Here is a 56346-nt window from a genome sequence, read left to right as displayed (position 1 = left end):
CACGGTTCGTGCAGTGTGCACGGATATCGTCACCCGCATGCCGCACATCCATGTCGTCGCGACCGGCGGGACCATCGACAAGGTCTACGCCCTCACCGGTGAGCTCGAGATCGGCGCACCCGCGGCCGACACGCTCCTCTCCCCCATCCTCACCGACAACACGTACGACGTGACGCCGGCGCTCGCCCTCGACAGCTTGGACATGACCGACGCAGACCGTGCTGCGCTCTGTGCGGTGATCGACGGACTGCCGGGTCGCCTCGTCGTGGTCACGCACGGCACCGACACGATGCCCGAGACGGCCGCCTTCCTCGACGAGCACCTCGCGGCGGCCGACCAGACCGTCGTGCTGACCGGCGCGATGCGTCCGGCGGCGATGGCGCCGAGCGACGCGGCGTACAACCTGGGGGCGGCGATGACCGCGGTGCAGCTGCTGCCCGCGGGCGTCCACATCGCCATGAGTGGCCGGGTCTTCAGCGCGGGCAAGGTCGCCAAGGACCACGCTCGCGGGATCTTCGTGGAACTTTCCTGACAACCGCGTCACGCCCGGGTGGACCGGACGTCTCATGAGCACCAGGACGTTTCGAGGAGCTGCTCATGTGGGACACGTACGAGGAGAACACGGTCCACCTCGCCCACGATCTGCCGTGTGCGGGATGTGGCCACGCCGCCCACCGCTACCTGCCGTGCGACCGGTGCGACTGCACGCCGCCGGACGCTCCGGGCAGCTTCTGACCCACGCGGTCAGGCCGGGAGCGACAGCGTCATGAAGACGCTGTTGGGGTCCGGCACATAGTCCGCGAACGGAGCGCAGACGACGAAGCCGTGGCGCTGGTAGAGGCGGCGCGCCGGCTCGAAGTACGGCTCGACCCCGGTCTCGAGCGAGACGCGCACTGCGCCCCGGCGTACCGCCTCGTCGAGGAGGTGCCGGAGGATCGCCGCACCGGTGCCGCGCCCGCGCTGGTCGCGCGCGGCACGCATCGACTTGATCTCGAGGTGCCCGTCGCCCAGGTCGCGCAGTGCCCCGCAGCCCAGCAGGGTGTCGCCGTCCCAGGCGCTGTAGAAGGCGATGTCCGGAGCCCGCAGCGCGTCGAGGTCGAGCGCGTGCACCGACTCGGGTGGCGAGGTGGCGTACATGTCCTCGAGGTGCTCCGACAGGAGTGCCTGCACCGCCGCGTGCGAGAGGTCGTCGGGGCGGATCGCCATCGCGGTCACGGCTGCAGGAGCACCTTGATCGCCCGCCGCTCATCCATGGCGCGGTAGCCCTCGGCGACCTGGTCGAGAGGCAGCGTCATGTCGAAGACCCGTCCCGGGTCGATCGACCCGTCGAGCACGAGGCCGAGGAGCTCGGGGAGATACTTGCGGACCGGCGCCATACCGCCGGCCAGCCCGACGTTGCGGCCGAACATCGTGCCGACGGGCAGCACCACGCCGTGCGGCACGCCGACGAAGCCGACGGTCGAGCCCGGGCGCGCGGCGTGGAAGGCGGTCTTCATCGAGTCGTCGGTGCCGACGCACTCGAGGACGGCGTCAGCCCCGACTCCCCCGGTGATCTCCAGGACCGCCTCGGTGGCCTCCTTGCCGCGCACCGAGACGATGTCGGTCGCGCCGAACGCCTTCGCGATCTCCTGCCGCGGCTCGTGGCGCGACATCGCGATGATCCGCTCGGCGCCGAGCTGACGGGCGGCGAGGACGCCGCAGAGACCGACGGCGCCGTCACCGACGACGACCGCCGTCCCGCCACGTCGTACGCCGGCGGCGACGGCTGCGTGCCAGCCCGTCGGCATCACGTCGGAGAGGGCGAGCAGCGACGGGATGAGCGAGGGGTCAGGCGTGCCGGGCACGGCGACGAGCGAGCCGTCGGCTTGGTTGACCCTGACGTACTCCCCCTGGCCGCTGACGGTGAAGCCGAGGTTGGTGCAGGCCGACTGCATGCCGGCGGCGCAGTGGACGCAGGTGTTGTCGCAGTGGTCGAAGGGCACGACGACGAAGTCGCCGACCTTGACGGAGCGGACCTCCGCCCCGACCTCCTCCACGACGCCGATGCACTCGTGGCCGATCGTGCTGCCCTCGGTGATCGGGTTCTCACCGCGGTAGGGCCACAGGTCCGAGCCGCAGATGCAGCCGGCGACGACCTTCACGATCGCATCGGTCGGCTGCTCGATGCGGGGGTCGGCGACCTCGCCGAATCGGATGTCGCGGGGCCCGTGGATCGTCGTTGCGCGCATGGCGCCGATCCTGCCACGCGACGGGAAGGACGCGCCCGACCCACTACCCTCCCACCCGTGACCTCCACGCTGCGCTCGCGCGCCGGCTCCGCCGTCGAGGGCCTGACGCCGGGCTACTTCGCCCTCGTGATGGCCAGCGGGATCCTCTCGGCCGGCTTCCACCTGCGCGGCTTCCTGCTCCTGTCCCACGTCCTCCTCGCGGTCTGCGCCACGGCGTACGTCGTGCTGCTGGTGCTCAACGGCGTGCGTTTCGCCCGCTTCCGCCATGCCGTGGCGAGCGACTTCCGCGACCCGCAGCGGGCGTTCGGGTTCTTCACGTTCGTCGCGGGCACCAACGTCCTCGGCGTCCGCCTCGCGATCGAGGGGCACCCGGGCTGGACCGCCGGCCTGCTGGTCGTCTCGGGTCTCACCTGGCTCGTGCTCGGCTACGTCATCCCGTGGACCGCGGTGCTGGGCCACGAGGAGCGACCGGTCGTCCGGCACGCCAACGGGACCTGGTTCATCTGGGTGGTCGCCAGCCAGTCCGTCGCCGCCGCGGCTGCCAGCCTCGAGCCCGTCTACACGACCGGCCGGCGCGAGCTCGCGCTGCTGGCCGTGACCTCGTGGTCGGTCGGCTGCTTCCTCTACGCCTCTGCCGGCGTGATCGTGGCGCTGCGGCTGATGCTGTACCCGTTCGGCCCGGAGGAGCTCACGCCGCCGTACTGGGTCTCGATGGGCGCGCTCGCGATCACCGTGCTGGCCGGGGCCCGGATCGTCGACATGGCCGACGCACCGATGGTCGACGTGACCCGAGGGCTGATCGCAGGACTCGCGGTCGTGGTCTGGGCGTTCGCCACCTGGCTGATCCCGGTCCTGGTGGCGGCCGGCTGGTGGCGCCACGTCGTACGCCGCGTCCCGCTCACCTACCAGCCGACGCTGTGGAGCATCGTCTTCCCGCTCGGCATGTACGCCGTGGCCGGCATCCACCTCGGCGAGGCCGACCACCTGCCCCTCGTCGAAGGCATCGGCGCGACCGAGCTCTGGGTCGCGGCGGGCGCCTGGCTCGTCGTCGCCGTCGCGATGGTGCGCCACCTCGCGCTGACGGTCCTCCTCCCCCGCCGGGCGTGACGCGCACCCTCCGGCGGGCGTGACGCGCCCCCCGGCCGGGCGTCGTTGACGTATCTCATATCTGAGATACCTTGGAGGCATGACCGAGGACTACCTGGGACGCATTGGCAACCTGATCCGCGACGCGCGCAAGCACCGCGGCCTGACCCAGCAGCAGCTCGCTGACCTGCTCGGCACCAGCCAGTCCGCCGTCAACCGCATCGAGAAGGGCCACCAGAACCTCTCGCTCGAGATGCTGGCCCGCATCGGCGCCGCGCTCGACTCCGAGATCGTCTCCCTGGGCGCCGGCCCCACCCACCTGCGCATCACCGGCCCGACGAAGCTCTCCGGCACCATCGCGGTGAAGACCTCCAAGAACGCCGGCGTCGCGCTGCTCTGCGCCTCCCTGCTCAACAAGGGCCGCACCACGCTGCGCAAGGTCGCCCGCATCGAGGAGGTCAACCGGCTGATCGAGGTGCTCGAGAGCCTGGGCGTCCAGACCCGCTGGCTCAACGAGGACAACGACCTCGAGATCATCCCGCCGGCCACGCTCGACCTGTCGAACATCGACGAGGCCGCCGCCCGGCGTACGCGCTCGGTGATCATGTTCCTCGGCCCGCTGCTGCACCGCGAGGACGAGTTCGCGCTCCCCTACGCCGGTGGCTGCAACCTCGGCGAGCGCACCGTCGAGCCGCACCTCTCCGCGCTGCGCCCCTTCGGCCTGACCGTGAAGACGACCGACGGCTCCTACAACGCGAGCGTCAACCGGGCCGTCGAGCCGGGCCGCCCGATCGTGCTGACCGAGCGTGGCGACACCGTCACCGAGAACGCGCTGATGGCCGCTGCCCTCCACCCCGGCACGACCGTCATCCGCAACGCCTCGTCCAACTACATGGTCCAGGACCTCTGCTTCTACCTGCAGAAGCTCGGCGTCGTGGTCGAGGGCGTCGGCACGACGACCCTCACCGTCACCGGTCTCACGGAGATCGACGTGGACGTCGACTACGCGCCCTCGGAGGACCCGATCGAGGCGATGTCGCTGCTGGCCGCCGCGATCGTCACGGAGTCCGAGATCACCATCCAGCGGGTGCCGATCGAGTTCATGGAGATCGAGCTCGCCACCCTCGAGGAGATGGGTCTGCGCTACGACATCTCCGAGGAGTACCTCGCCGAGAACGGCCACACGCGCCTGGTCGACCTGACCCCCAAGCCGTCGAAGCTGCGGGCCCCGCTGGACAAGATCCACCCGCTGCCGTTCCCGGGCCTCAACATCGACAACCTGCCGTTCTTCGCGGTCATCGCGGCCGTCGCCGAGGGCACGACGCTCCTCCACGACTGGGTCTACGAGAACCGCGCGATCTACCTGACCGAGCTCACCAAGCTCGGCGCCGACGTCAAGCTGCTCGACCCGCACCGCGTGCTGGTCAAGGGGCCGACGCACTTCTCCGGCACCGAGATCGTCTGCCCGCCGGCGCTGCGCCCGGCCGTCGTCATCCTGCTCGCCATGCTCGCCTCGAAGGGCACCAGCGTGCTCCGCTCGACGTACGTCATCCACCGTGGCTACGAGGACCTCGCCGAGCGGCTCAACGAGCTCGGCGCCAACATCGTGCCGTTCCGCGACATCTGAGGAGTGAGCCGGAGCCACGCCGAGCGCAGCCAGGTGTTGCGGAGGCGAGCCCCGCAAGACGTGTCGCAAGTCCGGCGCCGCGACATCTGATCGGGGACATCTGACCCAGACGTACGACGAGCCCGCCGCGACATGGTCGTGGCGGGCTCGCGCGGTTCAGGGGGTGGTCAGTCGAAGAGCGTGGCGATCCAGGCGGGAGCGCGCGGCGGCTTCGGCGGCGGGGCGGTCATGCCCGCGGTGATCCGCGGGATCGCCATCGTGTGGCGGCCGTCGGACTCGTGCCACGCGCGTTCGGCCTCGATCATCGCGGTGAGGTCGATCCGCTGCAGGAAGATGCCGTGGCCCTCGGGACACTGCCTCACCTCGAGGCGGCCGACGCCGCGCTCCACCATCTCGGCCCCGCAGCGCGGACAGGCCATCGACTCCTCATCCATGGCCCGAAGGTACTCCTCCGGAGCCCCCTTGTGAGCAGGTCGCACCATGTGGCGTGACCGGATCTTTGCCACGATGGCTGCATGATCCCGTTCGCGCACCGCGGGGGTGCCCGCCACCCCGAGCTCGAGGGCCTGGAGAACACGATGGCGGCCTTCCGGCACGCCGTCGCCCTGGGCTACCGGCACCTCGAGACCGACGTCCACGTCACCCGCGACGGCGTCCTCCTCGCCTTCCACGACCCCCGTCTCGACCGCGTCACGGACCTCACCGGTGCCATCGCCGACCTGACGTACGCCGAGGTGCAGGCCGCACGCGTCGGCGGCCGCGAGCCGGTGCCCACGCTCGAGGAGCTGGTCGACGCGTTCCCGCAGGCGAGCTTCAACATCGACATCAAGGCGCGTGCGGCCGCGGCCCCGCTGGCGCGGTTCGTGACCGAGCGGGGCCTGCAGGACCGGGTGATGGTCGGCTCCTTCTCCCCCGCCGCGCTCCGCGAGTTCCGGCGCCTGACCGGGGGCAGCGTGCCGACGTCGGCGCACCCGCTCGAGATCGCGGCGTACCTCCTGGTGCCGGGCGGGCCGCTCCTCACGCGCCTCCTCGGTGGCCGGCCCGCCGCGCTGCAGGTGCCCGTGCGGCACCGCCGGTTCATCAAGGTCGTGACGCCGCGGCTGGTCCGGAAGGCGCACGCCGCCGGCGCCGAGGTCCACGTGTGGGTGGTCGACGACGAGGCCGAGATCCGCCGCCTCCACGCCATGGGCATCGACGGCATCTTCACCGACCGCACCGACGTCCTGCGCGACGTGCTCACCGACCTGGGGCTGTGGCCCCACGACCAGGACGACCATCACGACGAGCCCGCCGTCGACGACCAGGACGCCTCATGACGACGATCGCCGACCTCGAGCCGCTCAACCGGGCCCGCGAGCAGCGGGCCTGGTACGTCATCGACTGGGCCACGTCGGCGTTCCAGACCACGGTCGCGGGCGTGCTGTTCGCGCCGTACCTGATCTCGATCGCGGAGAACGCCGCCGGCGAGCGCGGGCGGCTGCACGTGCTGGGGCTGGCGATCGCGCCCGGGTCGCTGCCGTCGTACGTCATCACGTTGTCGACCCTGATGAGCGCGCTCTTCTACCCGCTGATCGGGGCCGTCGCCGATCGCACCGCCCGCAAGCCCGACCTGATGGCGGGCTTCGCCTGGGCCGGCGCGCTCGCGTCCGGACTGCTCTTCTTCATGACCGGCGACAACTGGGCCTTCGGCAGCGTCATGTTCATCGTCGCGAACCTGTGCGCCGGCTGCGCTGTCGTCGTCGGCGACTCGATCCTCCCGCTGATCTCCACCGAGGCCGAGCGCGACCGCGTCTCGTCGGTCGGGTGGGCCTGGGGGTACGCCGGCGGAGGCCTCCTGCTCGCGGTCAACTTCCTGGTGGTCAGCTTCCCCGGCGCCATCGGGATCGACAAGGAGCTGGCGGTCCGGCTCTCGCTGCTGTCCGCCGCGGTCTGGTGGGCGGCGTTCATCGTGGTCCCGTGGCGCGGCATCAGGCGGCACGAGCCGGCCGCGGTCGAGCAGGTGGCCGGCGGGCTGCTGGCGCGCTCCTTCGGCCAGCTCTGGGCGACCCTCCGCGACCTGCGCAACTACCCCGTCGCGCTGACCTTCCTGGTCGCCTACCTCTTCTTCAACGACGGCATCCAGACGGTCATCGGCTCCGCGTCGATCTACGGCACCGAGGAGCTCGGCTTCGACGAGGGCTTCGTGCTGGGGACCTACCTGCTCGTGCAGCTGGTCGCGATGCTCGGCGCCCTCGCCTTCGGGCGCGCTGCTGCCCGCTACGGCGCGAAGCACGTCATCCTCACCGGACTGGGAGGCTGGATGGCGATCGTCACCGTCGCGCTCATCGTGCCGAAGGAGCAGGTCCTGCCCTTCCTCGTGCTCGGCGTCGCCATCGGCATCGTGCTCGGTGGCACGCAGGCGCTGGCCCGGTCGTACTTCTCGCTCTTCATCCCGCGGGGCAAGGAGGCGGAGTACTTCAGCCTGTACCACGCGATGGACCGCGGCACGTCGTGGTTCGGCACGCTGACCTTCGGCCTCGTCTACCAGTTGAGTGGGTCCTACCGGCCGGCGATCTTCGCGTTGATCGTCTTCTTCGTGCTCGGTGGCGGCCTCCTGCTGCGGGTCGACACGGCCCGCGGCATGCGTGAGGCCGGCAACTCCTGAGCAGGGAATCCTTGCGCGTGCGCGTACGTTGGAGGAGAACGACACCATCAGGTGTCTCCTGCTCGCGTCATGGGACCACGACCCGTCCGTCCCATCACCGAGACCCTCATCACCCGACGTCAATCCGGAGGTAGCAATGGCAGAGCGCACACTGCGTGGAGCTCGTCTTGGAGGCCAGAGCTTCGAGGACGAGCGCGGGATCGAGTTCGCGGCCCGGCAGCAGGTCGGCTACAACTGCCCGCAGGGCCACTTCTTCGAGATCACGATGTCCGTCGAGGCCGACATCCCGGCGCAGTGGGAGTGTCCGCGCTGCGGCACCGTCGCCCTGAGCGCTGCCGGCATCCTCCCCGAGGAGAAGGCCGAGAAGCCGGTCCGCACCCACTGGGACATGCTGCTCGAGCGCCGATCCGTCGAGGAGCTCGAGGACATCCTCACCGAGCGGCTCGAGCTGCTCCGTGGCGGCGAGATCGGCCCCGCGCACCTGCACCGCCCGAGCAAGGCCAAGAAGAAGGCCAACGCGTGACCGCTGACTGACCCCTGCGTCAGTCCTCCACGACCTCGCCCTGGACCACGTCACCGTGGCCCTCGGGGCGGGGTCGCGGTCCATTTCCGGGAGGTACGCCGGGGAACCCGCCGCCCGGGAAGCCACCGGGGAAGCCACCGCCACCGAAGCCACCGCCGGGCAGCACCACGAGGCGGGCCGCGACGAACCGCGTCAGCAGGCCGCGCGCGAGCGGGCGCGTCATCGGCAGGATGCAGAGGAAGCCGAGGACGTCGGAGAGGAAGCCGGGCGTTAGCATCAGCACGCCGCCGACCAGGATCAGCATGCCGTCGGCGATCTCGCGGGCGGGCATCCGGCCGGACGAGAACGCGGCGCCGAGTGCGGCCAGGGCGCGGGATCCTTCGCGCTTGAGGAGCCAGGCCCCGAAGAGGCTGTCGGCGATCAGCAGCAGGATCGTCCAGCCGACGCCGATCGTCTGCCCGACCCGCACGATCACGATCAGCTCCAGCAGCGGCACGCCGATGAAGAGAAGGGCGAGCAGCCAGCCGGGGACACGGCGTACGGAAGAGGTCACCCCTTCAGCGTCGCACGGGCCGCAAGGCGCCGAGCACGCGGGAGGTGCGCTGCCGCAGGCCCCACCAGGTGATCCGCTGCAGTGACTCGATCGCCACGTCGCTGCTCATCTTCGAGTCGCCGCGCACGCGCTCGACGAACTCGATCGGCACCTCGCGCACGGTCAGGCCGGCCTGCACCGTGCGCCAGGCCATGTCGGTCTGGAAGACGTAGCCGGTCACGTTGACGGAGCCGATGTCGATCTTCTCCAGCGTCGTACGCCGGAAGAGGCGGTAGCCCGCCGTCGAGTCGCGCACCTTCATGCCGAGCAGCAGCCGCACGTAGAGGTTGCCGAGCGCCGAGAGGAGCCGGCGGAAGAGCGGCCAGTTGACCACGGAGCCGCCGGGGACGTAGCGCGACCCGATGACGAGGTCGGCGTCGAGCAAAGCCGAGCGCAGGCGGTAGAGCTGCTCCGGCTGGTGCGAGCCGTCGGCGTCCATCTCGCCGATGACGTCGTAGCCCTGGGCGAGCGCGACCCGGAAGCCGTGGAGGTACGCCGCCCCGAGGCCGGCCTTCTCGCTGCGGTGCACGACCTGCACCTGGGGGTCCGCCGCGGCCAGGCCGTCGGCGATCTCTCCGGTGCCGTCGGGCGAGCCGTCGTCGACGATCATCACGTCGACCTCGGGCTCGGCGCGGCGCAGCCGCTCGACGATCCAGGCGAGGTTCTCCGCCTCGTTGTAGGTGGGCACCACCATCACGGTGCGGCCCAGTGCGCCCTCCACGTCAGTGCACTCCCTCTGTTCGCTCACGCCGTTCTGCCTCCCGACGCTGTCGACGATACGTGTGGATGCTGAACGCGAGGCCAAGCACCGTGGACGTGACGGCGACGGGACCGAGGACGGGACCGATCCAGAGCGAGGGAGGACGGCTGTCGTAGAGCGTGAGGCGGTCCACGAGGACCTGTCTGGTGCGGGTCTGGGCGGTGTCGACGACCCGCCCGTCGGCGTCGATGATGGCGGTGCGGCCGTTGGTGGAGGAGACGGCGATCGTGCGCCCGAGCTCGCGGGCCCGCACCCGCGTGATCGCGAACTGCTGGTCGACCTGCCGGGTGTTGATGAACGTCGCGTTGGAGGTCTGCACGACCGCGAGCCGGGCACCGTCACGGACCTGCGGCCCGAGCGTGTCGCCGAACGCGACGTCGAAGCAGATCGCGTCGGCGATGCGTGTGCCGTCGATGGTCAGCGGGGTCCTGGTCGTGCCGGCGACCATGTTGCGCCGGACCAGCCCGAGGTCCTCGGTGAAGCGGGTGCCGAACAGCCCGCGCCACGGAACGAACTCGCCGAACGGCACCGGGTGCGCCTTCACGTAGCGGTCCCCCACGCCCGTGACGGGGTCCAGGACGATGCCCTGGTTGAGGACCTTCGTCGCGTCGTGGGGGTCCTCGGTGATCGTGCCGAAGAGGATCGGCCGCTGGATCGCGTCGACGGCGCGGATCACGTATCCGTGGACTCGCGCGTCGAGGAACGGGTCGACGGCGGTCGAGTTCTCGGGCCAGAGGACGAGGTCGGGCTCTGGCTGCGTGCCGCGCGCGACCTCGGCGGCCAGCTGCACCGTGAGGTCGGAGTGCGACCGGGTCACCTCGTAGTGGTGGGCGGCGACGAACGTGCCGTCGCCCGGTACATCGCCCTGGACCACGGCGACGGTCACCGCGCCCGTCTCGTGGCGCGGCGGCTGGACCCATGCGGGAATCGCCAGCACCACCACGGCTCCCGCGACGACGAGGACCGCTCCCCTCCCCCGTCCCTCGGACGCGAGCCACGCGAGGCCGGCACCGAGGCCGACGACGACGAGCGTGGCGCCGGGGACACCGATCCACGGCAGCCACGCCGCGACGGGGGTGTCGATGACGCCGAGCCCGAGGCGCCCCCACGGGAACCCGCCGAAGGGGAACGATGACCGCACCGTCTCGAGCGCGAGCCACGCCACGGCGTACCAGGCCGGCCAGTGGCGGCGGTGACCGAGGCGCGCGAGCACCGCGCCGAGGACGGCGAGGTAGCCCGCCTGCAGGACCGTCAGCGCGATCCACGGGGAGTCGCCGAGCGTGCGCAGCCACCAGAGGTGGGCGCCGAAGAAGCCCAGGCCGTACGCCGCGCCGGCGACCGCGGCGCGGACGGTGCCCGCGCCGCGGACCGCGAGGAAGTAGGCCGCGAGCCCGACTGGCATCAGCCAGGCCCATGTCACCGGCTCGAAGGCCAGTGCGGTGACCACCCCGGCCGTCGTGGCGACGAGGAGGCGGGTGGGCACGGCGGTGATGCTACCGGCGTGCCCCGCACCCCTCCCTCCGCAGGCGAAGGAGTGATCCGACCCTTCGGGCCCACCCAACGCGCGACTGGCTGTCGCGGACGGGAAGTTGTCTAGGGAGTCGGGTTCCTACGCGTCTGCTCCCGAAGCGGGTCCCCATTCGGTGGCCGTCGGACTCGTGCGGGACTGGTGGGACCCGAGGAGCCCGGCGCCTGCCGGATGGTTCGATCGCGACGGCTGCGCGAGCGGACTGCCCGAATGTGCTGCTTCCCAACGCAGATGTCAACCCGCCGCTGACCTGCGACAACGGGTGTTTCTGCAGGTCAGCGCGGGCTCTCGTTGCCGTGCATTTCCTGTTGATTCATCTGCCGTCCGGCGTGTCGCGAGGGGACACGCCGACCGCCCGCCGTGGGGCTCAGGCCGACGCGGCGCGGGTGGCGCCCTCCCCCGACGCTGCGGCCCACTGCCGGGCCGACCAGGTGGCCAGTGCGGAGATGGCCTCGGCCGCCTCGGGAAGGATGGAGGCGGCCTGGAAGACGTGGATCTGCCCGGGCCAGACGTGGAGGTCCGTCGGGACCCCCGCGGCCTCGAGCAGCTCCGCGAGCCGGCGGACCTGCTTGTAGAGCGCCTCGCTCGAGCTGATCTGCAGCAGCACCGGCGGCAGGCTGGCGTGCTCGCAGTCGATCGGGGTGTGGACGCCGTCGGGGTGGAGCCCCGCCGCGATCCGCGCGAAGGTCTGGAGTGCGCGCGGCCCGAAGAGCAGGTCACCGCGGCGACGCCGGCCCAGCGGCGTACGGAGGAAGTCGAGGTCGACGAGCGGCGACATGGCCACGAGGCCGGCCGGCGCGGGCAGGCCCTCGGCGCGGGCGCGGTCGGCGACGGTGAAGGTGAGGAAGCCGCCGGCGGAGTCGCCCATGAAGACGATCTCGTGGGCGGGAATGCCGTGCGCCAGGAGGTGGCGGTACGCCGCGACGCCGTCGCGGATCGACTGCTCGATCGAGTGTTTCGGCAGCTGGCGGTACTCCACCGAGGTGATCGTGGCGCCGGTGGCGGCCGCGATGCGGGAGAGCAGGCCGCCGTGCAGGTGCCAGCCGCCGATCAGGAACGCGCCGCCGTGGAAGTAGAGGATGTGGCGACCGGCGACTGGCCGGGCCGGGCTGACGATGCGCGCGCGGCACCCGCCGACCACCGTCGTCGCGAAGCGCGTGCCCGGAACCTTGCGCTGGAGCTGGCCCAGGTGGTCCACGACGGCGTAGGGCCACGGCAGCGTGGGCGCGAGCGACCATGCTCCGATCACCCGGCGGGCGCTGTGTCGGAGCACCAGGCCGAGTGCCTGTGACTGGAGCGAGACGCCTCCGAAGTCGGTGCGCATGGAGTGACGGTACCCACATCGGACAGCGAAGGACGCCATTTCGTGGCACTTTGCCGAAGATGGTCAGAACGCGTCATGCCGGGCCGTCCGGCAGAATCACCCGGGTGACCCAGCGCCTGATGCTCCTCGACACCGCCTCGCTCTACTTCCGCGCGTTCTTCGGCGTCCCTGACTCGATGCGCGCGCCCGACGGCACACCGGTCAACGCGGTGCGCGGGCTGCTCGACTACATCAGCCGACTGGTCGACGAGTACTCCCCCACGCACCTCGTCTGCTGCTGGGACAACGACTGGCGGCCGCAGTGGCGCGTCGACCTCATCCCGACGTACAAGGCGCACCGGGTGGTCGAGGAGCGCACCGCTGAACCCGATGTCGAGGAGGTCCCGGACCCGCTGCTGGTGCAGGTGCCGGTGATCCGCGACGTGCTCGCGGCGTACGGCATCGCGGTGATCGGCGCTGACGGGTACGAGGCCGACGACGTGATCGGCACGCTGGCCACCGGCGCCGGCATGCCGGTCGACATCGTCACCGGCGACCGCGACCTCTTCCAGCTCGTCGACGACGCGGCCGGCGTGCGTGTGCTGTACGTCGGTCGCGGGGTGTCGCGCCACGACAAGGTCGACGAGGCCTGGGTGCGGGCGAAGTACGCCGTCGAGGCGCGCCAGTACGCCGACTTCGCGACGCTGCGCGGCGACGCCAGTGACGGCCTGCCGGGCGTGAAGGGCGTGGGCGAGAAGACCGCCGCGACGCTGCTGCAGCGCTTCTCCGACGTCCCGACCCTGCTGACCGCGGTGGACGACCCGGCGAGCGAACTCGCACCCGGACCGCGCGGCAAGATCCGCGACGCGGCGGCCTATCTCGCCGTGGCGCCGACGGTCGTCGCCGTCGCCCGCGACATCGACCTCGGTGACCACGACATGGCGCTGCCCGCAGCGCCGGTGTTCCCCGACCAGCTCTCCGACCTCGAGGTGCAGTGGGGCCTGGGGTCGTCGGTCGAGCGCCTCAGCGCGACGCTGGCCCGCGTTACAGGGATTTAATTCCATTCGGTAATAACCGAAACGCCGGCTTCCTACGGTCAGGGCCACGAGAGCACATCCGTGCTTCACCGAGTGGTCCTACCGAGAGGTCATACCAAGGTGTTCAAATCCCGCAATCGCATGATGTCCGTGACGGTTGCCGCGCTGACGACGGGTCTCCTCCTGTCCAGCTGCGGCGGCGCCACCACCAAGGACGCCGCTCCCACCGCCGCGCCCAAGTCCTGTGTCGACACCTCGGGCGACACCGTCAAGCTCGGCTTCCTCAACTCGCTCACCGGCGGCATGGCGATCTCGGAGAAGACGGTCTCCAAGACGCTGCACATGGCCGCCGACGAGATCAACGCCTCCGGCGGCATCCTGGGCAAGAAGATCGTCCCGGTCCAGGAGGACGGCGCCACCGACTGGCCGACCTTCGCCGAGAAGGAGGAGAAGCTCCTCACGAAGGACTGCGTCGCGGCCACCTTCGGCGGCTGGACCTCCTCCTCGCGCAAGGCCGTGAAGCCGGTCGTGGAGAAGTACAACGGCCTGTTCTTCTATCCGGTCCAGTACGAGGGCCTGGAGTCCTCGAAGAACATCTACTACACGGGCGCGACGACCAACCAGCAGATCATCCCCGCTCTCGACTTCCTCAAGTCCCAGGGTGTGAAGACCCTCTTCCTCGCGGGCTCCGACTACGTCTTCCCCCGCACCGCCAACGCGATCATCAAGCTGTACGCCGCGAAGCTCGGCATCAAGATCGTCGGTGAGGAGTACGTCCCGCTCGACAAGGCCGACTGGACCACGCAGGTCGCGAAGATCGTCAAGGCCAAGCCCGACTTCATCTTCAACACGATCAACGGCTCGTCGAACGTCGGCTTCATCAAGGCCTACTACGACGCCGGCCTGACCCCGAAGAAGACCCCGATCATCTCGGTCTCGATCGCCGAGGAGGAGGCGCCCGCCATGGGCCACGACGTCTCCGGCAACTACGCCTCGTGGAACTACTTCGAGTCGCTGAAGACGCCGACGAACCCCAAGTTCATCGCGGACTGGAAGAAGTACCCGGGCAGCTCGGGCGTCACGTCCGACCCGATGGAGGCGGCGTACATCTCGCTCTACCTCTACAAGGCTCTCGTGGAGAAGGCCGGTTCCTTCGACGTCGACAAGATCAACGCGGCCGCCAAGGCCAGCAAGATCACCTTCGACGCACCGGAGGGCATGGTCACGCTCGACGGCGAGAACCACCACATCTACAAGCCGGGCCACATCGGCAAGATCAACAAGCAGAACCAGTTCGACATCGTCTGGGAGTCGCCGGAGTTCATCAAGCCGGACCCGTACCTCAAGGGCTACGACTGGTTCCCGGCCGCGACGCGCGACGCGCTCGTCAAGGCCGCCGGCTGATCCTGCTGCACCCGGGACGGGGCCCCGCGTCTTCGGGCGCGGGGCCCCGCTCCCCGGTTCCTCGTCACGCTTCGCATCGACGCTCTGAACGAACGTCACGGAAGGTCCCCGCGTGGATTCCTTGATCGCCCCCCTCCTCAACGGCACCGCAGACGGTGCGCTCCTGCTCATCGCAGCGCTGGGCCTCGCCCTGACCTTCGGGCAGATGGGCGTCATCAACATGGCGCACGGCGAGTTCCTGCTCGCCGGCGCCCTGACCGGCTATGTCACGCAGCAGATGGTGGCCAGCACGAACCTCTCGATCCTGCTGGCGCTCCCGATCGCCTTCGTCGTCGCCGGCGCACTCGGCGTCGTGCTCGAGGCGACGGTCATCCGCTGGATGTACGACCGGCCCCTGGACACGCTGCTCGCGACGGTGGGCGTCGCGATGATCCTGCGCCAGCTCGTGCTCGACACCTTCCCCAGCCAGGGAGTCGGCGTGGTCACCCCCGACTGGCTCGACCACCAGCTCGACGTATTCGGCTACGAGTGGCCGCTGCGCCAGCTCTTCACGATCCTCCTCGCCGGAGCCTGCCTGGGCGCGCTCGCGGCAGTCCTGAAGTTCACGTCGTTCGGGCGCCAGATCCGCGCCACCGTGCAGAACCGGGCCCTGGCCGAAACGCTTGGCGTCTCCACGCGCATGGTCGACCGGGTCACCTTCTTCGTCGGCTCGGGTCTCGCCGGCGTCGCAGGCGTGGCCATCTCGCTGATCGCCGCCACCGACTCGACGCTCGGGACGAAGTACATCGTCTCGGCGTTCCTCGTGGTCGTGGCCGGCGGACTCGGGCAGCTCAAGGGCACCATCATCGCCGCGTGGGTGGTCGGCGTCTCGACCGCCTTCTTCACCGACTGGACCACCGGCAGCATCGCCCAAGTCATCGTCTTCGTCCTGGTCGTGATCTTCCTCCAGGTCCGCCCGCAGGGCCTGTTCACCGTCCGCACCCGGGGGCTCGCATGATCACCAGGCTGAAGTCGTCCCTGCCACTGCTCGGCATCGCCGCCCTGGCGCTCGCCCTGCTGGTGGTGGCACCCGCGGTCCTCAGCGACCTGCGCCTGAACAACCTCGCCAAGTACTGCTGCTGGGCCATGGTGGCCGTCGGCATCGGCCTCACCTGGGGACGCGGCGGCATGCTCGTGATGGGGCAGGGCGTCTTCTTCGCGCTGGGCGCCTACGCGATGGGCATGCACATGCAGCTCGAGTCGGTCGGTGACGGCGGAATCCCGACGTTCATGATCCTGTACGACCCGCTCGCTCCGCTCCCGGCGTTCTGGGAGCCGTTCCGCAGCGGTGTGTTCACCATCGCGATGATCGTGGTGGCTCCGGTGGTGGTGGCCAGCATCCTCGGCTTCGCCATCTTCAAGAGGCGCGTCAAGGGCGCCTACTTCGCGATCCTGACCCAGGCCCTGGCCGTGGCGCTGGCGACCCTGATCAGCGGCACGATCAAGTACACCGGCGGCGACACCGGACTCTCCGGCTTCACGTCGTTCTTCGGCTACACCCTGGACGACCCGCTCAACCGCAGGTTGATCTTCACGATCACCGCAACCCTGCTGATCGGCTGCCTGGTCGTGGTCTGGCAGCTCTACCGCAGCCGCTTCGGCGAGCTGCTCGTCGCGACCCGCGATGCCGAGGAGCGGGTCCGGTTCCTCGGCTACGACCCGGCCAACGTCAAGCTCGTCGCGTTCGTGGTGGCCGCGGTGATGGCGAGCATCGGCGGCGCGATGTTCGTGCCGATCGCGGGGATCATGGCGCCCAAGTCGATGGATGCCGCGGCGTCGATCTTCTTCATCGCCGGTGTCGCTCTGGGTGGCCGGGCCGCCCTCTTCGGCCCGGTGCTCGGAGCACTCGCCGTCGGCTACGGGCAGTCGACCCTGTCCGAGCAGTGGCCGGGCACCTGGATCTACGTGCTCGGTCTCCTCTTCGTCGTCGTCACGATCGCGCTTCCCGGCGGGATCGCCTCCCTTGCCACGCGTGGCGCCGGGGTGATGGCCGGGCTGCTGGTCGGGCGACGTCCCTCTCACCGGAAGGCGGCCTCGGCATGACCGGACGACACCTCCATCCCGACGCGCTCCTCGTGCGCGACCTCAGCGTCAGCTTCGACGGCTTCAAGGCGATCTCCGGCGTCGACGTCTCGTTCGCGCCGGGCGAGCTCCACTTCCTGATCGGGCCCAACGGTGCCGGCAAGACCACCCTGGTCGACGCCCTCACGGGACTGGTCAGGGGCACCGGGTCCGCGACGTACGGAGGGAAGGAGCTGCTCGGACTCCGCTCGCACAAGATCGTGCGTGCCGGGGTGGGGCGGACCTTCCAGACCGCCACCGTGTTCGAGCAGCTCACCGTGCTGCAGAACCTCGACATCGCGGCGGGTCTCCACCGGCCGGCCTGGCGACTGGCGCTCGCCCGCCGCGGCGTGCCGACCGCGGTCGAGGAGGCGCTGGAGACCATCGGCCTGTCCGAGCTGCGGCACCGACCCGCGGGGGTGCTGGCACACGGGCAGAAGCAGTGGCTGGAGATCGGCATGCTGCTGGTGCAGGACGCGCGGGTCATGTTCCTCGACGAGACCGTCGCCGGCATGAGCGCGGACGAGCGTGCCGAGACCGGTGAGCTGCTCCGGCGGATCGGACGCGATCGGACCATCGTCGTCATCGAGCACGACATGGACTTCGTCCGCAACCACGCCGACGTGGTGACGGTGATGCATGCCGGCAGGGTGCTCGCCGAGGGAAGCGTGGCGGAGATCCAGGCCAACGAGGCCGTCCAGGAGGTCTACCTGGGCCGCACGGTGAAGGGAAGCGTCGATGCTTGAGCTCAAGTCGGTGACCGCCGGATACGGCCGGACCATGGTGCTCGACGACGTCAGCATCAGCATCCCCGCGGGCAGGGCCGCGTCGATCATGGGTCACAACGGCGCCGGCAAGACCACTCTCCTGCGCGTGGCCTGCGGGCTGCTGCCGGTGAGGCGCGGCCAGGTGCTGCTGGACGGTGAGGACGTCACGAAGCTGCGTCCGAGCGCCCGCGTACGCCGCGGCCTGGGCTACGTGCCGCAGGGGCAGCTGTGCTTTCCGCAGATGACCACGCTGGAGAACCTCCACCTGATCAGCACCGAGCGCAGCGCAGTGGACAGCGTGCTCGACACGTTTCCGGCCCTGCGTGCCCAGCTCGGCAGGCGTGCCGGTCTGCTGTCCGGCGGGCAGCGCCAGCAGCTGTCGATCGCGCGCACGCTGCTGACGAAGCCACGCCTGCTGATCCTCGACGAGCCCACCGAGGGGATCCAGCCCAACGTGGTGGAGGAGATCGAGCAGGTGATCACCCGTCTTGCCGACCGCGGGGACCTGTCGGTGCTGCTCGTGGAGCAGCACGTCGGGTTCGCCCTCCGCGCGACCGACACGTACTACGTCCTGGAGTCCGGCCGGATCACCTCCTCCGGCGACGGTGGCGAGGGCGCGGTGGGCGACGTGCGCGCAGCGATGGCGGTGTGACGTGCACCTGACACCTGCTGACACCGAGAAGCTGATGCTTGCCGTGGCGGGCATGGTCGCACGCGACCGGCTGGCGCGCGGCGTGCGGCTGAACTACCCGGAGACCGTCGCGCTGCTGTCCACGTGGGTCATCGAGCGCGCACGCGACGGCCTCAAAGTCGCGGACCTGATGGTCCTGGGGCGCGAGGTCCTGGCCCGAGACCAGGTCCTGCCGGAGGTCGCCGAGATGCTCACCGACGTCCAGGTCGAGGCCACCTTCCCCGACGGGCGCAAGCTCGTCACGCTTCACCAGCCGATCGCCTGAGGAGACCACGATGTCCCACGCAACCAGTGGTCCCGGCGCCTTCCGCGTTGTCGAGGGCACCATCGAGCTCAACGCCGACCGCAGCCCGGACCAGCGCCGTCGGATCGTCGTGCTCAACACCGGCGACCGGCCGGTCCAGATCGGCTCGCACATCCATCTCGCCGAGGTCAACGCGGCGCTCGACCTCGACCGTGAGGCAGCCCGCGGGTTCCGCCTCGACATCCCCTCGGGAACGTCGCGCCGATTCGAGCCCGGGGCTTCGCGCGAGGTCGACATCGTTGCCTTCGGCGGCCGTGGCGTGGTGCCCGGCATCCAGGTCAAGGAGCACTGATGGCCACCATCTCCCGCGCCGAGTACGCCGCCCTTTACGGGCCGACGGTCGGCGACCAGGTCCGCCTCGGCGACACCGACCTGTGGATCGAGGTCGAGCAGGACCTCACCGTGGGTGGCGAGGAGGCGGTCTTCGGGGGTGGGAAGTCGATCCGCGAGTCGATGGCGCAGGGCATGACGACCCGGGCGGAGGGCGCCCCCGACACCGTCATCACCAACACGATCGTGCTCGACCACACGGGCATCATCCGTGCCGACGTCGGCATCCGCGACGGGAGGATCGTGGCGCTGGGCCGGGCCGGCAACCCCGACGTCGCCGACGGCGTCCATCCGCTGTTGCAGATCGGGCCGTCGACGGACGTGATCTCCGGCGAGGGTCGGATCCTGACCGCGGGCGGCATCGACGTGCACGTGCACTTCCTGTCGAGGTCGCAGTTGGTCGAGGCGCTGGCGACGGGCATCACCACGGTAGGTGGCGGCGGCACCGGTCCCTCTGAGGGGTCCAAGGCGACCACGGTGACCCCGGGCGCGTGGCACCTGCAGTCGGTTCACCGGGCGCTCGACTCCTTGCCCCTCAACGTCCTGCTGATGGGCAAGGGCAACACGGTCTCGGCCGCGGGCCTGGCCGAGCAGGCACTGGCGGGAGCGGCGGCGTACAAGGTGCACGAGGACTGGGGCTCGACCCCGGCGGCGATCGGCGCGGCTCTCCGCGCTGCCGACGAGCACGGTCTGCAGGTGGCGCTGCACTCCGACAGCCTCAACGAGGCCGGCTACCTCGAGTCGACGGTCGCTGCGATCGCCGGCCGGTCGATCCACGCCTTCCACGCGGAGGGCGCGGGCGGTGGGCACGCCCCGGACATCCTCACGGTGGCCTCCTTGCCGCACGTGATCCCCGGCTCGACCAACCCGACGCTCCCCCACACGGTCAACACCGTCGCCGAGCACCTCGACATGCTGATGGTCTGCCACCACCTCAATCCCAGGGTGCCCGAGGACCTCGCCTTCGCCGAGTCGCGGATCCGGGCGACGACGATCGCGGCCGAGGACGTGCTGCACGACCTGGGGGCACTGTCGATCACCAGTTCCGACGCGCAGGCGATGGGCCGCATCGGCGAGGTGGTCTGCCGCACGTGGCAGGTCGCCCACACGATGAAGCATCGGCTCGGCTCGCTCGGAGGCGCGGCCGACAACATCCGCGCGAAGCGCTACGTCGCCAAGTACACGATCAACCCCGCCATTGCCCACGGCATCGCGCACGAGGTCGGCTCGGTCGAGCCGGGCAAGCTCGCGGACCTGGTCCTGTGGGACCCGCGCTTCTTCGGCATCCGGCCCGAGGTGGTGCTCAAGGGCGGCATGTTGGTGTGGGGCGCTCTCGGCGACCCGAACGCCTCGATCCCGACCCCGCAGCCGCGGCTGATGCGGCACACGCTCGTTGACCCGGCCGATGGAGCGGGCGCCGATCACAGCGTCACGTTCGTGGCGCCCTCGGCGATCGAGGACGGTCTCACCGACCGGCTCGGACTGCGGCGCCGCCTCGTCGGAGTCACGCCCACGCGCGACATCGGCAAGGCGGACATGATCCACAACGACGCCCTGCCCGCGATCGCCGTCGACCCCGAGACGTTCGCGATCCACGTCGAGGGCGAGCTCGTGGTCCCCACCCCTGCGTCCCGGCTGCCGCTCGCGCAGCTGTACTCGCTCTTCTGAGTCCGTGATGCAACCCCTGACCGGATCGAGCGAGCTGCTGCTGATGCTGCTGGCCGACGCGCGTCTGCCGACCGCCGGCCACACCCAGTCGGCGGGGCTGGAGCCAGCCGTGCGCGACGGGCTGACGGATGTGCCGGGCTACTTCCGGACCCGTTTGACCAGCGTGACCCGCGTCGAGGCGGCCACGGCGGTCGTCGCGCTGCACCACCTGCGCCAGGACCGACCGCTCTCCCCTGTCGAGGCGGCGTGGGCGGCGCGCACGCCGAGCTCAGCCATGCGGCGTACGTCGAGGGCGCAGGGGAAGGCGCTGCTCCGGCTGGTCCACCGGATCTGGCCCGATGCTGCGGCGACCGCGACCGTGAGCGACCTCGCTGCTCCGGGCCGCGCGCTCGTCCTCGCCGGGATCGCAGCATCGACGGGGCTCTCTCCGGCGTCACTGGCCCGCATCGTGGCCTACGACGACGTCCAGACCGTGGCGTCGGCCGCGCTCAAGCTCCTCCCGCTCGACCCGGCCGACGTGGCTTGCTGGGTGCACGACGTCCTGCCGCTGGCTGAGGCCCTGGCCGCCGACGTCGCCGGGCTCACCGAGCCCTCCTCGATTCCCGCGGCGGGTGCGCCGCAGCTCGAGGCATGGGCCGAGGCCCATGCCCACACCACTCGGAGGTTGTTCAGTGCGTAGGTTCGCGTTCAACGGTGTTCCCTGCTCGGACCGCGCGCTGCGGATCGGGGTCTGTGGTCCGGTCGGCACCGGCAAGAGCAGCATCATTGCGCTGCTCTGTCGGGAGCTCTCGGCGCCGCTCGAGCTCGCCGTCGTCACCAACGACATCTACACCGACGAGGACGCGCGGATGCTGCGCGCCGCCGGGGTGCTCGACCCCGACCGGATCCGGGCGGTCGAGACCGGCGCGTGCCCCCACACCGCGATCCGCGACGACATCTCCGCCAACCTGATCGCGGTCGAGGAGCTCGAGGGCGACTACACCGGCCTCGACGTCGTGCTGATCGAGTCGGGCGGCGACAACCTCACCGCTACCTTCTCGCCCGCGCTCGTCGACGTGCAGATCTTCGTCCTCGACATCGCCGGCGGCGGCGACGTGGCGCGCAAGGGCGGACCCGGCATCGAGCGTGCGGACCTGCTCGTGGTCAACAAGACCGACCTCGCGCCGTACGTCGGAGTGGACCGCGACCAGATGGTCGCGGACGCCGAGGCAGCACGCTCGGGACGGCCGGTGATCGCCCTCTCGCGTCTTGACACCGCGTCGGTCGCGGAGCTGACCGGGTGGGTCCGCCATCAGCTGGAGCACCACCGCAGCGGCGAGCTGGTCCCGCAGGATCCCGGCCCGATGGCGCCGCACTCCCACGCTCACGACGACCGTGTCCACAGCCACTGACCCCCGCCTCCGCACCGGCCGTACGACGGTCCGCGTCACGGCTGACGGCGAGCGGGCGCGGGTCGAGCTGTCGGCCGTCACCGGGGCGGACCACGCCCCCGTGGTGCGACCGATGCTCGTCGGCTCCGGCCGCGATCATGCCCGCGTCTCGCTGGTGCCCGACGGGGCACTGCTGCTCGCCGGTGATGCGATCGAGCTGCACGTCTCGGTCGGCCCCGGCGTCCTGCTGGAGCTGCTCGAGCCGGGCGGCACGGTCGCCTACGCGATGGACGGCGGCCACGCCACGTGGACGGTCCAGATCGACGTCGCCGACGGTGGTGCGCTCCTCTGGCGGGGCGAGCCCTTCGTCGTCGCATCAGGCGCCGACGTCATGCGTACGACGCGGGTGCGGGTCGGCGCGGGTGCAGCGGTCGTGCTGCGCGAGACGGTCGTGCTGGGCCGCCACGGTGAGTCGCCCGGAGTGGTCCGCCTGCTCCAGGAGGTCACGTCCGCGGACGGCAGTCCGCTCCTCGTGGAGGATCTGTGTCTGGAACCGGCAGCGGTGGGCCCGCTGCTCGGTGGTCACCGGGTCATCGGCTCGGTCCTCGCGCTCGGGCTGCCAGCGCCGGGACCAGGCGCGGCTGACCCGTCGGGCCGGTTCGAGCTGGAGAGCGGAGACGTACTCCTGCGGCGGCTGGCGGACGCGGCCCACCTGGCGCACGACGCCGCGACCTGGGATCAGCTGGTGCGCGCGATCTGCTCCTGGACCTCGAACTCCATGCCGCGCGCGGCCGCGAGATAGACGTCCTGGTCGAGGAGGTTGCCATCAAGCCGCAGGAGCCCTCGGGGGCTGTCGTAGAAGTGGCCCGACCGCAACGCGTCGATCGCGTCGACCTCGAGGCTGCCACAGATCCGCCCGACGCGTGCCAGGAAGACGATCGCCTCGTAGCAGGATTCTCCAACGGCGTTGAGCACCGGTGCCCACGGGCCGAAGCGCGCGTAGTAAGCGGCCTCCAGGGCCGACCCCTCGCTCGTCCCGATGCCGTCGAAGTACGCCGCGGCAGCGTAGAGACCGTCATGGGCGTCGGGACCGCCGGCGAGCAGGGTGTTCTCCTCGACAGCAGGGCTGAGCCGGGTGAGGCGCTCGTGCAGCCCGAGCCTGGCGAACTGGCGGTTGAAGTGGACCGCGTCCTGGCCCATCAGAAGCATCATCACGCCGTCGACCCCGTCCTTCTCCAGGTCGCGGAGGACCGGCGCGAAGTCCGTCGTGCCGAGGGGCACGTAGGTCTCGCTGACGATGCGCGACGGGCTGTCCTCGAGCGCCAGCCGCGCCGTCGCGCCAGTGACGCGCGGGAAGACGTAGTCGTTGCCGACGATCGCCCAGCGGCCCGTGCCGAGCTCGTTGCGCATCCAGTGCGCGGCCGGCAGCAGCTGGTTGACCGGACGCTCGCCCAGCATGAAGACGCCGGGCGTGTCGTCGCGGCCCTCGTGCATGGCGGCGTAGGCGTAGACGACCCGTCCGCCGATGCGGCGCGCGACCGCCCGGCGTACGGCGGAGATGTGCCAGCCGGCGACGGCCTCGACGCGGCCGCTGTCGACCAGCATGCCGACCTCCGCGGCGACCTGCTCGGGCGAGCGTCCGCCGTCGACGACGACAAGCTCGACCGTGCGGCCGGCGACGCCGTCGGCGGCGTTGAGCTGCTCGACCGCCAGCTCGCCACAGGCGAGGCACGACGGACCGTAGATGCCGGTCGGTCCCTGCAACGGCACGACGAACGCGACGGGAAGCGTGGCTCGGCGGCGGCGGGTGCTCGACACGGGAGCGGTCACGGAGCCTCCGGAACTCGGCAGGGAGCCTCTAGGATAGGTGACCTCGGCCGTCCCACGGGCCGGAGTTCCTCCGATGAGCGGAAGGGTGAGCGATGAGCGAGGTCCGCACCAGCGCCGTCGGCCTCAGCCTTGCGCTGCGCCACGCCGAGCACGCCGTGCGCGCGCGGATCCAGCCCCACCTCGAGGCCGAGGACCTCACCGTCGAGCACGGGCGCATCCTCGCCGTCCTGCGGATCGAGCCCGGGCTGACGATGTCGATGATCGCCGAGTCGGCGGTGGTCCCCGCCGCCACCCTGACGCGGCTCGTAGACAGGCTGGTGGAGAGCGCGCTCGTCCTCCGCCGCGTCGATCCGGCCGACAAGCGCCGGGTCGTGGTCGCGCTCTCCTCGCGCGGCGCCGCACTGGCCGACCGTCTGGCCGAGGCTGAGCGCGCTCTCGAGGACGATCTGCGGGCCGTGCTCGGTGACGAACGCGCCGAGGCACTGCTCCGCGACCTCGCGCTGCTCCCCCACATCGCGGGCTGAGCTACTCCTCGTCGCCGAGCGTCGAGAAGGCCACCACACCGCGACGCATGCGGGCGCTCGCCTCGCGGGCGACGGTGCGCATGCCTCCGTCGCCGGTCGCGGCGGCGACCTGGTCGGTGAGGTCGAGCAGCTGCTTGGTCCAGCGCACGAAGTCACCGGCGGCCAGACCGGTCTCGCGGAGCACGTCGTCGAGCTCGTCGCCCTCGGCCCACCGGTAGGCCGCCCAGGCGAAGCCCAGGTCGGGCTCGCGGAGGAAGTCCAGGCGGTTCTCCTTCTCGAGGGCGTCGAGGCCGGACCACAGGCGGACCATCTCGCCGATCACGTCCTTCACCACGCCTCCGGGGAGCCTCGGAGCGGCCGAGTCGTCGGCGCGGCGGCCCTCGAAGACGAGCACCGAGAGGGCGGCCGCGAGCTCGGAGGCATCCAGCTCGTTCCAGAGCCCGGCGCGCAGGCACTCGGCCGCGACGAGGTCCATCTCGGTGTGGATCCGCATGAGGTGGCGGCCCTGCTCGCTGACGACGGTCGTGCCGTCCTCCTCGGTGAGGTAGCCCAGGCTGGAGAGCACGTCGCAGACCCGGTCGAACTGCCGCGCGATCGTGTTGGTGCGCGACTCGATGCGCCGCTGCAGCGTGTCGGAGTCGCGCTGCAGCTTGTACCAGCGGTCGGCCCAGCGCGCGTGGTCCTCGCGGTCGTCGCAGGCGTGGCACGGGTGGTGCTTCAGCTGTCGCCGCAGCGCGTCGACCTCGTCGCCGACCCGATCACCCCTGCCGTGGCTGCGTCCCTGCGGCCGGCCAGGCCCCTCGCGGTGCTCGTCCGGGAAGCCGTACGTCGTCTTCTCGCGCAGCGCGGCAGCGAGGTCACGCCGCTGCTGCGGGTTGCGCCCGCTGAAGTTCTTCGGGATCCGGATCCGCGAGAGCGGTGCGATCGGCACCTGGAAGTCGATCAGCGCGAGGCGACGGGCCTGCCGGTCCAGCGTCACGACGTACGGACGGGGGCCGTCGGGTGAGAGGCCCGGGTCGACGACGACGGCGTAGCCCGCGAACTTGCCGTTGGGCACCCGGATGACGTCGCCCGGCTTCAGTTTCGAGAGCGCAGCGACGACCTCCTCGCGGCGGTCGCTGCGGCGGTCGCGGGCAGCCGACTTCTCGAGGTCGGAGATCCTGCGGCGCAGGGCGGCGTACTCCATGAAGTCGCCGAGGTGGCAGCTGGCCGCCTCCTTGTAGCCGTCGAGGGCGTCCTCCGCCTTGCGGTGCTGGCGGGCCAGGCCGACGACAGCCTTGTCGGCCTGGAACTGCGCGAACGACGCCTCCAGCAGCTCACGCGCACGCTCGCGGCCGACCTGGTTCACCAGGTTGACGGCCATGTTGTAGCTGGGCCGGAACGACGACCGGAGCGGGTACGTGCGGGTCGAGGCGAGGCCGGCGAGCTCCTTCGGGTTCATCCCCGGCTGCCACAGCACCACGCCGTGGCCCTCGACGTCGAGGCCACGGCGGCCGGCGCGCCCGGTGAGCTGGGTGTACTCCCCCGGCGTGATGTCGGCGTGGGTCTCGCCGTTCCACTTGGTGAGCTTCTCGATGACCACGGTGCGGGCGGGCATGTTGATGCCGAGCGCGAGCGTCTCGGTCGCGAAGACGACCTTGCAGAGGCCACGCTGGAAGAGCTCCTCGACGCACTCCTTGAACGTCGGCAGCATGCCGGCGTGGTGGGCGGCGACTCCGCGCGTGAGGCCGTCGAGGAACTCGTGGTAGCCGAGGACCTGGAGGTCGGCGTGGGGCAGGTGGCGGACCTTCGCCTCGACGAACGCGAAGATCTCGTCACGCTCCTCGGGGCTGGTCAGCCGCAGGTTGGCGTCGAGGCACTGCTGCACCGCCGCGTCGCAGCCGACGCGGCTGAAGATGAAGGTGATCGCGGGCAGCAGCCCCTCACGGTCGAGGCGGTCGATCACCTCGACGCGGCTCGGGATCCAGACCCGCCGGCCGTTGCCGACGTTCTTCTGGCCCGCCCCCCGCTGGTTGCCCTGCCGGCTGTCGCGCGGCGTACGCCGGTCGCGGGTGCGGCTCGAGGCCCAGTCGTCGCGGGCGACGCGCATGAGCTGCGGGTTGACCGGCGCGCCCTCGCGCACGAAGCCGGCCTTCGCGTCGACGTCGGAGTCGGCGAAGAGGTCGTGGAGGTGGCGGCCGACCATGACGTGCTGGAAGAGCGGGACCGGCCGCTTCTCCTCGACGATCGTGACGACCTCGTCGCGCACGGTGTTGAGCCACTCGCCGAACTCCTCGGCGTTGGAGACGGTGGCGGAGAGCGCGACCAGGGCCACCGAGTCGGGCAGGTGGATGATCACCTCCTCCCAGACGGCCCCGCGGGAGCGGTCGGCCAGGTAGTGGACCTCGTCCATGACGACGTGGCTCAGGCCTGCCAGCGTGCGGGAGCCGGCGTACAGCATGTTGCGGAGGACCTCGGTCGTCATGACGACGATCGGAGCCTCGCTGTTGACCGAGTTGTCGCCGGTGAGCAGGCCGACCTGCTCCGGGCCGTAGCGCTCGACGAGGTCGTGGAACTTCTGGTTGGAGAGCGCCTTGATCGGGGCGGTGTAGAAGCACTTGCGGCCCTGCGTGAGCGCGAGGTGGATCGCGAACTCGCCGACGATCGTCTTGCCCGAGCCCGTCGGGGCGGCGACCAGGACGCCGCGGCCCTCCTCGAGCTCCTTGCACGCGCGGAGCTGGAAGTCGTCGAGCGGGAAGGGGTAGAGCGCCGTGAACTCGCTGAGCACCGGGTGCTCCTGGCGCTGGCGGAACGCGGCGTACTGCTCGCTCGGAGAGGTCACACGACGACCCTAGTCCGCGGCCTCGTCAGATGACGGACGCCTCGTCGGGCGACAGGCCGGTGAAGGGCTCACGTGCCGCCTTGCGGCGGTCGTGCACGCGGGCGATGACCTCGGAGAACAGGAACAGCAGGCACATCGGGATGGCCATGGCGGTCATCGTGAAGGGGTCCGTGGACGGCGTCGCAACCGCTGCGAAGACGAAGACGCCGATGATGATCCAGTGGCGGTACTCCGCGAGGGTGCGGCCCTTGACGACCCCGGCCAGGTTGAGCAGCACCACGAAGACGGGGATCTCGAAGGCGATGCCGAAGACCAGCAGCGTGCGGCTGAAGAAGGTCAGGTAGTGGTTGAAGTCGACGAGGTTCTTGAAGTTGTCGGGGGTGAACCCGATCAGGACCTCGAGCCCCTTCGGCAGGGTGACGTAGCCGATGGTCACGCCGACGAGGAAGAGCGGCCCCGCCACGGTCACGAAGATCGCGGTCCACTTCTTCTCGTGCCGGTGCAGGCCGGGGACGACGAACGCCCAGAGCTGGTAGAGCCAGAGGGGCGCGCTGAGCACCGTCGTGGCCAGCGCGGAGAGCGACAGGTAGACCATCAGCGGCTGCGCGGCGCCCTGGATGATCGTCTCGGTGGTGCCGTTGGGCAGCGCTCGCTGGGCCTCGCGGTATGGCCCGAAGACGATGTCGAGCAGCTGGTCGTGGAAGTAGAGCGAGAGCGCGAAGCCGATCAGCCAGATCAGCGTGATCTTCAGCAGGCGCGCGCGGAACTCACGGAAGTGGTCGGAGACCGCCATGCGGCCGTCAGGGCCGACCGGGTGCACCGGGGTGCCACGAAGGAGCCGGACGAGGCCGGATCCGTACATGTGGGGGTGCCTCAGCTGACGTCGCGGGGCTTGTCGCCCTCGACGACCGTGCCCTCGACGGTGGTGTCCTTGTCGCCCTCACGCAGGCCCTTGGTCTCGGCCTTGAAGATCCGGAGCGCCTGGCCGCTGTTGCGCGCGAGCTCGGGGAGCTTCTTGGCGCCGAAGAGCAGCACCACGACAGCGAGGATCAGGATGAGCTCCATGCCGCCGGGCATCTCAAACAGGGGGTTCATGGTGGTCCTCACGGATTCGGGTCGCGGTGTGCAAACTCATCCTACGTGGGTGGCGTACATCGAGCGGACGGCGGTGGCGTTCTGGAGGTACGCCCGGGTGAACTCCTCGGGTCCGGCGATCCGGGCGTGGGGCGTGAGCCGGAGCAGCAGCCGCTGCAGCCAGGCCGGATCGGCGACCCGGAGCGTCACCTCGAGGTCGCCGTCGGGACGCTCGGTGGCGCTCTCGACCGGGTAGTACTCCGCGACCCACCGGGCGGGCCGCCGCAGGCGCAGCGTGACGACGGGCAGGTCGTCAGCGGGCCGGAAGATGCCCTCGGAGAGGTCGAGTGGGGCGAGGTCGTGGTGGGCGACAGGGGTCGCCAGCTGCTCCGCCTCGAGGACACGATCGAGGCGGAACGACCGCCGGTCGCCCGCGCGGTGGCACCACGCGTCGAGGTAGGCCACTCCCCCGGCCGTGACGACGGCGACCGGATCGACGACGCGCTCGGTGACTTCGTCGCGCGAGGCGACCAGATAGCGCAGCCGCAGCTGCCGTCCGTCGTGGAGTGCCCCATCGACGACCCGGCGCGTCGCGGCCGCCGGACCGGCCGGGGGCACGACCGATGCCACCGGTGCACCGCCGACCGCCTCCTCGATCTTGGCGACCGCGCTGTCGATCGACGGCAGGACGTCGGCGCCCGCGCTGCTGCGCAGCGTCTGCAGGGCGACCAGCAGGGCGGACGCCTCGGCGCGGCTCAGCCGGAGGGGCGCAGCGAGGTAGTCGGCGTTGGCGATGCGGATCATGCCGTCACCGCCGGGCTCCAGCGCGTCGAGGTCGACCTCAATCAGGTCGCCCGGCAACCAGCCCGGCCAGCCGCAGAAGATCAGGACCTGCAGGTCACCGAGGAGCTGCGCCGACGTCACGCCGAGCAGGGACGCCGCCTCGTCGACGTGGATCTCGCCGCGCCGCCGGATCAGCGGCACGAGCGCCAGCAGCCGCCCGACCTGGTCCTTCGCGCTGCTCACGCGGACGCTCCGGCCGCGAGCAGCGCGTCGAGCCGCCCGACGACGTCGTCGACGAGCGCCTGCGGCGACTCCGCCACGACGGTGGTGCCGTGCGCCAGCACCTCGTCGGCGAGCCACCGCACCGAGGAGACGGCCAGCCGCAGCCGGTCCCACGCCTGCGTGCCGTCGGGGCCGGTCACGCCCTCCTCCACCGACGAGGCCGTGCGCCGCAGCGCAGCGCCCGCGCCCGTCCGCACGAGGACGGAGGCCTCCTCGGTGCGCGGCCCGGGCCCGAGCCGGCGCGTGACCGCACGCAGGTCGAGGCCGTCGGGCACGTCGTACGACCGGGGGCGGCCGACCTTGCTGACCTTCCCGTGGATGCGCGACAGGCGGAACATCCGCTCGGCGTCGCGGTCGAGGTCGCGGCCCACGACGTACCACCGGCCCTGGGCGGAGACGAGGCCCCAGGGCTCGATCGTCCGCTTCGTGGGTGCGGTCGCGCCGGAGCGCTGGTGCTCGAAGGAGACCCGCTGGCGGTCGAGGGTGGCCTGCCAGAGCGCGTCGAACGTGGGCTCCTCGGTGGTGATCTCGGGAGCGAGCATGTCGAGGCGCCCGCGGTCGATCTCGACCCCGGCGGCGGTGAGCTTCGTGAGCGCGTCGGACGTGTGCGCGGCCAGGCCGGCGTGCTGCCACACCCGCGTCGCCAGGCCGAGCACGGCCGCCTCGTCGGCGGTGAGCTCGATGCCGGGCAGTGCGAACTCGTCGGCCGGGATCCGGTAGCCGGGCTCGTCGTCGAAGAACCCGTCGACCTGCCCCGTCTCCAGGGGTACGCCGAGCGCGCGCAGCTCGCCCTTGTCGCGCTCGAACATCCGCTCGAAGGCCTCGTCGGAGGCGTCGCGGTAGTCGTCGATCAGGGCACGCACACGTGCCTTGCTGACGAACCGCCGCTGCACGAGCAGCAGGATCAGGAGGTTGAGCAGCCGCTCAGTCTTCTGCACGGAACTTCGGACCGCCGTTCATCGAAACCTTAAGGCGCTCAGCGCGAACCACCCAACGTGTTCACCAAGGCTTGAACGGCACGCCGTCCGCGTCCAGCAGGTAACCGCGCAGCGCGTAACGCTCGACATGGAATGAATAGATGGCCCGCGTGGTCGGGACGACGTACCGGCGCTTGCTGTAGTAGTCGCCAGCTGCAATACACGGAATTGGAATGTGCCGAGACTTGGTGCCGGTGAAGAGCCAACCGCGCTGGTAGAGCCGCCAGCGCCACTGGACGCTCTCAGGCTTGGTTGGGCTCTGCGTCGTGAACGTCTGGGTGAAAGACTTCGTGTCGGTCGTGCTGCGATTCCATTGGTAGTCGTACTTGGCAGATGCCTGCCATACCGGGAAGCTCACGCCGCCGGACACCCCCAGGGTATGGGCGCGACCGGCGGTGCTTGCGGTCATGGACCCGTCCGACCAGCTGATGCTTTGCGACCCGCCCCACTGGAACGGACCCGCACTCAATGAGCTTGGAATCCAGACGACCCGGCCTTCAGAAGTCGAGTACTTCCACGGTGGGGTGCACGAGTCGGCTGATGCGGGTGACGCGGACGCGACAACCATCGGCAGTGCCGAGACGAGCAAGACCAGAACTGACGCAAGACGCTTCATATGTCCCCCGAGAATGCTGTGTTTCGATTCCTTTGACCCGATTGATCGGGACAACAGTAGTGCTGGAAGTCGTCAGTTGGCGGCGAGGATGTCTACGACGAAGACCAGGTCCGCGTTGGGCGGGATGTCCGCGCCCTGGCCCTGAGCGCCGTAGCCCTCGGCCGATGGGATGACCAGGATGACCCGGCTCCCGACGGTGACACCGACCAGGCCCTTGTCCCAGCCCTGGATGACGCCGCCCTGGCCGAGCGGCTTGGGAAGGTCGAGTGGCTGCCGGTCCGCCGCGTAGGAACCGTCGAAGACCTTGCCCTTCACGACCTGACCCAGATAGTCCATCTTGACGTTCTGGCCGACCTTCAGCGCCGGGCCGCTGCCCTTGATCAGCGTGTAGACCTTTGTGGTCTTGCCGACGGGTGCCATGCCCGTGAAGTCGAAGCCGCTCGGGACGCCCTTGGTCAGCTTGAGCTTCGGTGCGCCGGCCGGGGTCGGCAGCGTCTTGCCCTGGGGGCCGGTCAGCGGCTTGGGCGCCTTCTTGACAAGGTCGATCACCCAGACGGTGGTGTCGTCGTTGCCGATGTTGAGCTGGGCGTTGCCGCCCTGCGAGGCCCAGGTGTCCTTGGGCGCCGCGATCACCTCGACGCGGGAGCCGATCTTCTGGCCCTTGAGCGCCTTCTCGATCGCGGGGAGCGTCGACTTGCTGACGTCGACGGGCGACGGCGACTGGCCCTCGTCGAAGGTGCTCAGCGCCTTCTTCCCGTCGTAGCCGTTGCCGATGTACATGTTGACGGTGACGGAGTCGCCCTCGGCGACGGTCGCGCCGGTGCCCTTGTGGAGCACCTTGATGATCGTCTTGTCCGTGCTGACCTTGCCGGAGTACTTCACCGTCGGCTGCTTGCCGAAGTCACCGGAGACGGTGACCTTGCCGGTCAGGTGGGAGTCGTCGCCGGAGCCGCAGGCGGCGAGGCCGGCGGTCGAGAGGGCGAGGACGGTGGAGGTGACGACGAGGCGGCGCACGGATTCCCCTTGCAGGTGCTGGATCAAGTCGTGCGCAGCCTAGCCAACGTGGCTGAGCCGAGCCTGAACGGACTCACATGCCGTCGATGAGTCGCTGCACCCGCTCGTCCACGGCACGGAACGGGTCCTTGCACAGGACCGTGCGCTGGGCCTGGTCGTTGAGCTTGAGGTGGACCCAGTCCACGGTGAAGTCGCGCCGGCCGTCCTGCGCCGCACGGATGAAGTCCCCGCGCAGCTTGGCGCGCGTGGTCTGCGGAGGCACCGACTTGGCGCGGAAGACGCTCAGGTCGTCGGTCACACGGGCCACCGCGCCGTTGCGGGCGAGCAGGTTGTAGAGCCCCCGGTCGCGGCGGATGTCGTGGTAGGCGAGGTCGAGCTGGGCGATGCGCGCGTGGCCCAGCGGCAGGTCGTGCTTGGCCCGGTAGCGCTCGATCAGCTTCCACTTGATCACCCAGTCGATCTCGCGGTCGACCAGCGAGAGGTCGCCGGACTCGATCGCCTTCAGGCCGCGCTCCCAGAGGTCGAGCGTGCGGTCGATGACCGGCGTACGCAGGTCGCGCCGGTCGACGAAGTCGCGGGCGCGCGTGAGGTACTCGAGCTGGATGTCGAGCGCGCTCGCCTCACGGCCGTTGGCGAGCCGGACCTTCTTGCGGCCGGTCATGTCATGGGCGATCTCGCGGATCGCGCGGATGGGGTTCTCCATGGTGAGGTCGCGCATCACCACGCCGGCCTCGATCATCCGCAGCACGAGGTCGCAGCTCGCGACCTTCAGCATCGTGGTCGTCTCGGACATGTTGGAGTCGCCGACGATGACGTGGAGCCTGCGGTAGCGCTCGGCGTCGGCGTGCGGCTCGTCGCGGGTGTTGATGATCGGGCGGCTGCGGGTGGTCGCCGAGGAGACGCCCTCCCAGATGTGCTCGGCCCGCTGGCTCACGCTGTACGACGCACCCCGCGGCGTCTGGATGATCTTGCCCGCGCCCACGATCACCTGGCGCGTGACCAGGAAGGGGATCAGCACGTCGGCCAGACGGCTGAACTCGCCCTGGCGGCTGACGAGGTAGTTCTCGTGGCAGCCGTAGGAGTTGCCGGCCGAGTCGGTGTTGTTCTTGAAGAGGTAGATGTCGCCGGCGATGCCCTCCTCGTGGAGGCGGTGCTCCGCGTCGACCAGCAGCCCCTCGAGGATCCGCTCCCCCGCCTTGTCGTGGGCGACCAGCTCGGCGACGTCGTCGCACTCCGGCGTGGCGTACTCCGGGTGGCTGCCGACATCGAGGTAGAGCCGCGCACCGTTGCGGAGGAAGACGTTGCTGCTGCGTCCCCACGACACGACCTTGCGGAAGAGGTAGCGCGCGACCTCGTCGGGGCTGAGCCGACGCTGCCCGTGGAAGGTGCAGGTGACCCCGTACTCGTTCTCGATCCCGAAGATCCGACGGTCCATGTCCCGACACTAGACCCGCATCCCAGCGAACGGGGCGGGTACGGCACGGGCATGTCGCACGCTTTCTGGGGCTCCCCCGACACACCCGCCCGGCCCGCCCCCGCCGGAGACTCGACGTACGACGTGGTCGTCGTCGGCGGCGGTGTGAGCGGACTGCTCGCCGCCGTCCTGCTGGCGCGTGCCGGCAAGAGCGTCGCCGTGCTCGAGGCGCGCCGGGTCGGGCAGGGCACGACGGGCCACAGCACGGCCAAGGTGAGCATCCTGCAAGGCAGCCGGATGAGCACGATCATGGACCACCACAACTCCTCGCTCGCCCGCGACTACGTCGAGGGGAACCGCGAGGGCCAGGCGTGGCTGCGGCGCTTCCTCGAGGACAACGCCGTTCCCCATCGCACGGCCACCGCGTGGACCTACGCGACCACCGACGAGGGTGCGGTGAAGGTCGCGGAGGAGGCGCAGGCGTCGCAGGCTGCCGGCCTCGTGGTCGAGCGTGGTGCCGACCCCGCCCTCCCGTTCGCGGTGACGGACGCGATCAGCCTGCCGGACCAGGTGCTCATCGACCCCGTGCAACTCGTCGATGCGCTGGTGGCCGAGCTCGAGGCGCACGGCGGCGTCGTCCACGAGGGCACCCGGCTCATGGGCGCGGAGGTCGACGACCACAACGTGCTCGTCGCGACGGACGCTGAAGCCCGGGTGCGGGCGGACCGGCTCGTGCTCGCGACGGGCTGTCCCGTGCTCGACCGCGGGGGCTGGTTCGGCCGCCTGACCGCCCACCGCTCCTACGCGGTCGCCGTGCGCGGCGTCACCCCGCCTGACGGGATGTACCTCTCCGTCGACAGCCCCACGCGCTCGCTGCGTCCGGCAGCCGACGACGTCCTCCTCGTCGGTGGCAACAACCACGTCACGGGCCGAGGACCCGATGAGGCGGGCCATCTCGTCGACCTCGCTGCCTGGGCCGACGAGCACTTCCCCGGCGGCGAGGTCACCCACCGCTGGTCCGCGCAGGACTGGCACGGCCCGAGCGGTCTGCCGTACGCCGGCGCGCTGGTGCCCCACGACGAACGGGTCCTCGTGATGACCGGCTACGCCAAGTGGGGCTTCACCAACGCCGCTGCCGGCGCGCTCGTGCTGTCCAAGCGGATCCTCGGCGGTGAGCTGCCGCCGTGGGAGCCGGCGTGGTCGACCTGGTCGGCTGCCGACCTGCGGGGGCTGCCCGACGTGCTGCTGGCCAACGCGAAGGTCGCGGCCGAGATGGTCGCCGGCCACGTGACCCGCGGCCCACTCTCGAAGCTGACTGGCAGGTCGGGTGAGAGCGCGCCGGTGTGCACGCACCTCGGGGGTCGGCTGCGGTGGAACGACGCGGAGCAGAGCTGGGACTGCCCGCTCCACGGCTCACGGTTCGCTGCCGACGGGTCCGTCCTCGACGGACCCGCCTGCAAGCGTCTGGAGCTCTGACCGCCTCAGGCAGGCGGAGCCGGCGGCGGTGTGGACGGGCCGACCGCCGGCTCGGTGCCCTGCTGGGGTGCGCCGCCGGTGACGGGCGGAAGCGGCTCGCCGGAGACGGGGTCCTCCAGCGGCGCGACGCTGCCGCTGACGGTGTCGGTGGGGTCCGCCGGGTCGTCGGTCGCCGAGCCCGCGGCAGGGGCCGCAGTGGCGCCGTCGTCGGTGAGGGGGGCGCCGGGCTGCTCCGGTCCGCGCGGGCCGAGCAGGTCGGTCAGCTGCTGACCGCGGATCCGCTTGAACTTGCGCGGCTGCATGCGGGTCCGGTCGAGCACCGCGACCTCGAGGTCGTCGTGGGGCACGACGCGGTCCCCCGCCTCGCTGTGACCGAGGGCGGCGACCGCGAGGCGGAGCGCGGACGTCAGGTCGGAGCCCTCGGCGTAGTGCTCCTTCAGGTAGCCCGCGACGACGTCTGCTGCGCCGCCCATGACGGCATAGCCGTGCTCGTCGGCGACCTGGCCGTCGTAGGTGAGGCGGTAGAGCTGGTCACCCGTCGCGGCGTCACCGATCTCGGCGACGAAGATCTCGACCTCGTAGGGCTTCTCTCCCCCGCTGCTGAAGATCGTGCCGAGCGTCTGCGCGTAGGCGTTGGCCAGGCCGCGCCCCGTGACGTCACGGCGGTCGTAGGCGTAGCCGCGCATGTCGGCCAGCCGCACGCCGGCGATGCGGAGGTTCTCGAACTCGTTGTAGCGGCCGACCGCCGCGAAGGCGATGCGGTCGTAGATCTCGGAGACCTTGTGCAGCGCCTGGCTGGGGTTCTCGGAGACGAAGAGCACGCCGTCGGCGTACTGCACCGCGATGACCGAGCGGCCGCGCGCGATGCCCTTGCGTGCGAAGTCGGCCCGGTCCTTCATCATCTGCTCGGGCGAGACGTAGAACGGCATACTCATCGGCGCGGGCCTTCCAGCTCGGCGGCGGGACCATCAGGGCGGCGCATCCGCCCGTCGATGACGCGGTCGGCGATGGTCGCGACCTCCTCGTCGGCCATGCGACGACCGCCGTCGGCGGTGATCACCTGGACGACCGGGAAGATCCGACGGGTCACGTCGGGTCCGCCGGTGGCGGAGTCGTCATCGGCGGCGTCGTAGAGCGCCTCCACGACCGCCTGGACGGTGCGCTCGGCGTCGAGGTCCTCGCGGTAGAGCTTCTTGAGTGACCCGCGCGCGAAGAGCGAGCCGGAGCCGACGGAGTGGAACGCGGTCTCCTCGTAGCGGCCGCCCGTGACGTCGTACGAGAAGATCCGGCCGATGCCGGCGTCGAGGTCGAAGCCGGCGAAGAGCGGGACGACGGCGAGGCCCTGCATGGCGAGGCCGAGGTTGCCGCGGATGAGGGCGGCCAGGCGGTTGGCCTTGCCGTCCATGGACAGCGTCGAGCCCTCGATCTTCTCGTAGTGCTCGAGCTCGGTCTGGAAGAGCCGGACCATCTCGACCGCGAGGCCCGCCGTGCCGGCGATGCCGACGCAGGAGAACTCGTCGGCCGGGAAGACCTTCTCGATGTCGCGCTGGGCGATGATGTTGCCCATCGTCGCGCGGCGGTCACCGGCCATGACCACGCCACCCTCGAACGTCGCGGCGACGATCGTGGTGCCGTGCGGAGCGAGGTCGCCCGCGCCGGTCAGGCCGGTCGCACGGCTCCCCGGGAGCAGGTCGGGCTGGTGGGTCTCCAGGAAGTCCCTGAACGACGAGGTGCCGGGCGTCATGAAGGAGGCGGGGAGCCCGACGAACGGGTTGGCTCCCCCTCCCTGCAGGGCGCTCACTCGCCGCCCTTCTGGATGAACGACTTCACGAAGTCCTCGGCGTTGGTCTCGAGCACGTCGTCGATCTCGTCGAGGATCGCGTCGATGTCCTCGTCGAGCTGTTCCTTGCGCTCGGCGACCGTCTCGTCGGCAGTGACGTCATCGACCTGCTCGACGGACTCCTCCGAAGACTTCTTCGGGTGCTTCTGCTCCTGGGCCATGGCTCGACACTAGTCCGATCAGCCAGTGAGTTCACGGAAGAGCTGCTCGGCGGTTTCGCACCGGTCCAGCAGCGCCTCGACATGGGCCCGCGTGCCACGCAGCGGGTCGAGCGTGGGGATCCGGTGCAGCGACTCGTGGCCCTCGAGATCGAGGATCACGGAGTCCCACGACGCGGCGGCCACGCCGTCGCCGTACTTGGCCAGGCACTTGCCGCGGAACCACGCGCGGGTGTCCTCCGGAGGCTCGTGCACCGACCGCTCGACGCTCGTCGGTTCGATGAGCGTCTTCATCCGCCCGAGCGCGACGAGGCGGTGGTAGAGACCCTTCTCGGGGCGGATGTCGGCGTACTGCAGGTCGATGGCGTGGAGCTTGGGGGCCTCCCAGTCGAGGCCGTCTCGATCGCGGTACTGCTGGAGGAGCTGCAGCTTGGCGCACCAGTCGAGCTCCGTCGCGCAGAGCATCGGGTCGCGCTCGAGCCGGTCGAGCACCGACTCCCAGCGGTGGAGCACGTCACGGGTCTGCGCGTCGGCGTCGACGCCGTAGCGGTCCTCGACGTACTTCTTCGCGAGGTCGAGGTACTCGAGCTGGAGCTGCACGGCGGTGAGGCGCCGGCCGTCCTTGAGCGCCACAGCCAGTGTGCAGGTGGGGTCGTGGCTGATCGCCCGCAGGCTCGACACCGGGGTGGCGAGCGCCAGGTCGCGGTCGATGAAGCCGTCCTCGATCATGGCCAGCACGAGCGAGGTCGTGCCGACCTTGAGGTACGTCGATGTCTCGGCGAGGTTGGCGTCGCCGATGATCACGTGGAGCCGCCGGTACGTCGCCGGGTCGGCGTGGGGCTCGTCGCGCGTGTTGATGATCGGCCGCTTTAGGGTGGTCTCGAGCCCCACCTCGACCTCGAAGAAGTCCGCGCGCTGGGTGATCTGGAAGCCGTGGCCGGAGCCGTCCTGGCCGATGCCGACGCGCCCTGCGCCGCAGAGGACCTGACGGCTGACGAGGAAGGGCGTCAGGTGGCGCACGATCTCGCCGAACGGCGTCGACCGCCGCATCAGGAAGTTCTCGTGGGCGCCGTAGGAGGCGCCCTTGTTGTCGGTGTTGTTCTTGTAGAGCAGGATCGGCGCGGTGCCGGGCACCTGGGCGGCGAGCCGCGACGCCTCGAGCATGACCCGCTCCCCCGCGCGGTCCCAGCGGACGACGTCGAGCGGGTTGGTGCACTCGGGCGTGGAGTACTCCGGGTGGGCGTGGTCGACGTAGAGCCGGGCCCCGTTGGTGAGGATGACGTTGGCCAGGCCGAGGTCCTCGTCGGTGAGCTGGCTGGCGTCGGCCTTGGCCCGCGACATGTCGAAGCCGCGGGCGTCACGCAGCGGCGACTCCTCCTCGAAGTCCCACCGTGCGCGGCGCGCCCGCATCGTCGCCGCGGCGTACGCGTTGACGACCTGGGACGACGCCTGCATGGGGTTGGCCGTGGGCTGGCCGGTCACCGAGATGCCGTACTCCACCTCGGTGCCCATGACGCGCACCACGCTCATCGGGTGCCCCTCAGAGGTACTGGCCGGTGTTGGCGACCGTGTCGATGGAGCGGCCCGGCTCGGTGCCCTGCTTGCCGGTGACGAGCGTGCGGATGAAGACGATCCGCTCGCCCTTCTTGCCGGAGATGCGGGCCCAGTCGTCGGGGTTGGTGGTGTTGGGGAGGTCCTCGTTCTCCTTGAACTCGTCGACGCAGGCCTGCAGGAGGTGCTGCACGCGCAGGCCCTTCTGCTGGTGGTCGAGGAGGTCCTTGATCGCCATCTTCTTGGCGCGGTCGACGATGTTCTGGATCATCGCGCCCGAGTTGAAGTCCTTGAAGTAGAGGACCTCCTTGTCGCCGTTGGCGTAGGTGACCTCGAGGAAGCGGTTCTCCTCGGTCTCGGTGTACATCCGCTCGACCGCGGCCCGGATCATGCCGGCAACGGTGGCCTCGCGGGAGCCGCCGAACTCCGCGAGGTCGTCCTCGTGGAGCGGCAGCGACGGCACCAGGTACTTCGAGAAGATGTCGCGGGCGGACTCGGCGTCGGGACGCTCGATCTTGATCTTCACGTCGAGGCGGCCGGGGCGCAGGATCGCGGGGTCGATCATGTCCTCGCGGTTGGAGGCGCCGATGACCAGGACGTTCTCCAGGAGCTCGACGCCGTCGATCTCGCTGAGCAGCTGCGGGACGATGGTGTTCTCCACGTCGGAGCTGACGCCCGAGCCGCGCGTGCGGAAGAGGGAGTCCATCTCGTCGAAGAAGACGATGACGGGAGTCCCCTCGGAAGCCTTCTCGCGCGCCCGCTGGAAGACCAGGCGGATGTGGCGCTCGGTCTCGCCGACGTACTTGTTGAGGAGCTCGGGGCCCTTGATGTTGAGGAAGTAGGACTTCCCCTCCTGGCCGGTCTTCTCCGCGACCTTCTTGGCGAGGCTGTTGGCGACTGCCTTGGCGATCAGCGTCTTGCCGCAGCCAGGAGGACCGTAGAGCAGCACGCCCTTGGGCGGCTTGAGCTGGTGCTCCTTGAACATCTCGGGGTAGAGGTAGGGCAGCTCGACGGCGTCGGTGATCTGGTCGATCTGTGCGCTGAGGCCACCGATGTCGGAGTAGTGGATGTCGGGGACCTCCTCGAGGACGAGCTCCTCGACCTCCGACTTCGGGACCTTCTCGTAGACGTAGCCCGCGCGCGCGTCGAGCAGCAGCGAGTCACCCGCGCGGAGCTTCTCGCCGTGCAGCGGCTCTCCGATGCGGACGACGCGCTCCTCGTCGGCGTTGGCGATGACCAGGACGCGCTCACCGTCGGCGAGCACCTCCTTGAGCATCACGACCTCGCCGATCTGCTCGAACGCGAACGCCGCGACGACATTGAGCGCCTCGTTGAGCATGACCTCCTGGCCACGCTGCAGCGTGTCGAGGTCGACGTTGGGGCTCACGTGCACGCGGAGCTTGCGCCCGCCCGTGAACACGTCGACCGAGTCGTCGTCGTTGCGCTGCAGGAACGTGCCGAAGCCGGCCGGGGGCTGGGCCAGCCGGTCGACCTCCTCCTTGAGCGCGACGATCTGGTCACGCGCGTCTCGCAGCGTCTGCGCGAGCCGCTCGTTCTGCGCGGTGACAGCAGCGAGTGACCGCTGTGCCTCCAGGAATCTCAGGTCCGGGTCGGATGCCGACATGTGCGCCACCTCCTTGCTGTGACATTACCCAGATACCCGTGGAGGGAAAGGGGTTAGCCGCGCGGAGGTGGACAACTTCATCGAGCCGTTACGCGTCGAGGTGCTCCTCGACCGACGCTTCGGGCAGGTCGGCGGGGCGCGGACCGGTGTAGTCGACGCCGTAGGCACCCGGTGCCGGACGACGGGTCTTGCGCGGCGGCTTCTCCCCCGGCGCCATGCGGCGCGCGGTCACGAGGAACGCCGTGTGGCCGATCATCTTGTGGCCGGGGCGGACCGCGAGGCCCTCGACGTGCCAGTCGCGGACCAGGGATTCCCACGGCTGCGGCTCGGTGAACCCGCCGTGCACGCGGACCGTCTCGACGAAGCGGCTCAGCTGCGTCGTGGTCGCGACGTAGGCCAGGAGGATGCCGCCGGCGGTGAGCGCGTCGGCTGCGGCGTCGACGCACTCCCACGGAGCGAGCATGTCGAGGATGACCCGGTCGGCGCGGATGCCGGACGCAGGGAGCGCCTCGGCCAGGTCGCCGAGCTGGAGGCTCCAGGAGGGGTGTGCGCCGCCGAAGAACTGCGTGACGTTCTGGCGGGCGACGTCGGCGAACTCCTCACGGCGCTCGAAGGAGTGGACCGTGCCGTAGGGGCCGACCGCGCGCAGCAGGGAGCAGGTCAGGGCTCCCGAACCGACGCCGGCCTCGACCACGACGGCGCCGGGGAAGATGTCCGCCATCGCCACGATCTGGGCGGAGTCCTTGGGGTAGATGACCGCGGCGCCGCGGGGCATCGAGACGACGAATTCGCTGAGCAGCGGCCGGAAGACGAGGTACTCACCACCCATCGAGGAGCGGATGGTGAAGCCTTCCTCGCGCCCGATCAGGTCGTCGTGCTCGAGGTGGCCGCGGTTGCTGAAGAACCGCTTGCCGGCCACGAGCTCGAAGTTGTGCTTGCGACCCTTGGAGTCGACCAGGCGGATCCACTCACCCTCGCGGAGCACTCCCCGGTGGACGCCCGACCAGGCCTCGGGGGCGACGTCGGCGAGCTCGGGGAGGGACTCGTGCGTCGGCTCGGGAGTCTGCTCGGAGGTGGCGTCAGGCATGCGGGCCAGCCTATCGGCGCTGCCCGCGCGCCCGGTCAGCGGTGGCGCTCGCGGAACGCCTGGTCCACGTCGGCGGTCGCGAGGACGCCGTAGATGCTGCCGTCCGGCTCGACCAGGAGGTACTCGTGGGCGGGGAGGAACGTGATCGCGCGGATCAGCTCCTCGCCCTTGATGTCGACGGGGAGGGTCATCCCGGGCACGAGGCTGCGCGCGACGGCCGAGACCGGCACCCACGGACGACGGTCCTCGGGGATCGCGAGCACGGCGGCCTCGTGGACGATGCCGACCGGGCGGCCGTCGGGGTCGACGGTGACGATGCTGCCGGCCTCGGACTCCTGGGCACGGCGGACAGCCTCGGCCACCGGGAGGTCCGCCGGGACCGCGAGGGTACGCCGCGCCAGCCGGCGGGCGACCAGCGACGGCAGCCGCCGGCGGAGGCGCGCGCCCTGCATCGCGGCAGTCGCGCCCATCCAGATGAAGACGGCCAGGACCAGGGCGAAGGCGTAGGACGAGGTGTCCGGGACCACGTCGAAGAGCCGGTGCATGAGCAGCGGGAGGAAGAGCGACACGACTGCGAGAACGCGGCCGGCCCAGCCCGCGACCAGCGTGCCGCGCACCTCGTTGCGGGTCACGCCCCAGACCAGGGCCTTCAGCACCCGGCCACCGTCGAGTGGCAGGCCGGGCAGCAGGTTGAAGACTCCGAGGACGAGGTTGGCCCAGGCGAGCGTGACGATCACGAGGCCGGTCAGGCCGTCCGGGAGCAGCTCTACGACGAGCCAGGCGACCGCGGAGACCGCGAGCGAGGCCAGCGGACCCACGACCGACATCACGAACTCCTGCATCGGGCTGCGCGCGCCGCCGTCGATGCTCGTGTGGCCCCCGAGGAAGTGGAGCGTGATGTTCTCGACCGGGTGGCCGTAGCGCCGGGACGCGACCGCGTGGGCCGCCTCGTGGACGAGGATCGTGAACGCGTAGACGATCGCGAGGACCAGCCCGGCGACGTACTTCCAGCCGCCCAGGCCGGGCTCGACCTCCTCGATGACCGGTGCCATCACGTAGGCGATCAGCAGCGCGAGGAGGAACCACGAGCGCGTGATCAGCACGTTGACGCCGAGGAAGCGGCCGATCCGGTAGTGGCCGGGCGGCACGGGCGGGCGGACGCGGGCGTCGCTGTCGCTCGGTGTCGGGTCATCGGCAGGCACGGCCCGAGGCTAGCGGAAGCGGGGGCGGCCCGGTCCGCTGTGTCGGTGCCCTCCCCTAGATTGCAGGCATGAGCTCTCCTGCCGACGTCCATTCGACGCCCGTCGACGGTGTCGACGTCATCGGCGCGCTCTCCCCCAGCCGTGCAGGTGACTTCATGACCTGCCCGCTGCTCTACCGCTACCGGTCGGTCGACAAGCTCCCGGAGGCGCCGTCGCCCGCCGCCGTCCGCGGCACCGTCGTCCACAAGGTGCTCGAGGACCTCTTCGACCTCTCCGCCGCCGAGCGCACCCCCGAGCGGGCGCAGGAGATGCTGGTCCCGTCGTGGGAGGCGCTGCTCGAGGCCGAGCCCGAGCTCGAGGGCATGTTCGGCGAGGACGGCCCGGAGGTCGGCGCCTGGCTGAGCGAGTGCCGGCGTTCGCTGGAGAAGTACTTCGAGCTCGAGGACCCCACCCGGCTCGAGCCTGCCGAGAGGGAGCTGTACGTCGAGGCGCTCCTTGACTCGAAGCTGCTGATCCGGGGGTTCGTCGACCGGCTCGATGTCGCTCCTGACGGCCGGATCAGAGTGGTCGACTACAAGACCGGCCGCGCTCCCGGCGAGGGCTTCGAAGCCAAGGCGCTCTTCCAGATGAAGTTCTACGCACTGGTGTGGTGGAAGACGCGCGGCGTCATCCCGGCGATGCTCCAGCTGATCTACCTCGGCAACGGCGAGGTGCTGCGCTACTCCCCCGACGAGGCCGACCTGAGGGCGACGGAGCGGAAGGTCGACGCGATCTTCTCCGCGATCCGCCGTGCGCAGCTCACCGGCGACTGGAAGCCCAACAAGTCGCGGCTGTGTGACTGGTGCTCGTTCCAGGCGCACTGCCCGGAGTTCGGCGGCGAGATCCTCCCGCTGCCGATGTTCCGCGAGGCGATCGAGGCTGCCGGCGAGCTGGCCACCGACCTGACCGACGACTGAGCTCAGCCGAGCGCGAGCAGCTCGTCGACGCCGATGCCCTCGAGCGTGTCGCGGAAGACTCGCCGCTCCCCCGGCTCCACCCTCACGTGGCATGGCACGACCAGCACGGTGCACCCGGCAGCCTCCGCCGAGGTGGCGCCGGTGTTGGAGTCCTCGATGGCGAGGCAGTCCGCTGCCGCGACGCCGAGGCCGGCCGCTGCCTTGAGGTAGGCCTCCGGGTGCGGCTTGCCCTGTGCCACCTTGTCGCCGGTGACGATCTCGCTGAACGCTCCCGCCGGCAGCTGGGTCAGGATCGGCTCGACGAAGCGCTGGTAGCTCATCGTGACCAGCGCACACGGCACGCCCGCCTCCACCAGGCCGGCGAGCAGCTCCCGCGCGCCCGGCCGCCACGGCACGGACTGCTCGACGCGCGCGACGACGCCGTCCAGGAGGAGGTCTACGACGCGCTCCGGTGTGAGCTGCGCTCCCGGGGCGTCGGCCGCGAACATGTGCCGCAGGATGTAACGGCCCGACGCCAGCAGGTCGTTGCCGACCAGCGCGAGGCCGTGCTCCTCCGACCAGGTGCCACCGAAGCGCTCCGCGAGCTCGAACTCCGTCTCGATCCAGTAGGGCTCGGTGTCGACGAGAGTGCCGTCCATGTCCCAGAGGACCGCCGCGTGGTTCACACGAGGATCCTAGGATCCCCCCATGCGAGCAACGAGCACGGCCACCGTCAACGTCCCGATCGAGAAGGCCTGGGCGGTCCTCGCCGACCACGCCGGCATGAGCAAGTGGGGCCCGATCACCGCCACCGTCGAGAAGCCCGGCGCCCCGGAGCGTGACGGCGTGGGCGCCGTACGCCGGATCGCCGCGCCCGGCCCGGCGCCGGCCATCGTCGAGGAGATCACCGCGTACGACGCTCCCACGCGCCTGGGCTACAAGGCACTCGCGGGAGTGCCGTTCAAGGACTACGCCGGCGAGGTCGTCCTCTCGCCTGCCGGCAACGGCACCCGGATCGAGTGGACGCTGAGCGCCGGCTCCCGCGTCCCGCTCGTCGAGCAGGCGGCGCTCAAGGCCGTCTCCCTCGTGCTGCTCAAGGCCTACACGGGCTACCTCAAGAAGAGCGCCTGACCCGACTCCGCACGCTGGCCGCTTCCGGCGGCTAGCGTGCGGAGCGTGACGACGCCGCGCTCGGTCCAGCGCACCTACCTGGTGCTGATGCTGGGCAACACCCTCGCGGCGTCGCTGATCTGGGGCATCAACACGATCTTCCTGCTCGACGCGGGGCTCTCGAACTTCGAGGCGTTCGCCGCCAACGCGGCGTTCACCGCGGGCATGGTGCTCTTCGAGATCCCGACCGGGATCATCGCCGACACGGTCGGACGCCGGGCGTCGTACCTCCTCGGCACGGTGACGCTCGCCGTCTCGACGCTGGCCTACGTCGGCCTGTGGCAGGTGCACGGGCCCTTCTGGGCGTGGCTCGCTGCGTCGGTGCTGATCGGTCTCGGCTTCACCTTCTTCTCCGGTGCCGTCGAGGCCTGGCTGGTCGACGCCCTCGACAGCGTGGGCTACGAGGGCACGCTCGACAGCGTCTTCGGCCGCGGCCAGCTCGTCTCCGGCGCCGGCATGCTCGTCGGCTCGGTGGCGGGCGGCTGGGTCGCCCAGCACACCAGCGTCGGTGTCCCCTACCTGCTCCGCGCTGGCGTCCTGGCGGTGATGTTCGGCTTCGCCGCCGTCGCGATGCGCGACCTCGGCTTCACCCCGGAGCGCCACGGCTCGACCGGTCAGGAGATCGCCCGGCTCGCCCGCCAGACCGTCGACCTCGGCTGGAAGGTCCCGCCGATCCGCTGGCTGATGGTGCAGGCGATCGCGACCGGCGGCGTCGGCATCTACGCCTTCTACGCGCTGCAGCCCTATCTCCTGCAGCTCTACGGCGACCCGCACGCCTACCAGGTCGCCGGGCTCGTCGCGGCGGCTGTCGCGGTCGCGCAGATGGCCGGCGGCATGGCAGCCGGCCAGGTACGCCGCCTCGCCCGGCGCCGCACCTCGGCGATGATCGTCATCACCGTCGTCGCCGCGGCGGCCATGGTCGCCATCGGCACCGTCGACTCCTTCGGCGCGGTGCTCGGCCTGACCGGGCTCTGGGGACTCACCTTCGCCGCCTTCACCCCGGTGCGCCAGAGCTACCTCAACGGCCTGATCCCGTCGAAGCAGCGCGCCACGCTGCTCTCGGCGGACTCGCTGATGAGCTCCGCCGGCGGGGTCTGGGCACAGCCGGTGCTCGGCCGGGTCGCCGACGTGCGCGGGTACGCCGCGTCGTACGTCGTGTCGGCGGCGATCACGGCGGTCGCCGTGCCTCTGATCGCGCTGTCACGACGCGAGAACGCCCCGGCCGACTCCTATGAGCCGACCGGGGCGCCTGCTGGAGCTCCGTCCCCGGATCAGTCCAGCGGCTGACGCCGCAGACTTCCTTGCCTCGGTCCTGTCGAGCAAGCTCGCCGGACGCTCGGCTGCGTCAGTCCTCCGGGTCGTAGGCGAGGTTGGCGGAGAGCCACCGCTCCGCCTCGGCGAGGGTCCAGCCCTTGCGCTCGGCGTAGTCGGCGATCTGGTCGCGCCCGAGGCGTCCCACGACGAAGTACTGCGACTCGGGGTGGCTGAAGTAGAAGCCCGAGACCGACGCGCCCGGCCACATCGCCATCGACTCGGTCAGCTCGATGCCCGTCGTCGCCTCGACGTCGAGGAGCTCCCACAGGGTGCGCTTCTCGGTGTGCTCGGGGCAGGCCGGGTAGCCCGGGGCGGGGCGGATGCCGGCGTACTGCTCCTTGATCAGCTGGGTGTTGTCGAGGTGCTCGTCGGGCGCGTAGCCCCACAGCTCCTTGCGGACCCGCTCGTGCATCCGCTCGGCGAACGCCTCGGCGAGGCGGTCGGCCAGCGACTCCAGCAGGATCGCGTTGTAGTCGTCGAGGTCCTTCTTGAACTCCATGACCTTCTCGACGGAGCCGAGGCCGGCCGTGACGGCGAACGCGCCGACGTAGTCCTTGAGACCGGTCGACTTCGGGGCGACGTAGTCGGACAGGGCCTTGTTGGCGATGCCCTCGCGGTGCTGGCCCTGCTGGCGCAGGTGGTGCAGGACCGTGCGGACCTCGGTGCGGCTGTCATCGGTGTAGAGCTCGATGTCGTCGCCGACCGCGTTGGCCGGGAAGAGGCCGATCACGCCGGAGGCGGTGAGCCACTTCTCCTCGATCAGCTGGTCGAGCATCGCCTGCGCGTCGTCGTACAGCTTGCGGGCGGCCGGACCCGACGCCGGGTTGTTGAGGATGTCGGGGAACGAGCCCTTCATCTCCCAGGCGTTGAAGAACGGCTGCCAGTCGATGTACTTGCGCAGCTCGGTCAGCGAGTAGTCCTTGAAGACCCGGACGTACTGCGTCTTGTGGCGCTCGCCGATGTTGGCGACCGCGCTGACGTCGTGGCTCTGCTGCAGCAGCAGGTGCGGCCGCGGCGGGTGGTACGCCGACCAGTCGAGCTGCGGCGCGTTGGCCCGGGCTGCCTCGAGCGTGACCATGGGGCGGTCGTTCTTGGAGGCGTGGCGCTCGCGCAGCGCGTCGTAGTCGGCCTGGATCTCGCCCATGAACTTCGGGCGCAGGTCGTCGTTGAGCAGGGTCGCGGCGACCGGCACGGAGCGCGAGGCGTCCTTCACCCAGACGACCGGACCGTCGTACTTGCGATCCACCTTGACCGCCGTGTGGGCGCGCGAAGTGGTGGCGCCGCCGATCAGCAGCGGGATCTCGAAGCCCTGACGCTGCATCTCGGTCGCGACGGTGACCATCTCGTCGAGCGACGGGGTGATCAGGCCGGAGAGGCCGATGATGTCGGCCTCGTGCTCGCGTGCGGCGTCGAGGATCTTCTGCACGGGCACCATCACGCCGAGGTCGATGACCTCGAAGTTGTTGCACTGCAGGACCACGCCGACGATGTTCTTGCCGATGTCGTGGACGTCGCCCTTGACCGTCGCCATGACGATCGTGCCGTTGGTGTCCTTCTGGCCGGTCGTGCCGAGCGCGGCCTTCTCCTCCTCGATGAACGGGATGAGGTAGGCAACGGCCTTCTTCATGACGCGGGCGCTCTTGACGACCTGCGGGAGGAACATCTTGCCCGCACCGAAGAGGTCGCCGACGACGTTCATGCCGTCCATCAGCGGGCCCTCGATGACCTCGATCGGGCGGCCGCCCGCGGCCTTGATCTCCTGGCGCAGCTCCTCGGTGTCGGCCTCGACGTTGGCGTCGAGGCCCTTCACGAGGGCGTGCGTGATCCGCTCGCGGACCGGCAGCGAGCGCCACTCCTCGGCAGCTGCCTCGGCGACCTCGCCGGAGCCACGGTGCGCCTCGGCCAGCTCGAGCAGCCGCTCGGTCGCGGCCTGGGTGTCGGCGACGCGGTTGAGCACGACGTCCTCGATCGCGTCGCGCAGCTCGGGGTCGACCTGGTCGTAGACGACCAGCGCGCCGGCGTTGACGATGCCCATCGACAGGCCGGCCTTGATCGCGTGGAAGAGGAAGACTGCGTGGATCGCCTCGCGCACCGGGTTGTTGCCGCGGAACGAGAACGAGACGTTGGAGATGCCGCCGGAGATCTTGGCTCCCGGGAGGTTCTCCTTGATCCAGCGCGTGCCCTCGATGAAGTCCACGCCGTACGTCGCGTGCTCCTCGATGCCCGTGGCCACCGCGAAGACGTTGGGGTCGAAGATGATGTCCTCGGCCGGGAAGCCCTCCTCCTCGACCAGGATCCGGTAGGCCCGCGCGCAGATCTCCTTGCGGCGCTCGAGGTTGTCGGCCTGGCCGTCCTCGTCGAAGGCCATGACGACCACGGCCGCGCCGTACTTGCGGCAGAGGCGGGCCTGCGTGCGGAACTCCTCCTCGCCGGCCTTCATCGAGATCGAGTTGACGATCGGCTTGCCCTGGATCGTCTTGAGGCCGGCCTCGATGACCTCCCACTTCGAGGAGTCGACCATGATCGGCACACGGCTGATGTCGGGCTCGGAGGCGATCAGCTTGAGGAAGCGGTCCATCGCGGCGACGCCGTCGATCATGCCCTCGTCCATGTTGACGTCGATGACCTGCGCGCCGGACTCGACCTGCTGCGCGGCGACCTGGAGGGCGGTGTCGTAGTCGCCGTCCTTGATCAGGTTGCGGAAGCGCGCGGAGCCGGTGATGTTGGTGCGCTCGCCGACGTTGACGAAGAGCGACTCCTCGGTGATGTTGAGCGGCTCGAGGCCCGAGAGGCGCATGGCCGTCGGCAGCGCCGGGGGCACGCGCGGGGCGAGACCGACCGTGGACTCGGCGATGGCGCGGATGTGGTCCGGCGTGGTGCCGCAGCAGCCACCGAGGATGTTGACCAGGCCCGACGCGGCGAACTCCTGGACGACGGTCGCCATCTGCGCGGCGGTCTCGTCGTACTCGCCGAACGCGTTGGGCAGGCCGGCGTTGGGGTAGGCGGAGACGAAGCAGTCGGCGAGGCGGGAGAGCTCCGCGAGGTACTGCCGCATCTCCGCGGCGCCGAGCGCGCAGTTGAGGCCGACCGAGAGCGGGCGGACGTGGCGGATGGAGTTCCAGAACGCCTCGGTGGTCTGGCCCGACAGGGTGCGCCCCGACGCGTCGGTGATCGTGCCGGAGATCATGACCGGCCAGCGGCGGCCGCGCTCCTCGAAGAGCGTCTCGACGGCGAAGATCGCCGCCTTCGCGTTGAGGGTGTCGAAGATCGTCTCGATCAGGAGGATGTCGGCGCCCCCGTCGACGAGGCCGTTGGCCTGCTCGAGGTACGCCGCGACGAGCTCGTCGTAGGAGACGTTGCGGGCACCCGGGTCGTTGACGTCGGGCGAGATGCTCGCGGTCTTGGGGGTCGGGCCGAGCGCGCCGGCGACGTAGCGCGGGCGCTCGGGCGTGCTGAACTCGTCACACGCCTCGCGGGCCAGCCGCGCGCCGGCGACGTTCATCTCGTAGGCCAGCGACTCCATCTCGAAGTCGGCCTGGGCGATCGTGGTGGCACCGAACGTGTTCGTCTCGACGATGTCGGCGCCGGCCTCGAGGTACTCGCGGTGGATCCCACGGATCATGTCGGGCTGCGTGAGGACCAGCAGGTCCGAGTTGCCCTTGACGTCGAGGTGGAAGTCCTTGAACCGCTCGCCGCGGTACTCCGCCTCACCGGGCGTGTGTCGCTGGATCATCGTGCCCATGGCGCCGTCGATGACGAGGATGCGCTCCGCGAGCAAGGCAGTCAGCTCAGCGGTCGCGTCCGGGCGGACGTTGGTCCCAGCGGGGGTGGCAGCGTCGGTCACGGGGTCCCTTCCAGATCGGAAGGCGTCCTTGGTCAGTCAAGCCGAGCGTGGCGGGCGCGTCATCCCGACGGGTCCCGTTGCAACGCCTCTCGGCCGCCGACCAGTCTAGGGGGCGAGGTGTGGTTGCGCCCACCCCGTATCACCGACGCCCTAGGCTGGCGGAGTGATCGAGATGGATGACGTGCGCGACCTGGTCGACCCCGTGGTGATCGCCGCCTTCGAGGGGTGGAACGACGCGGGTGACGCCGCGTCGTCCGTCATCGACCACCTGATGGAGGTCTGGAACGCCGAGGTCATCGGCGCGATCGACCCCGAGGACTTCTACGACTTCCAGATGAACCGGCCCACCGTGGAGGTCGGCCCCGACGGGCACCGGCGCATCGGCTGGCCGTCGACCCAGATCGCGATCGCCTCTCCCCCGGGCCTGGACCGCGACGTCATCCTGATCCGTGGGCTCGAGCCGAACATGCGCTGGCGCCAGTTCTGCGCCGAGCTGCTCGCGGCGTGCGACGACCTCGGCGGATCGCTCGTGATCACGCTCGCGGCGCTCCTGGCCGACACGCCCCACACGCGGCCGCTGCCCGTCACGGGCTCGGCCACGGAGCCGGAGCTGGTCGACCGGCTCCGCGTCGAGCAGTCGTCGCACGAAGGGCCGACGGGGATCGTCGGCGTCTTCCAGGACGCCTGCGGAAAGCTCGACATCCCGGCCGTCTCCTACTGGGTCGCCGTGCCGCACTACGTCGCGCAGCCGCCGTGCCCGAAGGCCTCGCTCGCGCTGGTGCACGAGCTCGAGGACCTGCTCGGCTGCGCCATCCCGCTCGGCGACCTGCCCGAGGACTCCCGCGCCTGGGAGCGCGGCGTCGACGAGCTGGCCGAGGAGGAAGAGGAGATCGCGGAGTACGTCCGTGCGCTCGAGGAGACGCGCGACACCGCCGACCTGCCGGAGGCCTCGGGCGAGGCGATCGCCCGCGAGTTCGAGCGCTACCTCAAGCGCCGCGACTCGGAGTGACGAGCCCGACCACGGGTCGACGCTCGCGGCGTCGAGCGGTCTCGGCGGCGCGCTCCGCCTGAGGGCCGCCTCCGGCGGCCTGCCGTGCGAGTGCGGTCCGGGACCGCGCCCGCCTCAGAGCTTCAGGCCGAGGGAAGCGTCGAGGACAGCGCGGATCTGGTCCGCGGCGTAGATGTCCTTGTGGTCCCCGGCAGTCGTGGCTGCTGCCCACGCGTCGACCGCAGCAACGGCGGCGGGGGCGTCGAGGTCGGTGGCGATCGCGGCCAGCACCTGCTCGACGACGGGGGCTGCGGGGGCGCCGACGCCGTGGCGCAGCGCGTCACGCCAGCGCTCGAGGGTGTCCTGGGCGGCCCAGAGGTTCTCGCTGGTCCACTCCCAGTCCTCGCGGTAGTGGTGGCGCAGGAGGCTCAGGCGGATGGCAGCCGGGTCGACCTCGCTGCGGCGGAGCTCGTTGACGAAGACCAGGTTGCCCTTCGACTTCGACATCTTCTCGCCGTCGTAGCCGACCATGCCGGCGTGGACGTAGGCGTGGGCGAACTTCTCGCCCTCGGCGACCTGGGCCTCGCCCGCGCACATCTCGTGGTGCGGGAAGGCGAGGTCGGAGCCGCCGGCCTGGACGTCGAACGACGTGCCGAGGTGCTCGAGCGCGATCGCGGTGCACTCGATGTGCCAGCCGGGCCGACCCTTGCCGAACGGGCTCTCCCAGCTCGGCTCGCCCTCGCGCTCGGCGCGCCAGAGCACGCAGTCGAGGGGGTCCTTCTTGCCGGGGCGCTCGGGGTCGCCGCCGCGGTCGCCGAAGATCGCCAGCATCTGCTCGCGGTCGAGGCCGGAGACCTCGCCGAACGCCTTGTCGGAGGCGACCTCGAAGTAGAGGTCGCCCTCGACGTCGTAGACGACCCCGGCAGCCTGGAGCTTCTCGATGAGCGCGATCACGAGCGGGATCGACTCGACGGCACCGACGTAGTGGTCGGGCGGGAGGACGCGGAGCGCCTCCATGTCCTCGCGGAAGAGCTGCGTCTCGCGGAGCGCGAGCTCCTCCCAGGCGACGTTGACCTTGGTCGCGCGCTCGAGCAGCGGGTCGTCGACGTCGGTGACGTTCTGCACGAAGGTCACCGCGTGGCCGGCGTTGCGCCAGGCGCGGTTGAGCAGGTCCATGCCGACGTACGTCGCGGCGTGGCCCATGTGGGTGGCGTCGTACGGCGTGATGCCGCAGACGTACATCCGGGCTCCGCCCGCGGCCGGGTTGGTCTCGACGAGCCCGCCCGTGGCGGTGTCGTGGACCCGGACGACGGGTCCCTTGACGTGCAGGGGGGAGATCTCGGGGGCGGACCAGGCGCGCATGTGGGAACTCTAGACGGTCGCACCCACGCTCAGAGCGCGGGCCACGGGATCGCCGGCCAGTCCCCCGATGGTGGCGGGAAGACGGCTGCGGCGAGCAGGGCCCGGCCACGCGCGACGAAGGCGTCGACCTCGGGGCCGGGAAGGAGCGCACGCAGCTCGCCGAGCAGCGCGTCGTCGGCCAGCACCCGGGCGATGTCACCCGCCTCAGCGGCGGTGAGCGGCTCGTCGATCCAGCCCCAGAGCACCGTGCGGAGCTTCGGCTCGACGTGGAAGGTCACCCCGTGGTCGATGCCCCACCGGCCCTCACCGCGGCTCAGCACGTGGCCACCCTTGCGGTCGCCGTTGTTGACCAGCACGTCGAGCAGCGCGATCCGCCGGAGCGCGGCGGACTCCTCGTGCACCAGCAGGACGGGTCGCCCGGTCTCGTCGCGGGCCTCGAGCACCACCCGCTGCCCCGGCTGCTGCTCACCGGGCAGGACGACGTCGACGGCCGGCGGGGCGCCGTCCTCCTCGATCCACTCCTGGAGCATGCCGGGACCGTGCGGCCCGTCGCCGAGCCACGTGCGGGGCACGACGTGCCAGCCGAGCGCCTCGGAGACGGCGTACGTCGCGACCTCGCGGTGGGCGAGCACCGCGCCCGGGAAGTCCCAGAGCGGCCGCTCCCCCGCGACCGGCTTGTAGATGACGAGGTCACCGTCGAGGCGGGCCAGGAACGTCGCGTTGGACGCCGTGGTCAGCCGGCCCTCGAGGACGAGCTCCGCGGCCTCAGGCACGTCGCTTGAAGCCGTTGGCCCGGACGCAGAGGTGCCCGACCGGGTCGATCGGCTCCCCGCAGAAGGGGCAGTCGGGGCGGCCGGCGGAGACCACCTTGCGGGCCCGCTCCACGAAGGCACGCGCGGACGCCGCCGGAAGACGTACGACGAGCACCTCGCCCGCCACCTCCGGCTCCTCCTCCGCCGCGTCGATGGGGTAGACCTCGATCACGATCCGCTCGTCATCGGTGTCCCACGACAGGGTCATGGTGCCCGCACGGAACTGCTCGTCGATCGGCTGCTCCAGCGGGCCGTCGTCGGCGAGGTCGAGCGGTGCGACCGCCGGGATCAGGATGTCGGTGTCGGCGTGCATGAGCTCGTCGAGCAGCTCGTCGACGCGCTGCGCCAGGACGGTCACCTGCTGCTTCTCGAGCGCGACGCTCACCACCTGGCGCCCGGAGCGCGCCTGGAGGAAGAAGGTGCGCTGCCCGGGCGCGCCGACCGTGCCGGCCACGAAGCGCTCGGGCGGGTCGAACGAGTGCATCACCGGATCCATGACGCCAGCCTAGGACCCGTGCGGAGACGGCGCGGGACCCGCTCCCCCGCCGACCTCGGCGTCGTCGGGACGGGCGACGGGGGCCTTCAGCCAGGCCAGGTCACCGGCATGGGTGTTCATCGCGAGGACCGTCGGGCGGGTGCTGCCGTAGCGCACGACCGATACCGATCCCGGGTCCACGTGGATCCGCTGGAAGTGGTCGAACTCCATGCCGAGCGCGTCGGCCAGGGCAGCCTTGATCGGGTCGCCGTGGCTCACGGCCACCCAGACCGCGCCGGCGCCGTGGGCGGCCTCGACCTCGGCGTCGCGACCACGCAGTGCCGCAGCGATGCGCGCCGCCATGTCGCCCAGGCACTCGCCGTCGGGGAAGGTCGCCTCCGACGGCGTCGCCTGCACCGTCTTCCACAGCGGCTCCTCGAGCAGGTCCTTGATCGCCCGGCCCTGCCACGCGCCGTACGCCACCTCCTGGAGGGCCTCGTCGATCGTCAGGTCGAGGCCGGTCGCCTCGGCGATGGGGGCGGCCGTCTGCAGGCAGCGCTCGAGCGGGCTGGCGGCCAGGACCACCGGCCCGGCAGCGGCGATCCGGTCAGCGACAGCCTGCGCCTGCGAGCGGCCGACGTCGTCGAGGCGGACTCCCGGCGTGCGCCCGGCGAGGACACCGGAGGTGTTGGCCGTGCTCCGGCCGTGGCGCACGAGGATGACTGTTGCCATGCTCGCGAGCCTAGTCGGGACTACTGTCATGCCGTGATCGTCGACAGCGCTCTCTACCGTGACGGGGTCCGGGTGCCCCTGGACCGGTCGCTCGACGACCTGACCGCCCTCCGTGACCAGTGCGATGCCGCCAACGAGTTCGTCTGGGTCGGCCTCCACGAGCCGACGAAGGACGAGCTCGCGCGCGTGGCGTCGATCTTCGACCTGCACCCGCTGGCCGTGGAGGACGCGCTCCTCGCCCACCAGCGCCCGAAGCTCGAGCGCTACCCCCACTCGCTCTTCCTGGTGCTCAAGACGCTCTGGTACGTCGACGAGAACGACGCGGTCGAGACCGGGGAGATCAACGTCTTCACCGGACCTGACTTCGTCGTCACCGTGCGCCACGGCCAGGGCGCCGAGCTGCACAGCGCCCGCGTGATGCTCGAGCACAACGCCGCGATCCTCAGCCATGGCCCCTCCGCAGTCGCGTACGCCGTCTGCGACCGCGTCGTCGACGAGTACCTCAAGGTCGCGGGCGAGCTCGAGATCGACGTCGACGAGGTCGAGACCTCGGTCTTCGCCGAGGAGGAGACCGACGAGACGCAGCGCATCTACATCCTCAAGCGCGAGCTCGCCGAGGTACGCCGGGCGGTGCTGCCGCTGCGCGAGCCGATGAACCGCGCCGCGTCGGGCATGGTGCCGGGGATGACGCCCGACGCCGCGCCGTACTTCCGCGACGTCGCCGACCACCTGGGCCGCGTCGCAGAGTCGATCGACGCGCTCGACTCGCTGCTGTCCGGCGCGTTCGAGGCGCAGACCGCGCGCATCTCGCTGCAGCTCGCCACCGTGTCGGCGCAGCAGAACGAGGACATGCGCAAGATCTCGGCCGGCGCGGCGCTGGTCCTCGTGCCGACCCTGATCGCGGGTGTCTACGGCATGAACTTCGACCACATGCCCGAGCTGCACTGGCTCCTCGGCTACCCGATGGCGGTGCTGCTCATGGTGGGCACGTCGGCGTACCTGTACTTCCGGTTCAAGCGCTCCGGCTGGCTGTAGGTCAGGTCGCGGACATGACGCTGCCGGCCAGCAGCGCCAGCAGGCCGACGCCGAGCACGAGGCGGTAGGGCACGAAGGCCACGATCGTGTGACCGGCGACGAACTTCAGCAGCCAGGCCACCGACGCGTAGGCGACGACGAACGCGACGACGACGCCGACCACCATCGGGCCGACCGGCAGGTCGCGGATCTCCGGCTTCATCAGCTCGAGTGCGCCGGCCGCCAGCAGCGCCGGAATGCCGAGGAAGAAGCTCAGGCGAGTCGCCGTGACGCGGTCCAGGCCACGGAGCAGGCCAGCCGAGATGGTCGCTCCCGAGCGGGAGACACCGGGGATCAGCGACACGCACTGCATCGCGCCGATCATCATGGCGTCCGTCAGCGTCACCTTCTTCTCGCCGCGCTCCTGGGTGCCGCGCTTCTCCGCCCACCACATGACCGCGCTCCACAGGATCAGAGCAGCGCCGACGACCCACAGGGAGCGCAGCGGGCCCTCGATCAGCGGCTTCGCGGCGAGGCCCACGACGGCGATCGGGATCGAGCCGGCGATGATGTACCACCCCATGCGGTGCTCGAGCGTGCCCCGCTTCGCCGGCTGCACGATGCCACCGAGCCAGCCCAGCGCGATGGCCAGGATGTCCTTGAAGAAGTAGACGAGGACGGCGACGATCGCGCCCATCTGGATGACCGCGGTGTACGCCGTGACGGCCTTGTCGTCGACCGACAGACCGAGGGCCTTCTCGGCAATCGTCAGGTGACCCGTGCTGGAGACGGGGAGGAACTCGGTGAGCCCCTCGACGATTCCGAGGATGACCGCGTCGAAGTAGTTGAGCACGGCCCGCAGCCTACGGGTGCAAGGCTGAAGGGATCATGACGACACCCACGATGAGGACGATCGCGAGCAGCGCGCCACCGAGCAGCGATCGCCACGCGGACGGACCGTCGCCCCGGGGCGGCGCCGGGTCGCCCGCCACGAACGCGCGCACCTTCCTCCGCCGCTCGTAGGCCTGCGCCTCGGCCAGCTCCCGCATCCCCACCATGTGGCCGACCGTACGTCGCGCGGCGGCGTGGCGCGCGCGGGCGCCTGCGCCCCTGTGGATACCGTTTGTGCATGCAGCAGCGCACGTTGGGCTCCACCGGGCTCCAGGTCTCCCGCCTCGGCCTCGGCACGCTCACGTGGGGCCGCGACACCGACGAGTACGAAGCCCGCGAGATGCTGACGTCGTTCGTCGCCGCGGGTGGCTCGCTGCTCGACACTGCTGCCGGCTACGGCGACGGGGCGTCGGAGGAGCTGATCGGGTCGCTGCTCGGCGATGCGGTCTCCCGCGACGACGTCGTCATCGCCACCAAGGCCGGCATCTCCCGTCGCCGCGGCGAGCGTGAGACCAACGTGTCCCGGGGGCGCCTGGTGGCCGAGCTCGACGCGTCCCTCCGTCGGCTCGGCGTC

At 70.6% G+C, this 56346-nt stretch carries 58 protein-coding genes (1 of these 58 running past the window's edge); 27 read left to right on the top strand and 31 right to left on the bottom strand.

Features of this window, described 5'->3' with window-relative positions; translation table 11 throughout:
* Positions 1-37 precede the first annotated feature (37 nt).
* The gene (locus IEX47_RS13660; RefSeq protein ID WP_188784552.1) at positions 38-532 is read left to right on the top strand and encodes an asparaginase domain-containing protein; all 495 of its coding nucleotides are present in this window, start codon (positions 38-40) and stop codon (positions 530-532) included.
* 65 nt (positions 533-597) lie between these two features.
* Positions 598-735: a hypothetical protein gene (locus IEX47_RS13655; RefSeq protein WP_188784551.1), complete on the top strand. Its 138-nt coding sequence runs from the start codon at positions 598-600 to the stop codon at positions 733-735.
* A gap of 9 nt (positions 736-744) precedes the next feature.
* Here IEX47_RS13655 and IEX47_RS13650 read toward each other — a convergent pair whose 3' ends face one another.
* Positions 745-1206 carry a GNAT family N-acetyltransferase gene (locus tag IEX47_RS13650; protein WP_188784619.1) on the bottom strand — a complete coding sequence of 154 codons (462 nt, stop codon included), beginning with the start codon at positions 1204-1206 and terminating at the stop codon, positions 745-747.
* A 5-nt stretch (positions 1207-1211) separates the two neighbouring features.
* Positions 1212-2228: a zinc-dependent alcohol dehydrogenase family protein gene (locus IEX47_RS13645; protein WP_188784550.1), complete on the bottom strand. Its 1017-nt coding sequence runs from the start codon at positions 2226-2228 to the stop codon at positions 1212-1214.
* A 57-nt stretch (positions 2229-2285) separates the two neighbouring features.
* Here IEX47_RS13645 and IEX47_RS13640 point away from each other — a divergent pair, with 57 nt between their 5' ends.
* Positions 2286-3335: a tellurite resistance/C4-dicarboxylate transporter family protein gene (locus IEX47_RS13640; protein ID WP_229662875.1), complete on the top strand. Its 1050-nt coding sequence runs from the start codon at positions 2286-2288 to the stop codon at positions 3333-3335.
* Between the two features lie 79 nt (positions 3336-3414).
* Positions 3415-4941 (top strand): UDP-N-acetylglucosamine 1-carboxyvinyltransferase, encoded by a 1527-nt coding sequence (locus IEX47_RS13635; protein ID WP_188784549.1) that lies wholly within the window; start codon positions 3415-3417, stop codon positions 4939-4941.
* Between the two features lie 167 nt (positions 4942-5108).
* Here the strand turns inward: IEX47_RS13635 and IEX47_RS13630 are convergent, their stop codons facing one another.
* Positions 5109-5375 (bottom strand): TFIIB-type zinc ribbon-containing protein, encoded by a 267-nt coding sequence (locus tag IEX47_RS13630; protein ID WP_188784548.1) that lies wholly within the window; start codon positions 5373-5375, stop codon positions 5109-5111.
* 81 nt (positions 5376-5456) lie between these two features.
* On the opposite strand from IEX47_RS13630, the gene IEX47_RS13625 reads away from it, so the two are divergent.
* The 3 genes from IEX47_RS13625 to IEX47_RS13615 all read left to right on the top strand — a co-directional run bounded on the left by IEX47_RS13625 (position 5457) and on the right by IEX47_RS13615 (position 8108).
* Positions 5457-6257 (top strand): glycerophosphodiester phosphodiesterase family protein, encoded by an 801-nt coding sequence (locus tag IEX47_RS13625; protein WP_188784547.1) that lies wholly within the window; start codon positions 5457-5459, stop codon positions 6255-6257.
* Positions 6254-7585 carry an MFS transporter gene (locus tag IEX47_RS13620; protein ID WP_188784546.1) on the top strand — a complete coding sequence of 444 codons (1332 nt, stop codon included), beginning with the start codon at positions 6254-6256 and terminating at the stop codon, positions 7583-7585. Before IEX47_RS13625 ends, IEX47_RS13620 begins: the two co-directional genes overlap by 4 nt.
* Positions 7586-7721: 136 nt before the next feature.
* The gene (locus IEX47_RS13615; protein ID WP_107699674.1) at positions 7722-8108 is read left to right on the top strand and encodes an RNA polymerase-binding protein RbpA; all 387 of its coding nucleotides are present in this window, start codon (positions 7722-7724) and stop codon (positions 8106-8108) included.
* Between the two features lie 19 nt (positions 8109-8127).
* Here the strand turns inward: IEX47_RS13615 and IEX47_RS13610 are convergent, their stop codons facing one another.
* The 4 genes from IEX47_RS13610 to IEX47_RS13595 form a co-directional block, all read right to left on the bottom strand.
* Positions 8128-8661, bottom strand: coding sequence for an FxsA family protein (locus tag IEX47_RS13610; protein WP_188784545.1), 534 nt, complete (start codon positions 8659-8661; stop codon positions 8128-8130).
* Between the two features lie 4 nt (positions 8662-8665).
* Positions 8666-9448 (bottom strand): polyprenol monophosphomannose synthase, encoded by a 783-nt coding sequence (locus IEX47_RS13605; protein ID WP_229662874.1) that lies wholly within the window; start codon positions 9446-9448, stop codon positions 8666-8668.
* On the bottom strand, positions 9423-10943 hold the full coding sequence (lnt, locus tag IEX47_RS13600) for an apolipoprotein N-acyltransferase (protein ID WP_188784544.1): 1521 nt from the start codon (positions 10941-10943) through the stop codon (positions 9423-9425). The genes IEX47_RS13605 and lnt overlap by 26 nt, the downstream gene beginning before the upstream one ends.
* Before the next feature lie 412 nt (positions 10944-11355).
* Positions 11356-12312, bottom strand: coding sequence for an alpha/beta hydrolase (locus IEX47_RS13595; RefSeq protein WP_188784543.1), 957 nt, complete (start codon positions 12310-12312; stop codon positions 11356-11358).
* Positions 12313-12416: 104 nt separating this feature from the next.
* On the opposite strand from IEX47_RS13595, the gene IEX47_RS13590 reads away from it, so the two are divergent.
* The 12 genes from IEX47_RS13590 (at position 12417) to IEX47_RS13535 (ending at position 22764) form a co-directional block, all read left to right on the top strand.
* Positions 12417-13349, top strand: coding sequence for a 5'-3' exonuclease (locus IEX47_RS13590; RefSeq protein ID WP_308423281.1), 933 nt, complete (start codon positions 12417-12419; stop codon positions 13347-13349).
* Between the two features lie 123 nt (positions 13350-13472).
* The gene (gene urtA / locus IEX47_RS13585) at positions 13473-14732 is read left to right on the top strand and encodes an urea ABC transporter substrate-binding protein (protein ID WP_373289226.1); all 1260 of its coding nucleotides are present in this window, start codon (positions 13473-13475) and stop codon (positions 14730-14732) included.
* Positions 14733-14844: 112 nt separating this feature from the next.
* A complete protein-coding gene (urtB, locus tag IEX47_RS13580; protein ID WP_188784541.1) occupies positions 14845-15729 on the top strand; it encodes an urea ABC transporter permease subunit UrtB in 885 nt (294 codons plus the stop codon).
* Positions 15726-16814 carry an urea ABC transporter permease subunit UrtC gene (gene urtC / locus IEX47_RS13575; protein WP_188784540.1) on the top strand — a complete coding sequence of 363 codons (1089 nt, stop codon included), beginning with the start codon at positions 15726-15728 and terminating at the stop codon, positions 16812-16814. Before urtB ends, urtC begins: the two co-directional genes overlap by 4 nt.
* Entirely contained in the window at positions 16811-17578 is a 768-nt protein-coding gene (gene urtD / locus IEX47_RS13570) for an urea ABC transporter ATP-binding protein UrtD (RefSeq protein ID WP_188784539.1), read from the top strand. Before urtC ends, urtD begins: the two co-directional genes overlap by 4 nt.
* A complete protein-coding gene (locus IEX47_RS13565) occupies positions 17571-18251 on the top strand; it encodes an ATP-binding cassette domain-containing protein (RefSeq protein ID WP_188784538.1) in 681 nt (226 codons plus the stop codon). The genes urtD and IEX47_RS13565 overlap by 8 nt, the downstream gene beginning before the upstream one ends.
* A gap of 1 nt (position 18252) precedes the next feature.
* The gene (locus IEX47_RS13560; protein ID WP_188784537.1) at positions 18253-18555 is read left to right on the top strand and encodes an urease subunit gamma; all 303 of its coding nucleotides are present in this window, start codon (positions 18253-18255) and stop codon (positions 18553-18555) included.
* Positions 18556-18565: 10 nt separating this feature from the next.
* Positions 18566-18886 (top strand): urease subunit beta, encoded by a 321-nt coding sequence (ureB, locus tag IEX47_RS13555; protein ID WP_188784536.1) that lies wholly within the window; start codon positions 18566-18568, stop codon positions 18884-18886.
* Positions 18886-20592 carry an urease subunit alpha gene (locus IEX47_RS13550; protein ID WP_188784535.1) on the top strand — a complete coding sequence of 569 codons (1707 nt, stop codon included), beginning with the start codon at positions 18886-18888 and terminating at the stop codon, positions 20590-20592. Before ureB ends, IEX47_RS13550 begins: the two co-directional genes overlap by 1 nt.
* Positions 20593-20599: 7 nt before the next feature.
* Entirely contained in the window at positions 20600-21271 is a 672-nt protein-coding gene (locus IEX47_RS13545; protein ID WP_188784615.1) for an urease accessory protein UreF, read from the top strand.
* The gene (gene ureG / locus IEX47_RS13540; RefSeq protein ID WP_229662872.1) at positions 21264-21983 is read left to right on the top strand and encodes an urease accessory protein UreG; all 720 of its coding nucleotides are present in this window, start codon (positions 21264-21266) and stop codon (positions 21981-21983) included. The genes IEX47_RS13545 and ureG overlap by 8 nt, the downstream gene beginning before the upstream one ends.
* Complete coding sequence (locus tag IEX47_RS13535) at positions 21967-22764, top strand: urease accessory protein UreD (protein ID WP_188784533.1); 798 nt, start codon at positions 21967-21969, stop codon at positions 22762-22764. The genes ureG and IEX47_RS13535 overlap by 17 nt, the downstream gene beginning before the upstream one ends.
* Here the strand turns inward: IEX47_RS13535 and IEX47_RS13530 are convergent.
* Entirely contained in the window at positions 22701-23792 is a 1092-nt protein-coding gene (locus IEX47_RS13530) for a substrate-binding domain-containing protein (protein WP_229662871.1), read from the bottom strand. The genes IEX47_RS13535 and IEX47_RS13530 overlap by 64 nt on opposite strands.
* A 92-nt stretch (positions 23793-23884) precedes the next feature.
* Between IEX47_RS13530 and IEX47_RS13525 the strand changes: the two genes are divergently transcribed.
* Positions 23885-24316 (top strand): MarR family winged helix-turn-helix transcriptional regulator, encoded by a 432-nt coding sequence (locus tag IEX47_RS13525; RefSeq protein ID WP_188784532.1) that lies wholly within the window; start codon positions 23885-23887, stop codon positions 24314-24316.
* A 1-nt stretch (position 24317) separates the two neighbouring features.
* Here IEX47_RS13525 and IEX47_RS13520 read toward each other — a convergent pair whose 3' ends face one another.
* The 8 genes from IEX47_RS13520 to pafA form a co-directional block, all read right to left on the bottom strand.
* Positions 24318-27137, bottom strand: coding sequence for a DEAD/DEAH box helicase (locus tag IEX47_RS13520; RefSeq protein ID WP_188784531.1), 2820 nt, complete (start codon positions 27135-27137; stop codon positions 24318-24320).
* 25 nt (positions 27138-27162) lie between these two features.
* Positions 27163-27999 carry a twin-arginine translocase subunit TatC gene (gene tatC / locus IEX47_RS13515; RefSeq protein ID WP_188784530.1) on the bottom strand — a complete coding sequence of 279 codons (837 nt, stop codon included), beginning with the start codon at positions 27997-27999 and terminating at the stop codon, positions 27163-27165.
* 11 nt (positions 28000-28010) lie between these two features.
* Positions 28011-28232, bottom strand: coding sequence for a twin-arginine translocase TatA/TatE family subunit (gene tatA, locus IEX47_RS13510; protein WP_229662870.1), 222 nt, complete (start codon positions 28230-28232; stop codon positions 28011-28013).
* Positions 28233-28268: 36 nt separating this feature from the next.
* The gene (locus IEX47_RS13505; RefSeq protein WP_188784529.1) at positions 28269-29237 is read right to left on the bottom strand and encodes a helix-turn-helix transcriptional regulator; all 969 of its coding nucleotides are present in this window, start codon (positions 29235-29237) and stop codon (positions 28269-28271) included.
* The gene (locus IEX47_RS13500; RefSeq protein ID WP_188784528.1) at positions 29234-30214 is read right to left on the bottom strand and encodes a helix-turn-helix transcriptional regulator; all 981 of its coding nucleotides are present in this window, start codon (positions 30212-30214) and stop codon (positions 29234-29236) included. Before IEX47_RS13500 ends, IEX47_RS13505 begins: the two co-directional genes overlap by 4 nt.
* Before the next feature lie 61 nt (positions 30215-30275).
* On the bottom strand, positions 30276-30662 hold the full coding sequence (locus IEX47_RS13495; RefSeq protein ID WP_188784527.1) for a hypothetical protein: 387 nt from the start codon (positions 30660-30662) through the stop codon (positions 30276-30278).
* A gap of 279 nt (positions 30663-30941) precedes the next feature.
* A complete protein-coding gene (locus tag IEX47_RS13490; protein ID WP_188784526.1) occupies positions 30942-31883 on the bottom strand; it encodes an FKBP-type peptidyl-prolyl cis-trans isomerase in 942 nt (313 codons plus the stop codon).
* A 73-nt stretch (positions 31884-31956) separates the two neighbouring features.
* On the bottom strand, positions 31957-33318 hold the full coding sequence (gene pafA / locus IEX47_RS13485) for a Pup--protein ligase (RefSeq protein WP_188784525.1): 1362 nt from the start codon (positions 33316-33318) through the stop codon (positions 31957-31959).
* A gap of 51 nt (positions 33319-33369) precedes the next feature.
* On the opposite strand from pafA, the gene IEX47_RS13480 reads away from it, so the two are divergent.
* Positions 33370-34773 (top strand): FAD-dependent oxidoreductase, encoded by a 1404-nt coding sequence (locus IEX47_RS13480; RefSeq protein WP_188784524.1) that lies wholly within the window; start codon positions 33370-33372, stop codon positions 34771-34773.
* A gap of 5 nt (positions 34774-34778) precedes the next feature.
* On the opposite strand, the gene prcA is transcribed toward IEX47_RS13480, so the two are convergent.
* The 7 genes from prcA to IEX47_RS13445 all read right to left on the bottom strand — a co-directional run bounded on the left by prcA (position 34779) and on the right by IEX47_RS13445 (position 42235).
* Positions 34779-35708, bottom strand: a complete 930-nt coding sequence (gene prcA, locus IEX47_RS13475; RefSeq protein ID WP_188784523.1) for a proteasome subunit alpha — start codon at positions 35706-35708, stop codon at positions 34779-34781.
* Positions 35705-36517, bottom strand: a complete 813-nt coding sequence (gene prcB / locus IEX47_RS13470; RefSeq protein WP_188784612.1) for a proteasome subunit beta — start codon at positions 36515-36517, stop codon at positions 35705-35707. Before prcB ends, prcA begins: the two co-directional genes overlap by 4 nt.
* Before the next feature lie 53 nt (positions 36518-36570).
* On the bottom strand, positions 36571-36774 hold the full coding sequence (locus tag IEX47_RS13465; protein ID WP_188784522.1) for a ubiquitin-like protein Pup: 204 nt from the start codon (positions 36772-36774) through the stop codon (positions 36571-36573).
* An 18-nt stretch (positions 36775-36792) separates the two neighbouring features.
* Positions 36793-38301: a depupylase/deamidase Dop gene (dop, locus tag IEX47_RS13460; protein ID WP_308423280.1), complete on the bottom strand. Its 1509-nt coding sequence runs from the start codon at positions 38299-38301 to the stop codon at positions 36793-36795.
* A gap of 10 nt (positions 38302-38311) precedes the next feature.
* The gene (arc, locus tag IEX47_RS13455) at positions 38312-39946 is read right to left on the bottom strand and encodes a proteasome ATPase (RefSeq protein ID WP_188784521.1); all 1635 of its coding nucleotides are present in this window, start codon (positions 39944-39946) and stop codon (positions 38312-38314) included.
* 88 nt (positions 39947-40034) lie between these two features.
* Positions 40035-41033 carry a tRNA (adenine-N1)-methyltransferase gene (locus tag IEX47_RS13450; protein ID WP_188784520.1) on the bottom strand — a complete coding sequence of 333 codons (999 nt, stop codon included), beginning with the start codon at positions 41031-41033 and terminating at the stop codon, positions 40035-40037.
* Positions 41034-41068: 35 nt separating this feature from the next.
* Entirely contained in the window at positions 41069-42235 is a 1167-nt protein-coding gene (locus IEX47_RS13445) for a site-2 protease family protein (RefSeq protein WP_188784519.1), read from the bottom strand.
* A 68-nt stretch (positions 42236-42303) separates the two neighbouring features.
* Between IEX47_RS13445 and IEX47_RS13440 the strand changes: the two genes are divergently transcribed.
* Complete coding sequence (locus tag IEX47_RS13440) at positions 42304-43191, top strand: RecB family exonuclease (protein WP_188784518.1); 888 nt, start codon at positions 42304-42306, stop codon at positions 43189-43191.
* A gap of 2 nt (positions 43192-43193) precedes the next feature.
* Here IEX47_RS13440 and IEX47_RS13435 read toward each other — a convergent pair whose 3' ends face one another.
* A complete protein-coding gene (locus IEX47_RS13435) occupies positions 43194-43856 on the bottom strand; it encodes an HAD family hydrolase (protein WP_229662869.1) in 663 nt (220 codons plus the stop codon).
* Between the two features lie 22 nt (positions 43857-43878).
* Here IEX47_RS13435 and IEX47_RS13430 point away from each other — a divergent pair, with 22 nt between their 5' ends.
* Both IEX47_RS13430 and IEX47_RS13425 read left to right on the top strand, forming a co-directional pair.
* Entirely contained in the window at positions 43879-44301 is a 423-nt protein-coding gene (locus tag IEX47_RS13430; RefSeq protein WP_188784517.1) for an SRPBCC family protein, read from the top strand.
* A 45-nt stretch (positions 44302-44346) separates the two neighbouring features.
* Positions 44347-45627, top strand: coding sequence for an MFS transporter (locus IEX47_RS13425; protein ID WP_229662868.1), 1281 nt, complete (start codon positions 44347-44349; stop codon positions 45625-45627).
* A 58-nt stretch (positions 45628-45685) separates the two neighbouring features.
* Here the strand turns inward: IEX47_RS13425 and metH are convergent, their stop codons facing one another.
* Positions 45686-49498, bottom strand: coding sequence for a methionine synthase (gene metH / locus IEX47_RS13420; RefSeq protein ID WP_268238985.1), 3813 nt, complete (start codon positions 49496-49498; stop codon positions 45686-45688).
* 172 nt (positions 49499-49670) lie between these two features.
* Between metH and IEX47_RS13415 the strand changes: the two genes are divergently transcribed.
* Entirely contained in the window at positions 49671-50507 is an 837-nt protein-coding gene (locus IEX47_RS13415; protein WP_373289230.1) for a PAC2 family protein, read from the top strand.
* A gap of 114 nt (positions 50508-50621) precedes the next feature.
* Here IEX47_RS13415 and mshC read toward each other — a convergent pair whose 3' ends face one another.
* Genes mshC through IEX47_RS13395 form a run of 4 tightly spaced genes read right to left on the bottom strand, consistent with a single transcriptional unit; the run spans position 50622 to position 53867 of the window.
* Positions 50622-51848 carry a cysteine--1-D-myo-inosityl 2-amino-2-deoxy-alpha-D-glucopyranoside ligase gene (gene mshC / locus IEX47_RS13410; RefSeq protein WP_188784515.1) on the bottom strand — a complete coding sequence of 409 codons (1227 nt, stop codon included), beginning with the start codon at positions 51846-51848 and terminating at the stop codon, positions 50622-50624.
* 29 nt (positions 51849-51877) lie between these two features.
* Positions 51878-52621, bottom strand: coding sequence for an SCO1664 family protein (locus IEX47_RS13405; protein ID WP_188784514.1), 744 nt, complete (start codon positions 52619-52621; stop codon positions 51878-51880).
* A complete protein-coding gene (locus tag IEX47_RS13400) occupies positions 52614-53156 on the bottom strand; it encodes a DUF3090 domain-containing protein (RefSeq protein WP_188784513.1) in 543 nt (180 codons plus the stop codon). Before IEX47_RS13400 ends, IEX47_RS13405 begins: the two co-directional genes overlap by 8 nt.
* Positions 53157-53165: 9 nt before the next feature.
* Positions 53166-53867 (bottom strand): MSMEG_4193 family putative phosphomutase, encoded by a 702-nt coding sequence (locus tag IEX47_RS13395; RefSeq protein WP_188784512.1) that lies wholly within the window; start codon positions 53865-53867, stop codon positions 53166-53168.
* 33 nt (positions 53868-53900) lie between these two features.
* Between IEX47_RS13395 and IEX47_RS13390 the strand changes: the two genes are divergently transcribed.
* Positions 53901-54902, top strand: coding sequence for a magnesium and cobalt transport protein CorA (locus tag IEX47_RS13390; protein ID WP_188784511.1), 1002 nt, complete (start codon positions 53901-53903; stop codon positions 54900-54902).
* Between the two features lies 1 nt (position 54903).
* On the opposite strand, the gene IEX47_RS13385 is transcribed toward IEX47_RS13390, so the two are convergent.
* A complete protein-coding gene (locus tag IEX47_RS13385; protein WP_229662867.1) occupies positions 54904-55734 on the bottom strand; it encodes an undecaprenyl-diphosphate phosphatase in 831 nt (276 codons plus the stop codon).
* 10 nt (positions 55735-55744) lie between these two features.
* Positions 55745-55939 carry a hypothetical protein gene (locus IEX47_RS13380; RefSeq protein ID WP_188784510.1) on the bottom strand — a complete coding sequence of 65 codons (195 nt, stop codon included), beginning with the start codon at positions 55937-55939 and terminating at the stop codon, positions 55745-55747.
* A gap of 71 nt (positions 55940-56010) precedes the next feature.
* Here IEX47_RS13380 and IEX47_RS13375 point away from each other — a divergent pair, with 71 nt between their 5' ends.
* Positions 56011-56346 carry the 5' end (the start) of an aldo/keto reductase gene (locus IEX47_RS13375; protein ID WP_188784509.1) on the top strand. 612 nt of this gene lie beyond the right edge of the window, so only the first 336 of its 948 coding nucleotides appear in the window; it begins with the start codon at positions 56011-56013; the stop codon falls past the right edge of the window.

This window comes from Nocardioides phosphati (genome assembly GCF_014646375.1).
In the GTDB taxonomy this organism is placed as follows: Bacteria; Actinomycetota; Actinomycetes; order Propionibacteriales; family Nocardioidaceae; genus Nocardioides; species Nocardioides phosphati.
The sequence above is the reverse complement of the archived record's forward strand: the minus strand, read 5'-3'. Positions and strand labels throughout refer to the sequence as shown.

Coding starts and splice junctions, on each gene's coding strand:
- IEX47_RS13595 (WP_188784543.1), bottom strand. CDS start 12,312: ATGCGCACCGACTTCGGAGGCGTCTCGCTCCAGTCACAGGCACTCGGC.
- IEX47_RS13565 (WP_188784538.1), top strand. CDS start 17,571: ATGCTTGAGCTCAAGTCGGTGACCGCCGGATACGGCCGGACCATGGTG.
- IEX47_RS13550 (WP_188784535.1), top strand. CDS start 18,886: ATGGCCACCATCTCCCGCGCCGAGTACGCCGCCCTTTACGGGCCGACG.
- arc (WP_188784521.1), bottom strand. CDS start 39,946: ATGTCGGCATCCGACCCGGACCTGAGATTCCTGGAGGCACAGCGGTCA.
- urtD (WP_188784539.1), top strand. CDS start 16,811: ATGACCGGACGACACCTCCATCCCGACGCGCTCCTCGTGCGCGACCTC.
- IEX47_RS13655 (WP_188784551.1), top strand. CDS start 598: ATGTGGGACACGTACGAGGAGAACACGGTCCACCTCGCCCACGATCTG.
- ureB (WP_188784536.1), top strand. CDS start 18,566: ATGTCCCACGCAACCAGTGGTCCCGGCGCCTTCCGCGTTGTCGAGGGC.
- IEX47_RS13545 (WP_188784615.1), top strand. CDS start 20,600: ATGCAACCCCTGACCGGATCGAGCGAGCTGCTGCTGATGCTGCTGGCC.
- tatC (WP_188784530.1), bottom strand. CDS start 27,999: ATGTACGGATCCGGCCTCGTCCGGCTCCTTCGTGGCACCCCGGTGCAC.
- IEX47_RS13620 (WP_188784546.1), top strand. CDS start 6,254: ATGACGACGATCGCCGACCTCGAGCCGCTCAACCGGGCCCGCGAGCAG.
- IEX47_RS13440 (WP_188784518.1), top strand. CDS start 42,304: ATGAGCTCTCCTGCCGACGTCCATTCGACGCCCGTCGACGGTGTCGAC.
- IEX47_RS13495 (WP_188784527.1), bottom strand. CDS start 30,662: ATGACCGCAAGCACCGCCGGTCGCGCCCATACCCTGGGGGTGTCCGGC.
- urtA (WP_373289226.1), top strand. CDS start 13,473: ATGTCCGTGACGGTTGCCGCGCTGACGACGGGTCTCCTCCTGTCCAGC.
- IEX47_RS13465 (WP_188784522.1), bottom strand. CDS start 36,774: ATGGCCCAGGAGCAGAAGCACCCGAAGAAGTCTTCGGAGGAGTCCGTC.
- IEX47_RS13650 (WP_188784619.1), bottom strand. CDS start 1,206: ATGGCGATCCGCCCCGACGACCTCTCGCACGCGGCGGTGCAGGCACTC.
- tatA (WP_229662870.1), bottom strand. CDS start 28,232: ATGAACCCCCTGTTTGAGATGCCCGGCGGCATGGAGCTCATCCTGATC.
- IEX47_RS13615 (WP_107699674.1), top strand. CDS start 7,722: ATGGCAGAGCGCACACTGCGTGGAGCTCGTCTTGGAGGCCAGAGCTTC.
- IEX47_RS13480 (WP_188784524.1), top strand. CDS start 33,370: ATGTCGCACGCTTTCTGGGGCTCCCCCGACACACCCGCCCGGCCCGCC.
- prcA (WP_188784523.1), bottom strand. CDS start 35,708: ATGAGTATGCCGTTCTACGTCTCGCCCGAGCAGATGATGAAGGACCGG.
- mshC (WP_188784515.1), bottom strand. CDS start 51,848: ATGCGCGCCTGGTCCGCCCCCGAGATCTCCCCCCTGCACGTCAAGGGA.
- IEX47_RS13450 (WP_188784520.1), bottom strand. CDS start 41,033: ATGCCTGACGCCACCTCCGAGCAGACTCCCGAGCCGACGCACGAGTCC.
- pafA (WP_188784525.1), bottom strand. CDS start 33,318: ATGGACCGTCGGATCTTCGGGATCGAGAACGAGTACGGGGTCACCTGC.
- IEX47_RS13660 (WP_188784552.1), top strand. CDS start 38: ATGCCGCACATCCATGTCGTCGCGACCGGCGGGACCATCGACAAGGTC.
- prcB (WP_188784612.1), bottom strand. CDS start 36,517: ATGACGCCCGGCACCTCGTCGTTCAGGGACTTCCTGGAGACCCACCAG.
- IEX47_RS13400 (WP_188784513.1), bottom strand. CDS start 53,156: ATGGATCCGGTGATGCACTCGTTCGACCCGCCCGAGCGCTTCGTGGCC.
- IEX47_RS13415 (WP_373289230.1), top strand. CDS start 49,671: ATGGATGACGTGCGCGACCTGGTCGACCCCGTGGTGATCGCCGCCTTC.
- IEX47_RS13625 (WP_188784547.1), top strand. CDS start 5,457: ATGATCCCGTTCGCGCACCGCGGGGGTGCCCGCCACCCCGAGCTCGAG.
- IEX47_RS13645 (WP_188784550.1), bottom strand. CDS start 2,228: ATGCGCGCAACGACGATCCACGGGCCCCGCGACATCCGATTCGGCGAG.
- IEX47_RS13380 (WP_188784510.1), bottom strand. CDS start 55,939: ATGGTGGGGATGCGGGAGCTGGCCGAGGCGCAGGCCTACGAGCGGCGG.
- dop (WP_308423280.1), bottom strand. CDS start 38,301: ATGAGCGTGGTGCGCGTCATGGGCACCGAGGTGGAGTACGGCATCTCG.
- IEX47_RS13395 (WP_188784512.1), bottom strand. CDS start 53,867: ATGGCAACAGTCATCCTCGTGCGCCACGGCCGGAGCACGGCCAACACC.
- IEX47_RS13525 (WP_188784532.1), top strand. CDS start 23,885: ATGAGCGAGGTCCGCACCAGCGCCGTCGGCCTCAGCCTTGCGCTGCGC.
- urtC (WP_188784540.1), top strand. CDS start 15,726: ATGATCACCAGGCTGAAGTCGTCCCTGCCACTGCTCGGCATCGCCGCC.
- IEX47_RS13630 (WP_188784548.1), bottom strand. CDS start 5,375: ATGGATGAGGAGTCGATGGCCTGTCCGCGCTGCGGGGCCGAGATGGTG.
- IEX47_RS13430 (WP_188784517.1), top strand. CDS start 43,879: ATGCGAGCAACGAGCACGGCCACCGTCAACGTCCCGATCGAGAAGGCC.
- IEX47_RS13635 (WP_188784549.1), top strand. CDS start 3,415: ATGACCGAGGACTACCTGGGACGCATTGGCAACCTGATCCGCGACGCG.